This is a genomic window from Bacteroides faecis MAJ27 (genome assembly GCF_900106755.1).
GTDB lineage: Bacteria > Bacteroidota > Bacteroidia > Bacteroidales > Bacteroidaceae > Bacteroides > Bacteroides faecis.
Map to the genome: position 1 here is coordinate 1 of NZ_FNNN01000031.1, position 57,158 is coordinate 57,158.

The following is a 57,158-nucleotide window of genomic DNA, read 5'->3' on the forward strand; positions in this document are numbered from 1 at the left end:
AGAAGAAGACGATAAACATTTAACTCCATTTTCTATAAATTTGAAGGCAAAGATAAGAATTTGTAATTTCATCCCTCAGATTTATTCATTGATCCAAGTCTCTCATTTCAGCCACCTCATTATCAACAGAGACCTGAGAGTCAAACAACATTTCTTTTGAGACGAATGTCTTGGCTAACAGACGGTTACGGTCATTGTTGTAGTCACCCAGTATAAGTCCTTGGTTTATATGAATAATAACTTTATTTTCGGCACTAGTAAAATCATATGTCATCATACAAATGCCGTATTTTCGCATATAATATATCTGAATCCTTTTCAACCTCAATCTGCATTTCTTCAATACTCATATTTTCTACTATCATAATTCTATTTTTTGTAAAGACATTAAAAAGCCCTGGCATTCAGCCAGGGCAAATTCCGTTGTTATAGGTGGAAATAAATGATTCCAGGGGCAAAGCTACTATTATTTCTGCCGATATCCATAAAATGAGTTGTTATTATTTCTATCTATCGAACCTTTCAAATTCATGTTAATTCCTTTCCATTTAATTATTAATATGTTATTAAACTATGTATCACTCTTTTCGCGTTTTAATTGATATGAAAGGAAAGATTTTTATCAGAGCGAAGATACTTGTATGACTGTTTTACGAAGAATAACGAACGTTATATAGGTTTCAAAAAGCTCAAAAAAGGTAAAAAGGTGTTGCTTCTTTCTGTTATTACTTATACTTTTGGGCGATTAACAACTAAAAAACACAATAAAGTTATGAAGAAATTGATTTTTTTATTTGCATTTTGTCTTACTGTGACTAACATTTTTGCTCAAACTGACCCTAACCAATTGAAAAAAGAAGGAAGCGACGCTTTTAATGCCAAGAACTATCCCGTAGCTTATGCTAAATTCAGCGAGTATTTGAAACAAACGAATAATCAGGACTCTGCAATCGCTTATTACTGTGGTATGGCCGCAGATGAAGTGAAAAAGTATGCAGAAGCTGTGACTTTCTTCGATATCGCTATCCAGAAGAAATTCAATACAGGCAATGCTTATGCCCGTAAAGCTCTGGCATTGGATGCTTTGAAGAAGACTGATGAGTATGTAGCTACCTTGGAAGAAGGTCTGAAAGTAGATCCGACTAATAAAACAATGATTAAAAATTATGGTCTTCATTATCTGAAAGCCGGACTTGCTGCTCAGAAAGCAGGAAAAGCTGAAGAAGCAGAAGACTGTTTCAAGAAAGTAATTCCATTGGATCATAAGACATATAAAACAAATGCTTTGTATAGCTTGGGAGTTTTATGCTATAATGATGGTGCTAACATCCTGAAGAAAGCTGCTCCATTGGCTAATTCTGACGCAGATAAATATGCTGCAGAAAAAGAAAAGGCAGATGCCAGATTCAAAGAGGCAGTAGGTTACCTGGAAGAAGCAATGAAAGTTTCTCCGGAAGATACAAAGGCTAAAACAATGCTTACTCAGGTACAAAGTGCCATGAAATAACAAACTACCGATTCTATATTGAAAAGGGTTGCCGGATTTGTTTTCCGGTAACCCTTTTTTAGTACTTTCCCCTTTCGAATCATATACTTTTTGTGTACTTTTGTTCTCCCAATAAAGAAAAGTACTTTATGCAATTATATACAAAAGAAGAAACGATCGGACAAATAAATCAGTTGGGACAATCCCGGCGACCCTTTCTTTTTATCATTAATTATTTGCAGGATGCTTCTTACGTAGAAGAGGTGGAGCGTGTCGACTCTTCTGAAATATTATATGATCTGAATGGGTTTACCAACCAGTCTTCTTTGAATAAGTCTGTTGTGCCTTCAGCCCTGAAAGAGTCTGTATATTGGAATTCATTTCCGGAATCTTTCGAAAGTTATCTGCGTTCATTTGATATTGTTCAACGGAATATTTTTGCAGGAAACAGTTTTCTGACTAACCTGACCTGTTGTACTCCGATAGAAACGAATCTCAGTCTGAAAGATATTTTCCTCCGTTCGAAGGCAATGTATAAATTATGGGTCAGAGATCAGTTTACCGTTTTCTCTCCTGAAATATTTATCAGAATCCAACAAGGAAAAATCTGTTCTTATCCCATGAAAGGAACTCTTGACGCCTCCTTGCCCTCAGCTGTCCGGCAGTTGATGGATGACCCGAAAGAGGCAGCAGAACATGCTACTATTGTAGATTTGATTCGCAATGATTTGAGTATAGTGGCTGATCGGGTATCTGTGTCCCGATATAGATATATTGACGAATTGCAGACGAATCGTGGAACGATTCTTCAGACGAGTTCGGAGATACAAGGAATCCTGCCGGATAATTATCTGGAAAATCTGGGAAATATTATTTTCAGACTCTTGCCTGCCGGTTCTATCACCGGTGCTCCTAAGACAAAGACCATGCAGATCATCAGTGAGGCAGAAACGTATGAAAGAGGATTCTATACGGGTGTGATGGGGTACTTTGACGGGAATAATCTTGATAGTGCCGTTATGATACGTTTTGTGGAGCAGGAGGGAGACAGGATGTATTTTAAGAGCGGAGGTGGAATAACCTGCCGTAGTGAAGCGCAAAGTGAGTATCATGAAATGAAACAAAAAATATATGTGCCTATTTATTGAAACTATTCGTGTAGAAGACGGACAGGTATATAACCTGCCATACCATGTGGAACGCCTGAACAGAACTCGTGCTGCCTTTTGGAAGGATATTTCTCCCATTGATTTGACCGGCATTATATCCTCTCAGTCTTTATCCGGTATCTGGAAATGCCGGATTGTATACGGTAAGGAGATCGAGGAGGTTACATACATGCCTTATCAAATGAGAATGGTCGCTTCTTTGCGTCTGGTTACTTCGGACAAAATTGATTATAGCTATAAAAGAACAAATCGTGAGGGACTGAATGAACTGTTTGGACGAAGAGGGAATGCAGACGATATCTTGATTGTGAAAGACGGATATCTGACGGATACCTCCATTGCCAATATTGCGCTATATGACGGAAATAGCTGGTATACTCCGGCTCATCCGTTACTTCGGGGCACCAAGCGTGCTGAACTGTTGGATAATCAGTTAATCGTGGAGAAAGATATCTCGTGGCTTCAATTGGATGATTACACCCATATAATGTTGTTCAATGCAATGATTGACTGGGAGCGGATCATTATACCTGTCGATAGAAAGCATTTAATTCTATAACTAAAATTAACTGAATTATACATAGAATCATTGAACAAAGCTTCTTTTTTATCTGTTATATCTATGTGTTTTTCATAGTATTAGATAAAGATTAATTAAAAGAGATTGTACTTCACTTGTGAAAGCTTAAAGTACGTCAGAGACAGAAGAGTCTGTTTTTTTGATAAATGTGTTAGAGCATCGGTTTTACCAGGCCGATGCTTTTTTTATGTCCTTTTGTTGCGTTTTGTAGTTTATATGAAATAAAATTTGTACGTTTGTAGGGTAATAATAGAAAATGATGAAGATGAACATACCCGTTATCTTTCAGTTTTTAAAAGATCTTTCTGCGAATAATAATCGTGAGTGGTTCAATGAGCACCGGTCAGAATATGAAGTAGCCCGTGCCGAGTTTGATAACTTTCTGGCAACAGTAATCGCCCGCATCTCTTTGTTCGATGAAACAATCCGGGGAATACAGCCCAAAGATTGTACCTATCGTATTTATCGGGATACCCGCTTCTCTGCGGATAAAACACCCTATAAGATACATTTTGGCGGCTATATCAATGCCAAAGGCAAAAAGTCTGATCATTGCGGATACTATGTGCATCTGCAGCCTGATGGAAGCATGCTTGCCGGAGGAAGCCTGTGTCTGCCTCCCAACGTGTTGAAAGCTGTCCGACAAGCCATTTATGATAATGTGGAAGAGTATATTTCCATAGTAGAAGATCCCGAGTTCAAAAAATATTTCCCTGTGGTGGGAGAGGACTTCATGAAAACTGCTCCTAAGGGATTCCCGAAAGATTTTAAATATATTGATTATTTGAAGTGCAGACAGTTTGTTTGTTCTTATCTTGTTCCTGATGATTTTTTCACCCGGGCCGACGTGATGGAACAGATAGAAAAAGCATTCCGACAGTTCAAGAGATTTGCTGATTTCATTAATTATACAATTGATGATTTTGAATAAAATAATACCTAAATATATAAACTTAAAAATTAAACTCATATGGTAGTAGATACTTTAGAAAATCTGGAAAAATACGCGTCTTTGAATCCTTTGTTTGCACAAGCTATTGAGTTCTTGAAATCTCATGATCTTCAAGCCATGGAAATAGGCAAGACTGAACTGAAAGGAAAAGATCTGCTAGTGAATATCGCACAGACAAAGCCTAAAACAAAGGAAGAGGCTAAACTGGAAACGCATAATGAATTTATCGATATTCAGATTCCACTGTCGGGAACAGAAGTGATGGGGTATACTGCTGCCAAAGATTGTATGCCTGCCGACGCCCCTTATAATGCAGAAAAAGATATAACTTTCTTTGAGGGACTGGCAGAAACATATGTAGCCGTGAAACCGGGAATGTTTGCTATCTTCTTCCCTCAGGACGGACATGCCCCTGGCATTACTCCGGATGGAGTGAAGAAAGTGATCGTAAAAGTAAAAGCATAAACCTAATTCAATTCTGATATGAAAGAGACACTCAACATTATCAAAAACGATCCCTGGCTGGAACCTTACGCAGACGCCATTATCGGTCGTCACCAATATGCACTGAACAAGGAAGCCGAGTTGACAAATAAAGGAAAACAAACTCTTTCGGACTTTGCATCAGGCTATCTTTACTTTGGCCTGCATCGCACTCCCAAAGGATGGACGTTCCGTGAATGGGCACCGAATGCTACTCATATCTATATGGTGGGTACATTCAATAATTGGGAAGAGAAAGCGGCTTATAAGCTGAAAAAACTGAAAAATGGTAATTGGGAAATCAATCTTCCGGCAGATGCCATTCAGCACGGAGACTTGTATAAGTTGAACGTTTATTGGGATGGCGGACAAGGTGAACGTATTCCTGCCTGGGCTACACGTGTAGTACAGGATGAACAGACCAAGATATTCAGTGCACAAGTCTGGGCACCGGAAAAACCATATAAGTTCAAGAAAAAAACATTCAAGCCTACTACTAACCCTCTGTTGATTTATGAATGTCATATCGGAATGGCACAACGGGAGGAAAAGGTTGGTACTTACAATGAATTCCGCGAAAAAATACTTCCGCGTATAGCGCAAGAAGGCTATAACTGTATTCAGATTATGGCTATTCAGGAACATCCTTATTATGGTAGTTTTGGTTATCATGTTTCCAGTTTTTTTGCAGCTTCTTCCCGCTTTGGTACTCCCGATGAGTTGAAAGCATTGATCGATGCTGCTCATGAGATGGGTATTGCCGTTATTATGGATATTGTCCATTCGCATGCGGTGAAAAACGAAGTGGAAGGTTTGGGTAACTTTGCCGGTGATCCGAACCAATATTTCTATCCGGGCGCACGTCGTGAACATCCGGCATGGGATTCACTTTGCTTTGATTATGGTAAGAATGAAGTCATTCATTTTTTGCTGTCCAACTGTAAGTTCTGGTTGGAAGAATATAAGTTTGACGGTTTCCGTTTTGATGGAGTGACTTCTATGTTATATTATAGCCACGGGCTGGGAGAAGCATTTTGTAATTATGGAGATTACTTCAATGGTCATCAGGATGGCAATGCTATTTGTTACCTGACATTGGCGAATGAATTGATTCATCAAGTTAATCCGAAGGCTATCTCTATCGCCGAGGAGGTTTCCGGTATGCCGGGACTTGCTGCAAAAGTAGAAGATGGCGGTTATGGTTTTGACTATCGTATGGCTATGAATATCCCTGATTACTGGATTAAGACCATCAAAGAAAAGATTGACGAGGACTGGAAACCTTCCAGTATGTTCTGGGAAGTAACCAACCGTCGGCAGGATGAAAAAACAATCTCTTATGCGGAAAGTCATGATCAGGCATTAGTAGGAGATAAGACCATTATTTTCCGTCTGATTGATGCCGACATGTATTGGCACATGCAGAAAGGGGATGAGAATTACGTAGTGAATCGGGGAATCGCTTTACATAAAATGATCCGTTTGCTGACCTCCTCAACGATTAATGGAGGTTATCTGAACTTTATGGGTAATGAATTCGGACATCCCGAATGGATTGATTTTCCACGTGAAGGAAATGGATGGTCTTGTAAGTACGCTCGCCGTCAGTGGGATCTGGTAGATAACAAGAATCTGGCTTATCACTATATGGGAGACTTTGATGCTGAAATGCTGAAGGTTATCAAGAGCGTGAAGGATTTCCAGGCTACTCCGGTTCAGGAGATCTGGCACAATGATGGTGACCAAATATTGGCTTATGGACGCAAAGATTTGATATTCGTATTTAACTTCAATCCGAAACAATCTTTTGTGGATTATGGTTTTTTGGTTACTCCGGGAGCTTATGAAGTGATTCTGAATACGGATAATGTTGTCTTTGGTGGAAATGGTCTTGCTGATGATTCAGTGGTTCATTTCACGATTGCCGATCCGTTGTATAAGAAGGAAAAGAAAGAGTGGTTAAAACTCTACATTCCTGCACGTACAGCTGTCGTTTTGAGAAAGAAGAAATAATTTAAAAGAATAGAAATAGGAAGCCCTTGCAATCATTTTATGTTTTGCAAGGGCTTTACTTTATAAAAATGTTCCCGGTCCGAGAATGTCGTACATGTAACTGACATTGCGGGTTTTCAGCAACCTTCCTTGTGGAGAATAGAAAAGCTGATATTTGATATCTACGTTATCTTGTCCTACTTTGATGACAATGATTGCCTGCCATTTAGGAAACTCCACCATGGTTACATCATCTACTACCCAACTGGCGTAAGGACCGGATACAAATGCATTGTATACAGTAGGTGTCACCCGGTCGAGACTGACAAGGTCGGTCTGTGTCATTTGCCATTGGGCTTGAGCATTGAACCAGACGCTTTTAGTAAATCCATTCATTACGAAGTTTGCACAATAGTATCCATCGTCTTGCGACCAGGCTACACCGTTGGCTTTGGGGTACATCTTTTTGAAGTTAGTCTGTACATTGCCGGGTGGTAAGATTGCGAAGGCAGATACGGATAATAACCATATGACTGCCAAAAAACTAATTCTTTTCATAAGGAGCTGTTGAGGTAATTATTTATCTAACTAAACAGCCTTCGAGAATTTTTGTTTTCAGCGGGGAAATATAAAATGAAGAATGATGAATGAAGAATTACTTTGCAGTGTGATAGCGCAGCCAATTCTTCATTCATCATTCTTCATTATCAGAAAGTAATTTTTAGAATCTTTCCATTATAAGCGCCTACAGAAATTTCAGTGGCTTTATAAGGTAATAAACAGATTTCCTCTTTGGCACCGGTCAATAAGTCTGTGGCCTGATACTTCTCCATTTGTGGTATCTGAAGGAAATCAAACGCATGAGAAGGTATATTGATTGCGATATCAACCAGTTGGCTGTCGAAATTGACAATAATGAACAATAACTCATTCTTATACTTTCGCATAAAAGTATATTGCTTATGTTCATCAAAACGCCATCCGTTTTTATTGGCGTACATCAGGTCGAAGAATACTCCTTTTGCGATAGCTGTCTCTTCATTGCACAGAGTCAGCACTTTCTGATAAATGCTGTGCAAACGTTTATGCTCTTCGGTCAGCATTTTACCATCAAACTTACCGCCATTGCGCCAGCGACGGATCGTATCCACACTCCAGTAATCAAATATCGTAGTTCGTCCGTCTCTTCCGCTGAAACCTTCGCTATCCATTCCCAGTTCTCCGAACTCCTGACCGAAATAGATCATCATAGGATTGGTATTCATGCAGGCGGAAACTATCAGAGCAGGGATTCCTTTACGCGGATCTCCGGCGAAGAAATCAGAAGCGATACGTTGCTCGTCATGATTTTCCAGAAAGTTCAGCATTTGCTTTTCTATTCCGTTCAGACTTTGCCAACAGTGAGTGATAGAAGCTGCAGATTCATAACCGCAAGCTACATTACGAAGTGTGTCATATAGGCCGACCTTATCATATAGATAATCAAATTTTCCACGAAACAGATAATTACGGTATTCGTTGGGATTGTAAACCTCTGCGATAAAAATAATTTCCGGATATGCTTCTTTCACTTGTGGAATAGCCCATTCCCAAAATTCTACAGGAACCATTTCCGCCATATCACAACGGAAACCGTCAATACCTTTTGAGGCCCAGAATAAGAGAATGTCCAGCATCTTTATCCACGTATCCGGAGTTGGCGAGAAGTGGCATGTACCACCATTCAGATAATCCACCCCATAGTTCAGCTTGATGGTTTCGTACCAGTCGTTAATATTCGGAGTAGCGTCAAAACGATTGTTTCCTGTTGCTTTGGCCGGATATTCGTGGTAGGGTTCTGCTGCACCCTCTTTCATGTCAAACTGGGCACGCAATTCGGCCTGCGGTATGTAGTAGAAATTATTGTATGGGCTGAAGGAGTAATTTGGATCATCGTTTGCTCCCAGTTCGGTAGTGCCGTCCGGTTGTGCATCCGAGTGATATTGGCGTGCTACATGGTTGGGCACAAAATCTATAATGACTTTCAGTCCTGAACGGTGTGTCCGATGTACCAGATTCTCAAATTCCTTCATTCGCCCTGGAACATCGTTTGCTAAATCCGGATCTACGTCATAATAATCTTTGATAGCGTAGGGAGACCCCGCTTTACCTTTTACAATAGCAGGGTGGTCGGGACTTATGTTGTAACGGCGGTAGTCTGTTTGTGTAGCATGTTCGATAATGCCTGTATACCAAATATGGGTAGCACCCAACTTTTTGATTTCTCCAAGTGCTTTGAGCGTGAAATCAGCCATTTTGCCACATCCGTTGGCGGTAATGTCTCCATTGTAGACACAATGATTGTTATTGTTTCCAAACAGGCGTGTAAACACCTGATAGATAATCATTTTGTTTTCGTTGTTCATATAGAGTAGATTTTATTTCATATCATAAATGTTTTCTAGAAAAAGGTAGTTATTTCCATATCTTCCCTTTTTCCGCCAGCGTCTGGTCGATCAGATCATTGGCTATTTTGTACCCTTGCTCAAAGATTTCCTCGGCTTTTTCCAACTCTGTATTGCTATATCCATAGAGATTGTAGGGTTCGATCAGCAAGTCACATTTTTCTCTTTCGGGGAAAGTATTGGCACGAAACATGAAATGGAATGAACGCATGGCAATGCTTACAATATTCATTTTATAGTCTTGTGCCATGATGGGACTTACATTGACAGCTACAACCTTGTCGCATATTCTGCGAAGGGTGGAAACCGGAAGATTCATCATTAATCCGCCATCTACGTAATTTGTCCCGTCGATGTTGACGGGAGCAAACATGACAGGCATACAGCAGGAGGCGGCAACACGTTCGGCTATAGAGCCACGGTGAAAATGAACCATACGTCCGTGGTCAAGATCGGTAGCCGTGATTATCATAGGAAGTTGTAACTCTTCCAGATTCTTGGCTTTCAGGTTAGTATGGAGGAAATCAATAAATTCACAGAGATCGAATAATCCCTTCTTGGGAATGACTAGCTTTGTCAAGTCCTGAAACTTATGACCGGAGAAGTAATCAAGCACTTTGTGAGGTTCATTTCCGTCGGCATAAAAAACTCCGGCAAGTGCACCGGCACTTACACCGGAGATAATATCCGGTTTGATGTCATGCTCCAGCAGAGCCTGCATCACCCCCAAATGTGCAAATCCTTTAATAAACCCTCCGCTTAAAGCATAGCCTATCTGATATTTATGACTATTCCAGTTATTAGTGAATACCTCCATGAATTACTTTCTTTTTTAGTTCGCCACGAATTTAGTGAATTTATTGAAAGTAGGAGGAATATAATGGATAGTTTTTTGGGTAAGACACGGCTAGAATCCGAAATCGTCAATCTCGACTTTATGTTCTTCTGATTCTTTGAAAGGTTTTGCTTCTTTCTGTACAGGATTGCCTTCAATGTATACAGCGCGGAACGGACGGGCAGGACAAACGTATTCGCAGCCACCGCATCCGACACAGATCTCTGTATTGATATGAGGGATGGTCAATCCGTCTTTGTATGGTACCATAGCAATGGCTTGCGTAGGACAATGCTCGGAACATGCTCCACAACTGGTTCCGTCTGTAAGGACAATGCAATTTTCTTCTATAAAGACAACGTATCCCATCTGAGTGAGATGTTTTTGCTCTACCGTTAATGGAGGAATAGCACCGTTAGGACAAACATCACCACATACGGTACAGTCGAAGTTACAGAATCCTTTTTCGAAACTGACAGTCGGTTGCATTATGCCTCCTAGTCCGTATTCCATGAAAGCGGGCTTCAATACATGCGACGGGCATTTGCTGACACAAAGATGGCAGGATGTACAATGTTGCTGAAAACGTTTCTGGCTGACAGATCCCGGAGGCGTAATCGGATTTTCTTTTTTGTATGCTGTTTTGCCTTCCATAGTCGCAATGGATTCCTGTACTTTCGAAAGAAGCTTGGGAGCTGCTCCGGCAGTGGCTAATCCGGCAAGCAGGAAACGGCGTTTGGAAGAGTCTGCTGTAGCTGAAGATTGCTCTGCTGTTGTCGAAGTTGGATTTTCTACAGCAGATGATAACTGTTGTTTCTTTAAAGCAGGGGCATAAACCAACGCTTTCTGTTTACAAGCTTCGAGGCAGTCGAAACAATCTACGCAACGGCTGTAGTCAATCGTATGCTCTTTATTATGAATACAGGCTGCCTTGCATTTGGTAGCACAGAGCCCGCAACCATTACATTTCGCAGTATCAATGCGGACTTTAAACAAAGAATAACGGCTCAGCAGTCCCAATACTGTACCTACCGGACAGATGGTGTTGCACCACGTACGTCCGTGTTTCCATGCCAATATCATAATGACTGCAAAGGTCATTATCGCTATGAGAAGGGAAGAAAGACTTACTATCGAGGTATCTACCTGATAAAATGTGTAATTATCGAATCTGGAAAATATAGACTCCAGCAGATTGTTTCCCAGCATGTATACGGGTTTAAAGATATGTACAATGATACGTCCATAAGCACTATACGGGTCCAGTAGTCCCAATACTGCTACAAATCCGCATACGGAAGCAATAACTGTCACTCCGAGTACTGTCCATCTCAGTATATTTTTTGCAGGACTGTATTTATATCTTTTTTTCTTTTTTCCCGTAGACTTTGAAATACGTGCTATGACATCCTGCAATATTCCCATCGGACAGATGGCGGAACAATAGATACGTCCGAATAACAGGGTTAATGCAATCAGTACAATCAGTATGCCTATGCTGAGAGATAGCACGGCAGGGACAAACTGTATATGTGCCAACCGATGAAAGCTATTCGGCAAAATGTCCGCAAAATCGAGAAAATAAAAAGTAATCAGTGCAAAAAGGACCACTGACATTCCGATACGTATCTTTCTTAACATGGTGGCTTACATCTTAATTCGCTTGACATTCAATTGGTCGATGTTCATTGTTCCTATTTTCAGTGCTTCTCCTTTGGCGAGGTGTCCTACGGTATCCAGCGGCATTTCGCGTACTTGGTTAAAGAATTTGGCTGCGGCTGTATCTACGGCAACAATATCGGGTGAGATAAACAGTCCTTTCGCCAACACCACGTCCGATTCTGAACGTCCCCGTGGCCCATTTGTTTTCATGATGCGGTAGGCGTCTACGACATTAAGTACAGCTTTCTTTTCCAGTGTACAGATATCTGCGATACATTGCTGCAAGTCGTTTTGATGGAAAAATCCCCGGTCCCAGACGATACCCATGTGATTTTTCATGGAGATAGTCAGGTTGGCACCTCCATGATTTTTCAGGATGGGGACATTAATCCACACATCACAATTCAAGATGGCTTCATGTACCTTCGCTTTCTTCATTTTTTGTCCTTTTGGCAAATCAATAGGTTTGTAGTAAGATTCCAGATGAGCCGGCATCACTTTGGCTCCGGCTTCTTTTGCCGCAGCTTCGATACCACTGTTTTTATAGCATTTTTGCCAGTCGTCGCAGGTATGGTCGAATACGGTGACCTCTTTGGCTCCGGCAGCAAAGCATTGCTTGATGATTTCCGTGATTAGTTTAGGATTGGTGTTTCCCGCCAGTTCGGGCACTTTATCCCATCCGATATTAGGCTTCACTACTACTTTCTGCCCAGGCTTGATGAATTGTTTCATGCCACCCAGTTCGCTGATGGCACGACGGAACATAACTTCCGGTTCACCGCCCATAACGGCTACCAGATCCGGCTTGTCACCATTGGCTTTATTAATTGTCTGAGTCAGTATTTCCATCGCCTCTGAACGCTGTATAGTCATGGCGGCACCAGTAATAGCTACTGTTTTAAAAAAATCCCTTCTGTCCATCTTTCTTTTTTAGTTTAGAGTTTTGCAATTGCTTTTAGCAGGGCGTAGCCGCCAAACCATTGAATAAGTATGCCCGGAATGCCGATACGAAAGTCTTGTACTGCGATATAGAAATCTCCTTCAATCATCCACTCAAAGGCTGTTCCGATCAGTTGATAAGAAAGCACTACTCCAAGAATAGCTAATAAAGATACAGATTTTACACGGTGTGCTGCAAGGGCGGAGGCACCGGCAAGTAAAGTTGATTTTATCAGTATAATTGGGAGAACGGCTTCGGATGGCATGTCAAACAATAAATGATTAATGACGGGCGAAAGGATGGCTGTCAGTAAGCCTACCCGAAAGCCATATTTATAAGCGGCGATTAGGGTAAAGAAGTAAATCGGTAATAAAGTCGGTCCACCATAAGGTACGAGGTGGCACAGTTGTGGAAGTGCGATGTTGCCTGCTACAAATAACAGGGTGAACAGATAAGTTTTCACATTGCTGTAATTCAGCGAATAGAGTTTGGCTTTGGCAGATGTTTCCATTTTCATTGATGACTTTAATGTTTAGATGATAATATCTTAAAGATTAGACTATTCTATTTCGGAAAAGTTTAATCTGCATTAGATGATTTTGTAATTCATAGTCCCACCGGGAGTTTTGATGTTTACAAAAATAATGTTATTTTTTGATGATACGTACAATTTTATTATTTTTTGTTTTTTATGTTTGGAAAAATGGATGAGAACATAGTAAACTTCTTTCTGGCTTTATGAAAAAAATGTATGTTTTATGAATAAACGATGATTGCGTTTATAATAAATTCCGTGATAGTTTATTATAAACGGTATCCAAGTTTATTATAAACTCTATTTTCCTGTTTTTGGCTATTTAAACGACTTTTTTACAACAAAAAAGGCTGCAACTTCACATGGAAGCTGTAGCCTTTATTTTATAGGTTGATAGTATTTAACTCGATTTATATCCGCAAATGGAGCTGTTTTGTTGTCATATTATACTTGTTTTGGTTAAGAGTTCATTGCTTCTGCTTACAAATATACAACATTAAAAGGCGTTTGTCAAGTCCCGGAAGCAATAACCCGTTAAAACTGGAAAAGACAGTGCATGATGCGATCTAGAAATTAATATCGGATACACTCTTTTTGCATTCTTCAAGTTTTTCTAATTCTTCTTTAGATAACTGCGGATAATGTAAATCGAGTGCTTCCATACGTGTACAGATAATGCGCCCGACTGCATATCGCATGAACCACTTATTATCGGCAGGGATTACATACCATGGAGCGATTTCTGTAGATGTTTCCGTTAGTACATCCGAATAAGCTTTCATATAGTGATTCCAGTATTGTCGTTCTTTGATATCGGCAGAGGAAAACTTCCAGTTTTTCGATTCATCGTTCAGTCTTTCCAGAAATCTTTTTTTCTGTTCTTCTTTTGAAACGTTGAGGAAGAATTTGATAATGACTGTTCCGTTTTCTGTCAGATAGCGTTCGAAATCATTAATTTGTCGGTAACGGTGTTGCCAGAAGTCAGAATCAATGTCTTCTGTTTTTGTGATATTAGGCAGCTTATTGGATAATACGATTTCGGGATGTACTTTGGCTATTAGTACATCTTCATAATGCGAACGATTAAAAATTCCGATTCGTCCCCGTTCGGGTAATGAACGGTTGATTCTCCAAAGATAATCGTGGTCCAGTTCCTCGGCAGAAGGTTGTTTGAAGGAATATACCTGGCATCCCTGTGGATTAATCCCGGACATTACATGTTTAATTGTACCATCTTTGCCGGCAGCATCCATCGCCTGAAAAATGACCAAAATAGAGTAGCAGTCTTGCGCATATAGCATACTCTGCAATTCAGATAGTCTTTCGATATCTTTGCCCAATTGCTCTTTGGCATCTTGTTTAGACATATCAGTTGTAAAGGAGGGATTGAAATCAGAGACGTGATGCTCTTTGCCCGGCTTAGCTATAAGCTCTTTTAAAATTTCCTTTTTCATTGTTATAAAATTAGGTATTTATTTATATAACACTGTGATAAGGAAATCAGTTCTTGTAAAATTGTGGTTATTGATTCACTTTTCCACAATATGTATCATCAAATTCTACATAATTCCACACTATTGTTGATGATAAAGATTTCTATATGCCTGAATATCAGTTGTATATCATTTTGTGCATTTCTGGCATCCGCTTTGCAACTTATTGAGTATAAGAGAGAATAAAACAATAACTCAATTATTCACACTAAAAAATTACGATTATGAAAAAGGTATTAGTAGCAGTAGCATTGGTAATGGGATTAGGTAGCTCTGTAGCATTTGCACAGGAAGTAAGTAACACTCCGGTTGTGGAGAATCAGACTCAGGCTCCACAAGATGAATACACAAAAGTTGAAGTGAAAGACTTGCCGGAAGCAGTGGCGCAAGCAATAGCTAAGAGCTATGAAGGTGCTACCATCAAGGAAGCGTATGTTGCCGAAAAAGAGACTGGCAAGGTTTATAAAGTAATTCTTACTACAAAAGACGCCCAGGAAGTAACCGTACTTCTGAATGAAAAAGGCGAAGAAGTGAAGTAATTAAGTAAGACTTCGAAAGTAATAACTCATGGAGATATCCCGGTTCGTGATGAATCGGGATATCTCGTTTATGTAAGATGTATAAACATAAGTATGCACAAAAAAGAGAGAAAACAACGAGTATTGAGAGGAGTCAATCCTTTTTGTTTTACCTTTGCTGTCCATCATTAAACACATAATTTATGAAACTAAAAGTTGCCGTTATATTTGGAGGAAAATCCGCTGAACATGAAGTCTCGTTGAGGTCAGCTACTAACATCTTTAATGCTGTCGACAGAGCCAGACTTATTCCTTTACTCATTGGAGTCGATAAAAATGGTGTCTGGCATTATATCCGAAGCTTTGGGAAGTAAGTGGAATTTCCTATAAAGACCTGATCACAGAACTTATTACTTTGTCTTTACTGAGAGATAATCGGGATTCGGAACTATTGACCGAAGGTTAATAGGAAAATGAAACAGGTAATGCAAGGCTGATCGAAAGGTCCGGGGAGTCATTCTTCTCTTTGTCACATCGTTGTCAGAGGGAGAATAACCGGAAAGGCACTTTTTGATCAGCCTTGACTTATTTATATGTGGTTAGTGGCCGATAACAAGACAAAGGGTTACGATTTGTTTTTCAGTAGTTCATAATAATGTGCATTAATGAACTGCCCATTTTTGAAACATGCCTTACGATGTACTCCTGTTTTCTGAAATCCGGCTTTCTCCAGCACGCGCATTGATGCGGTGTTGTATTCGTACACCGTAGCATAGATACGTATTACATCTGTATACCGGAAATAATGCTCTATTGCTTCTTTCAAAGCAGCTGTCATAATGCCTTTGTTCCAGTATGTTTCTGAAATCCAGTAGCCGGCTTCTGCATTGAAGCGTTCGACGTCAGTCCCACGAACAAATCCGATATTACCGACCGCCTCATGATTTACTTCGATACAAAATTCATTTTGTTCCACTTGTTCCGAAGCATATTTAATGAAAGCGTCAGCAGCTGTTTCTGTATATGGAAAAGGTAATCCGTCCCTACAGTTATCCCATATCTTTTTATTATTCAGATGTATCGTCAGATCTTTGGCGTCAGATTCTAGCCAAGGCCGAAGTATAAAATCCATCTTTTTATTCTTTGTGGTTATTATTGTTTCTTTCCCGGATTTTTCCCCATGCATGAGTATCAAATAGACAACTGCTGCGCATTGTCTCATACATCACTTTAAATCTCGACATTGGAATGGTATAGCTCAGTATATCAGCTTCAAAATAGGGGCGTACAGAAGGATCAAAAAAACCGATAAATGTTCTGTAGCCCCCTTTACGATTCTCTAAAATTGTCTGTGTGACCACCGAACTGCAACCGGACCCGAAGGTGGAAATGACTGTATCTTCCTTATTATTGTCGAAGAAAGCCCAGGTAGTCAGCCCGGACAATATATCCGGATTTGCCAGAAAAAGGATTCCTTCTGCTTTATCGAAGTTTTCAACTTTATCGATACGGGCAAAGTGCAGATATTGTTTTTCTGCCCGTGGCACTCCCAGTTGTTCAATAAAGCTCTTCACCATTTCCGGTGTCTGCTTATATCTCTCTTTCAGAGATACAAATGTCGGGACACGTTCGGGCATGTCAGTGAATCCGGTATAAAACTTACCGCCACCGCAACCAATTGTTTCCGCATTCAGGCTGATGGTATTACCTTCCCTGACTTTATCCATGCTTTTAAAGAAGCATCCGTTCACTTTCTCCGTTTCATTTTCAAGAATGTCCGAGTACCAGAACAGGATAGGCAATTCAGCATATTCGCCAAAGGCTTCCCGATAGTTTTCGATAAATTTTTTTATTTCCATAATTAGTCATTTATTAAATTTCAAATTCAGCCTGCATCTCAAGGGATGTACGGACAAAGTTAAAATAAAAAAGCAAAGAATGAAGAATAAAGTCAGAAAATACGTGTTTTGTATACGGGATGATAAAGTTGGTCTACTATTTCTTATGTTCGTGATATAAAGATCTATTTTTGTTTCATTCAAATTAAAATGAGAAAGAATGAAGTATGTTATAGTAAGTATGTTTACTTTACTCATGTGGATGCCGGAAGCTATGAGGGCACAAGTGATTGTCAAAACCGGATATATCTCATCTTCTTCTTACAAGGATGAGAACGGACAGGAGACAGGAGGAAAGGGAGATCTGAAATTTGTAGAAGGGAGTGTGAATGTTCCTGTATCACAGAAACTGAATGAAAGGAAGCAGCCTACTGTCTGGATAGTCTCGGCCGGAGGAGGTTATACTTCCATGAATAACAAGAATCTGCAATCTTATATAGACATCGATCAGACTATAAATTTACAATTGGGAGTAACCAACATCCGTCCGGTCAGTAAGAAATGGATGCTGCTGACTACAGTTGGTGTAGGCGTTTATACAGCTTCCGATATAAGAATGAAGAATGTTTTGGGACAGGGAGGAGCTGTCTTTATCCGGCAGTTGAAACCGAATCTGTCTCTTGGGGCCGGACTGGCGATCAATAATACGTTTGGCTATCCCATGATTTTTCCGGCCATATACTTTGATTGGAGTACGGAAGGGCGTTATGAGATCAAAGTTTCCATGATGAATGCAATGGAAGTATCGGCAGGGATGCACCTAAATAAATATCTGAAAGTTAGTTTGATGGCAGAGATGAACGGCGCGTTGGCATTAGTAGAAAGAGAAGGAAAAGATGTTATGTTCTCCCAGCAATACATCATTGTAGGATTACAGCCGGAACTGAATTTGGGGTCTTCTCTTGCTATAACTGCTATCGGTGGATTATCGTGCAGCCGGATTGCTTATTATACAACACGTACATTAAAAGCTTTTTTCAAGGATATGTCCAAAGATATCGATCCTTATTTTAAGCCGGCTATGTATGTTTCGATGGGAATGAAGTATAAGTTCTGAAAAAGTAGTAACTTTATCGCCTTATGTCAGTGAAACGAATATTATATTCAGCATTAAAAGTCATAGGGGTATTTTTAATCATATCCTTTATGGTGTTCAGGGGAAATCTCGTCAGGGAGGTTGGCTTCGGATTTAATTTGTCGACAGGCATAAATTTACTGATGATCCTGACGTTTTCGGGATTAATCTATTTGAATACTAATGTGTTGATTCCTAGATATCTGTTTAAGGGACGATACAAGGCTTATGCCGGCTATATGGGGTATCTTATTGTATTTATGGCACTGTTTATGATGGGCGGTCTATATATTCTGAAGCAGTATTATAAGATTCCTGATCAGATCGTAACGATCAATCCTATTTTTTTTCTTTTCCTTTTGATTAATGTGATAGCATTTGTTTTGTATTTCCTGACTTTCTCTTTTACTCTATTTTTCCGTCGCTGGGTGAACGATCAACAATTGCTGAATAAATTGGAGAACGATAATCTTCAGACTGAATTGACTCGTCTGAAAGAACAGATTCAGCCGGACTTTCTTTCGAAAATGTTAAATGAGGCGCAACTGCTGGCAAAGAAAGATGCGGATAAAGCTTCGGCACTCATTTTTAAGCTGGGCAGCCTGCTCCGATATCAGCTTTATGAAAGTGTACACGAAAAAGTATTTTTAAGTGATGAAATCCATTTTGTTACAGATTATCTGGAATTAGAGAAAATGTACAATGAACGGCTTGAATATAAGATTCAAGTGGAGAATGAAGTACGATATATTCAAATTCCTCCTTTATTGTTTATGCCTCTTATAGAATATGCTGTCCGGGAAAGTGCGGATAATGAAGATGGAGCGGAGAATCAGATAGCAATTGGCTTTCAGGCAAAAGAAGAAGGATTGCTTTTTACTTGCACATATCATTGTTCGGATATGAATACATTGCAGCATATGCCTCAGGCTTCGTTACCAGCATTCGGGCAACTTCAGAAGCGACTGGATTTATTATATCCCGGACATTATTTATTGGAGAATCAATATGATCATCAGTCGTCATGTACCACCAATCTAAAATTGATGTAATGAAAGATACGGAAAATATATATTATTTGGGAAGGGTTTTGGTCGACCGTCCATACAGGATGATTCGTCATTTATTACTGATGTCGCTGATTTGTTTTCTGGCTTTTCAGAACGTGTATGGCAGTTTTAATAAAGAAGGTTTCCTGTATGCATATCTGGTGAGTGTGTTTATCTTTTCTTTCCCCATCTATATGAATATTTATCAGTTGCTCCCTCGTTTTTTGGGCAAACGCCAATTCATTTTTTATTGGGCATCCTTTCTGGGGGTTATTGTTTTTAGTGCATTATTGGGGCTGGTTTGTTTTTATCCACTTCACCGGCAATACGGTATCAGTGAATTCAGTTTGCAGGACGGGCAGTCTTTTTCATTCTGGAGTATCATTCACTCCATACTTGTACTAACTTTGATAGCAGGGAGCAGTACCAGCTTTGAGATGTTCCGGCGTTGGATTATTTCCGGCAGAAAAATATCGGAACTGGAGAATACGACGATGCAGACGGAGCTTCAGCAATTAAAGAATCAGATAAATCCGCACTTCCTTTTCAATATGTTGAACAATGCCAATATATTAGTAAAAGAAGACCCTGATGAAGCCTCTCAGATATTGGGGAAATTGAATGATCTGCTTCGTTACCAATTTAATGACAGTACCCGTAAGGAGGTTTCACTGAATGCGGATATTCAGTTTCTGACCAGCTTCCTTGAATTGGAAAAGGTACGTCGGGATCATTTTGAGTATTTGGTGTCGAAAGAGGGAGATATGAATCATGTTTGTGTACCGCCGTTGCTGTTTATTCCTTTTGTGGAAAATGCGGTAAAACATAATCCGGATAGTGATAACTTGTCTTATGTACATATCTATTTTACGTTGCATGATCATGAACTGTCATTCCGTTGTGAAAACTCAAAACCTTCTGTTCCGGTGAAACGGGAAGGAGGGATCGGATTGGCAAACGTGCGGCGAAGACTGGAGTTGTTATATGGCTCAGGATATACGTTAGAGATAAAAGATTTAGCAACAACCTATAGTGTCAATTTACGTTTAAGCTTATGAACTGTATTATTGTAGATGATGAACCCGTAGCCCGGAAAGGCATGAAATCTCTGATAGAGCAGGTTCCCCAATTAGAGTTGGCGGGTAGCTTTAATAACGCTGTGGCTGCATCCGCCTTTATGAGTGGGCACACAGTCGATTTGATTTTCCTTGATATTCAGATGCCCGGTATCACTGGTATGGAGTTTGCTCAAAGTATTCCGGAGAATACACTGGTCATCTTCACCACTGCATACGCTGAATATGCCCTTGATAGCTATGAAGTGAATGCTGTAGATTATTTGATAAAGCCGATTGAACTGAGTCGTTTTCTGAAGGCAGTCAATAAAGCGGTCGCTTATCATAAGTTATTGGTGTCGGCAGAACCAGAAAAGGTAGAAAATATTCGGGAAGACTATCTTTTTATTAAGTCGGAACGGCGGTATTTCAAAATTAACTTCAGTAGTATCCTTTTTATTGAAGGGCTAAAGGATTATTCTATTCTTCAGCTGGAAGATCAGCGTATTATAACTAAAATGAACCTGAAAAATATCCACGAACAATTGCCGGATAAATTGTTCCTTCGGGTGAATAAATCTTATATCGTCAATACTTCACACATTGACTCGTTCGATACGAATGACGTATATATAAAGACTTATGAGATAGCACTTGGCGGGAGCTATAAACGTTCGTTCTTTGAAGAATTTATGCCTAAGTATCAGCAAAAGGAGTAAATGCAACCTCTGACTTGTTTACAGAGCATAACTGAAACATCATGCGTTAAGTTTTGGCCTTATTTCATAAAAAAGGATATTTTACTAAAGAAAAAAGGGTAAACATAGTGTGTTATTCCCACGAAATGCCGTTATTTGTACTCATTAAACAATAAAAGGTATTTTGATTTGATTATTTCACATGAATCTTCTCATTTATTGAGCATATCCATCTCTGATTAAGAACTTCCAAAGAACTTTGTTATTGAAATTATTAATTTTTTATATTTGTATTTTATGAATTTGTACATTGGAAATCTTAACTATAATGTTAAGGAATCAGACTTGAGAAACGTAATGGAAGAGTATGGAGCAGTTGCTTCAGTTAAATTAATCACAGATCGTGAAACAAGAAGATCAAAGGGCTTTGCTTTCATTGAAATGCCGGATGATGCAGAAGCTGCTAATGCTATTAAAGAATTGAACGGTGCTGAATATGTAGGCCGTCCGATGGTAGTTAAAGAAGCTTTGCCGAAGAACTAATTGACTGAATAACAATCAGTATATAAAAAGAAGGTGTATTGGGATGACCAATGCACCTTCTTTCGTTTTTATAAAATCCGGTCGGCTTATTTTTTTAGTCAGAAGAATTTATTTCTGTTTTTATTGTCAGCGGTAGTTTTTTTCTTACCTTTGGTTCACTATCTGTTTGCGTGGATGGTGTAATTGAAAAACTAATGATATGAAATAAACATCTTAAATTTACCATATTAACAACAAACCGATAAAAGATGAATCAAGAACTTTTAATGAATCCCAACTGCTTGGTGGCTGCTTTGGAAAAGCCTGCTACCGAGTTTACTAAAGCGGATATTATTTCTTTTATTCAGAAGAATAATATCCGTATGGTTAATTTTATGTATCCTGCTGCTGACGGGCGACTGAAAACGTTGAATTTTGTGATTAATAATGCAGCTTATCTGGATGCTATTCTTACTTGTGGAGAGCGCGTAGATGGTTCCAGTCTGTTTCCTTTCATAGAGGCGGGGAGTAGCGACCTGTATGTAGTGCCTCGTTTCCGCACTGCTTTTGTTGATCCTTTTGCTGAAATACCGACACTCTCGATGCTCTGTTCTTTCTTCAATAAAGACGGTGAACCATTGGAAAGTTCGCCGGAACATACTTTGCATAAGGCATGTAAGGCATTTACTGATGTCACAGGTATGGAGTTTCAGGCAATGGGAGAACTGGAATATTATGTTATTTCACCGGATACAGGAATGTTTCAGGCTACGGATCAGCGTGGTTATCATGAATCTGCTCCGTATGCTAAGTTTAATGATTTCCGTACGCAGTGTATGTCATATATAGCTCAGACCGGTGGACAAATAAAATATGGTCATTCCGAGGTGGGCAATTTTACATTGGATGGCATGATTTATGAACAGAACGAAATTGAGTTCCTGCCAGTTCGTGCCGAAGATGCGGCAGACCAATTAATGATTGCCAAATGGGTAATTCGTAATCTGGGATACAGATATGGGTACAATGTGACATTTGCGCCTAAGATTACGGCAGGAAAAGCCGGTTCTGGTCTGCATGTTCACATGCGTATTGTAAAAGACGGACAAAATCAGATGCTGAAAGATGGAGTATTGTCGGAAACAGCTCGTAAAGCAATTGCCGGAATGATGGAACTTGCTCCTTCCATTACAGCTTTCGGAAATACGAATCCTACTTCTTATTTCCGTTTAGTTCCTCATCAGGAAGCACCTACGAATGTTTGCTGGGGAGATCGTAATCGTTCTGTATTGGTACGTGTACCTTTGGGGTGGGCCGCCAAAACTGATATGTGTACTTTGGCAAACCCATTGGAAAACGAAAGCCATTTTGATACCAGTCAGAAGCAAACGGTGGAAATGCGCTCTCCGGATGGCTCGGCAGATTTGTATCAACTGCTTGCAGGATTGGCTGTTGCCTGTCGTCATGGTTTTGAGATAGAGAATGCGTTGGATATTGCAAAGAGAACGTATGTAAATGTGAACATCCATCAGAAAGAGAATGAAGATAAACTGAAAGCTTTAGCTCAATTACCGGATAGTTGCGCAGCCTCTGCCGAATGCTTGCAAAAACAACGTACCGTCTTTGAACAATATCATGTATTTAGTCCGGCTATGATTGACGGTATTATATGTAAGCTTCGTAGCTATGAGGATAAAACATTGCGTGCTGACTTGGATGGCAAACCGGAAGAAATGCTGGAATTGGTACATAAGTATTTTCACTGTGGATAAAAAAGTCACGGTATTTTGCTAATGCTATAACTAAAAGAGGGTGTTATGAACGCCCTCTTTTAATTAATCCTCATTATTATCTTCTTCATCATCTACCAGATTATTGAGTTCAAGTTCCAGATCTACAAGTTCTTGCTCCCATAACTTTATGATATCTTTCGGTGTATCTTTAGCTGCTTTCTTGACTCTTTCCTGAGCAACAGATACTTCATGCTCTAATTGACTACGTCTGCTCATACAATTCAATATTTAATTAGTAAAATTATAACAAACTGCTTGAAAAATAGTTCGATAAAGCGGATTTTAAAATAGATGGGATGAACTATTTATAAATAAGGGCTGTTGTAGTCTAAAATCTTTTTAAATATACAATTATGCTCAATTTATTAGCTGTATTTTTAGTCTGTTCAGGTATTGGAATTGCTGTTCACATAGCAATCGACCTGACACATCGCCCACAATCAATGAAGATAATGAATGCAGTATGGATTTTAACTGCATTGTGGGGAAGTTATTTAGCTTTATGGGCTTATAATAAATTCGGAAAAAGTGTTCCGATGAAGATGGGAGAGGATGAGATGAAAATGGATATGTCAATGGGAAATATGCCTATGGAGTATCCTCATTGGCAGTCCGTGGCTTTATCTGCTTTACACTGTGGAGCAGGCTGCACATTGGCTGATATAATAGGAGAGTGGGTTACCAATTATATTCCGGTAACCGTTGCAGGAAGCCAGCTTATAGGAAACTGGGTATTTGATTTTATTTTAGCATTGATTATCGGGGTTTATTTTCAATTTTACGCTATTCGGGAAATGGAGAGAATTTCAGTTGGAAATGCATTATCCCGTGCTTTCAAAGCAGATTTCTTTTCTCTGTTGTCTTGGCAAATAGGAATGTATGGCTGGATGGCAATCGTTTATTTTATTTTGTTCGTCAATGAACCTTTGCCTAAAGATACGTGGATGTTTTGGTTTATGATGCAGTTAGCTATGCTCGTCGGCTTCTTCTGTGCATATCCGATGAATGCTTTATTAATAAAGTTGGGAGTGAAAAAGGGGATGTAGTACTCGTGTACCACTCTGTTATTACCGATGATATAAGTATGTATATAAAATAGAACCACACGGAAAAATGAAAGGTGCATAAGTCCTGTCAATCCGTGTGGTTCTATCTTTTAGCTTACAGCATTTCTGCCGTTGCCTCTATTTAATTTCTCCTTTGAGAGAAGATTATCTTTTCAATAACTTCGGAATATCCGAAGGCTCTTGTGCGACATCAACCAATTTAACACCTCCGGCTTTTCCCCGTCCGCCGGTTAGCACTTGTGCTTTAATAACCACTCTGTCCGATCCCATTCTCCGGTAAGCAGCAACTGCACCGGCAGCTGTACGACATAGAGTATGCCTTTCAACAGGGATTCCATACTTGGAGAAGATTTCTTTTGCTTGATATTCATGTATTTTCATGATCCACGAATTTGAATAAATGATTCCTATAATACAAACAAAAGAAAGATCAGGAAAGTTTGCTGACAGAGAGAACTATTGATGTGTTATACAGCATGTTAATTGTTTTATATTTCACTAACGAGCATAAAAAAACGTGTTGGCAAACTTTGTCAACACGCTCTATAATGAAAGGAATTGGTAAATCTACTGCAGATGCTTATGCAATGCCGTGAGCACTTACCGTACCGTCTATTTTCTTGATCAAGCCTTGCAATACTGCACCCGGTCCGCATTCTGTGAAATCAGTAGCACCATCGGCAACCATATTCTTAACAGATTGTGTCCAGCGTACAGAGGCAGTTAGCTGAGCAACCAGATTCTTCTTAATCTCAGCAGGATCAGTGTGAGGAAGTGCATCTACATTCTGATATACCGGACATTTGGGAGCATGGATTTCTGTTGCGTTGATAGCAGCCTCCAACTCAATTTTAGCCGGGTCCATCAATGGTGAGTGGAAAGCACCGCCTACCTTCAGCGGAAGAGCACGTTTTGCTCCGGCAGCTTTCATCAGTTCACAAGCTTTTTCGATACCTGGTACAGAACCTGAAATTACGATTTGTCCCGGACAGTTGTAATTGGCAGGTACGCAAACTTCACCTTCTGCATTGACAGAAGCACAGATTTCTTCCACCTTTTCATCTGGCAATGCAATGATGGCAGCCATAGTAGAAGGAGTGGCTTCGCAAGCTTTCTGCATAGCCATTGCACGAGCATAAACCAGTTTCAGTCCGTCTTCAAAACTCAGTGCACCAGCAGCTACCAATGCAGAGAATTCGCCAAGTGAGTGTCCGGCTGTCATTTCCGGTTTGAAATCATCACCCATGCAAAGAGCAGAGATAACAGAGTGAAGGAATACGGCAGGCTGAGTAACCTTTGTCTGACGAAGATCTTCGTCTGTACCATTGAACATGATATCTGTAATGCGATATCCGAGGATATCATTTGCTTTTTCAAACAATTCTTTTGCTAAAGCTGAGTTTTCATACAGGTCTTTACCCATTCCTACGAATTGAGCACCTTGACCGGGAAATACAAATGCTTTCATATCTTTAATTATTTAATTGATTTTTAAATGCGGGTGCAAAGTTACAGATTTTTATGACACGACCGCACAAAATGTACATATTTGTGCAACGGAGTCAGGAAAATGCCACAGAGGTCCGTTGCCATGCCCAATATTTAAGTTTTTGCCTGCAATGATGGCGTGGGTGATATATTCTTTGGCATGACGGATGGATTCTTTCATCGAATATCCTTTTGCCTGGTAGCTTGCAATAGCAGAAGAGAGAGTACATCCTGTCCCATGTAAGTTTTTGGTTTCTATCTTTTTTTCTTCATATATATAATAGGTATGATCCGGAGAATATAAAAGATCACACATTTTATCACCTTCCAAGTGTCCGCCTTTGATCAGGATATGGGTTTGATAATCGATAGAGAGTTGTTTGGCAGCTGCCAGCATGTCCTGTGTATTTTGGATGCTGTTACCTGTCAGTACCATTGCTTCATCGATGTTGGGAGTGATTAATGTAACAAGTGGTAAAAGTTCATTCTTAATCTCTTCAATGGCTTCGTCCGTCATCAGCTTTCGTCCGCTGGTAGATACCATTACCGGATCGTAAATGATATGTTCCGGTGAATATTTCCGCAAACACTCAGCGATGACATGAACGATCTGAATATCGTTGACCATGCCTATTTTCACAGAGGCAGGCTGCAAATCCTCCATCACCGCTTCGATTTGTCCGCAAACAATTTCGGGGGGTATCGCATGGACTGCACGTACCCCTAAAGTGTTTTGTACGGTGACGGCAGTGATGGCAGATGCCGCATAGCCTCCTAATGCCGAGATTGTTTTGATATCTGCCTGAATGCCCGCTCCTCCCGAACAATCGGAACCGGCGATGGATAAAATGACGGGATGACGTTCCATTTTAGATTTTTTAATATTTATCCGGCAAAGATAAAATAAAAACAGCAAGATACAAAATGAGATATCGTCTAAAATACAATAAGTACATTGTCGGGGATGAGGAAGAATGGATATGAAAAGTACTGATAATAAAGAACCATTACTCTTTTCGTACTTTGTACAATTACTCGCTACCGGAATGGCTAAAATACATATTGTAATTCAGAAGATAACACTAAGTAGTCATATTGTATGTTGTATGATATGTATATCTATGAAAAACAATGTTTTATAGCATGTTATTTATTGTTGTTTGAATTGAATGTCACCCCTATATTTGCATCGTATTAAAGAAATGGATATGCAGAACATACAGAAAAAAGCACCTTTGGCAAACAATCACATATCAGTAGACTGTGTGGTGATTGGTTTTGACGGAGAACAACTGAAAGTGTTACTTGTAAAACGTGCGGGTGAAGATAATGGTGAAGTGTATCACGATATGAAACTTCCCGGAAGTCTTATTTATATGGATGAAGACTTGGACGAAGCAGCGCAACGCGTACTGTATGAATTGACAGGGCTCAAAAATGTGAACCTGATGCAGTTTAAGGCATTCGGTTCTAAAAACAGAACCAGCAATCCCAAAGATGTACGCTGGCTGGAACGGGCAATGCAGTCAAAGGTTGAACGTATCGTGACGATCGCTTATTTATCGATGGTGAAAATAGATCGGACATTGGACAAGAATCTGGATGATCATCAGGCTTGTTGGATTGCTTTGAAGGATGTGATGACATTGGCTTTCGACCACAATCTGATAATCAAAGAGGCCATGACCTATATTCGTCAGTTTGCAGAGTTCAATCCTTCCATGTTATTTGAGCTGCTTCCGCGTAAGTTTACTGCTGCTCAGTTAAGGACCCTTTTTGAGTTGGTATATGACAAGACTGTGGATGTACGCAACTTCCATAAGAAAATAGCGATGATGGAATATGTAGTTCCTTTGGAAGAAAAACAGCAAGGGGTGGCCCATCGTGCAGCACGTTATTATAAATTTGATAAGAAGATATATAATAAGATAAGAAGGTAAGCTTATTCAAATATTAAATAGTAAATCGTTAAATCGTAAATATTATCATGTTTTTATTAGGTTATGACATAGGTAGCTCGTCTGTTAAAGCGAGTCTGGTAAATGCTGAAACAGGTAAATGTGTATCGTCAGCGTTTTTCCCGAAAACAGAAGCGAAAATTATCGCAGTAAATCCCGGGTGGGCAGAACAAGACCCTGAAAGTTGGTGGGAAAACCTGAAGTTGTCCACACAGGTTATTATGGCAGAATCAGGAGTTAGTGCTGCCGAAATTAAAGCTATCGGTATTTCCTATCAAATGCACGGACTGGTATGTGTAGATAAGAACCAGCATGTATTGCGTCCCGCTATAATCTGGTGTGATTCTCGTGCAGTGCCTTATGGACAGAAAGCATTTGAAATGATCGGAGAGGAGAAGTGTCTTTCTCATTTACTGAATTCGCCAGGTAATTTTACAGCTTCAAAGTTGGCTTGGATCAAACAGAACGAATCGGCTGTCTACGAGCAGATATATAAAATAATGCTTCCCGGTGATTATATTGCCATGAAGTTGAGTGGAGATATATGTACAACTGTTTCCGGTCTTTCAGAAGGAATGTTCTGGGACTTTAAAAATAATCGCGTAGCCGATTTCCTGATGGATTATTACGGGTTTGATGCTTCGCTCATTGCAGATATCAAACCGACCTTTGCGGAACAAGGACGTGTAAATGCCGTTGCTGCGAAAGAATTAGGATTGAAAGAAGGAACACCGATTACTTATCGTGCTGGTGACCAGCCGAATAATGCACTTTCACTGAATGTGTTCAATCCGGGTGAAATCGCTTCTACGGCAGGAACGTCAGGAGTTGTATACGGTGTGAATGGCGAAGTGAATTATGATTTACAGTCGCGTGTCAATACCTTTGCGCATGTGAATCATACAGCTGAGCAAACTCGTTTGGGAGTATTGCTCTGCATCAACGGAACGGGTATTCTCAACTCATGGGTAAAAAGAAATATAGCTCCCGAGGGTATTTCGTACAACGAAATGAATGTATTGGCTTCCAAAGCACCGATCGGGAGTGCAGGTATCAGCATCCTGCCTTTTGGTAATGGTGCGGAACGCATGCTGAATAATAAAGAAATAGGCTGTAGCATTCGTGGTGTTGATTTTAATGCACATGGCAAGCACCATATTATTCGTGCTGCACAAGAAGGAATTGTATTTTCTTTTAAGTATGGCATTGACATCATGGAACAAATGGGGATTCCGGTCAAAATGATTCACGCCGGACATGCAAATATGTTCCTTAGTTCCATCTTCCGTGATACACTGGCAGGAGTAACCGGAGCTACTATCGAACTTTATGATACGGATGGTTCTGTAGGAGCCGCCAAGGGGGCAGGTATCGGTGCGGGCATTTATAAAGATAATAATGAGGCATTTGAAACCCTTGACAAACTGGATGTGATTGAACCGAATATAGCTAAACGACAGGAATACGCCGATGCATATGCCAGATGGAAGCATCGTCTTGAGAAATCAATGGGCGGCAACGTATAGACTTGGACTTTCAACTCAGATAATAAATAATAATATAATAACTTTTTAAATAACAAGAATTATGGCAACAAAAGAATTTTTTCCGGGAATTGAAAAGATTAAATTTGAAGGTAAAGATAGTAAGAACCCGATGGCATTCCGTTATTATGATGCAGAGAAGGTAATTAATGGTAAAAAAATGAAGGATTGGCTGAGATTCGCTATGGCATGGTGGCACACATTGTGTGCTGAAGGTGGCGACCAGTTTGGTGGCGGAACGAAGCAATTCCCATGGAACTGCAATGCAGATGCTATACAGGCTGCAAAAGACAAGATGGACGCAGGGTTTGAATTCATGCAGAAAATGGGTATCGAATACTATTGTTTTCATGACGTAGACTTGGTTTCAGAAGGTGCCAGTGTGGAAGAATATGAAGCAAATCTGAAAGAAATCGTAGCTTATGCAAAACAGAAACAGGCAGAAACAGGCATCAAACTGCTATGGGGTACTGCTAATGTATTCGGTCACGCCCGTTATATGAACGGTGCCGCTACTAATCCCGATTTCGATGTAGTAGCCCGTGCTGCTATTCAAATTAAGAATGCGATTGATGCGACGATTGAACTTGGTGGAGAAAATTATGTATTCTGGGGTGGTCGTGAAGGATATATGTCTCTTCTGAACACAGACCAGAAACGTGAAAAAGAACACCTTGCACAGATGTTGACAATTGCCCGTGACTATGCCCGCGCACGCGGCTTCAAAGGTACTTTCCTGATTGAACCGAAACCGATGGAGCCGACTAAGCATCAGTATGATGTAGATACGGAAACAGTTATCGGCTTCTTGAAAGCTCACGGTCTGGATAAAGATTTCAAAGTAAATATCGAAGTGAATCATGCAACGTTGGCAGGTCATACTTTTGAGCACGAACTGGCTGTAGCTGTAGATAATGGTATGCTGGGCTCTATTGATGCTAATCGTGGTGACTATCAGAATGGCTGGGATACGGATCAATTCCCAATTGATAATTATGAACTGACTCAGGCTATGATGCAGATTATCCGTAACGGTGGTCTTGGTACCGGTGGTACAAACTTCGATGCTAAAACCCGTCGTAACTCTACAGATCTGGAAGATATCTTTATTGCTCACATTGCTGGTATGGATGCCATGGCTCGCGCGCTCGAAAGTGCAGCAGCTTTGTTGAACGAATCTCCATACAAGAAGATGCTGGCTGACCGTTATGCTTCTTTCGATGGCGGAAAAGGCAAAGAATTTGAAGATGGCAAGCTGACTCTGGAAGATGTGGTTGCTTATGCAAAAACAAAAGGAGAGCCGAAACAGACTAGCGGCAAGCAGGAACTTTATGAAGCAATTCTGAATATGTATTGCTAATTAATATTTAAAACAGGCGGTAAAGCAGCGGTAGGGCTACTACTTTATCGCCTGACTTTTTCTAATCCAACTACTACACTACTTTATCCACTTTTTAAAACTATGAATAATACAACGAACGAAGGAAGTAAACTCTACTTGTATTCGATTACTTCTGTCGCTATTTTGGGCGGTTTGCTCTTTGGTTATGACACGGCGGTTATTTCCGGCGCGGAAAAAGGGCTGGAAGCTTTCTTCTTATCCGCTTCCGATTTCCAGTATAATAAGGTAATGCACGGCATTACTTCTTCCAGTGCATTGATAGGCTGCGTACTGGGCGGTGCTTTATCCGGTATTTTTGCTTCTCGTCTGGGACGTCGTAACTCATTACGGCTTGCAGCAGTATTATTTTTCCTCTCGGCATTAGGCTCTTATTATCCGGAAGTCCTTTTCTTCGAATATGGAAAACCGAATATGGACTTATTGATAGCATTCAATCTGTATCGCGTTCTGGGTGGTATCGGAGTGGGACTGGCTTCAGCGGTATGTCCGATGTATATTGCTGAGATTGCTCCTTCCAATATTCGTGGAACCCTTGTTTCGTGTAACCAGTTTGCCATTATTTTTGGTATGTTGGTTGTCTACTTTGTGAATTATCTGATTATGGGCGACCATCAGAATCCGATTATTCTGAAAGATGCTGCTGGTGTGTTGTCAGTAAGTACAGAATCCGATATGTGGACAGTTCAGGAAGGATGGCGTTATATGTTCGGTTCGGAAGCTTTCCCGGCTGCTTTGTTTGGCATGCTCTTGTTCTTTGTTCCGAAGACTCCTCGTTATTTGGTTCTTGTACAACAGGAAGAAAAGGCTTACTCTATTCTGGAGAAAATTAATGGTAAGGCTAAAGCTCGGGAAATTCTTAATGATATTAAAGCTACAGCTCAGGAAAAGACAGAGAAAATCTTTACTTATGGAGTGACGGTAATCGTAATTGGCATTCTACTTTCTGTATTCCAACAGGCGATTGGTATTAATGCCGTACTTTATTATGCTCCGCGTATTTTCGAGAATGCCGGTGCAGAAGGTGGCGGTATGATGCAAACTGTGATTATGGGGGTTGTCAATATCATCTTTACACTGGTTGCTATCTTTACGGTAGACCGCTTTGGACGCAAACCTTTGCTGATTATCGGATCTATTGGTATGGCTGTGGGTGCATTTGCTGTGGCAATGTGTGATAGCATGGCAATCAAGGGTGTTCTTCCGGTGCTTTCCATTATTGTATATGCAGCTTTCTTCATGATGTCATGGGGACCGATTTGCTGGGTGCTGATTTCAGAAATCTTCCCGAATACTATTCGTGGCAAAGCAGTCGCTATCGCTGTGGCTTTCCAATGGATATTCAACTATATCGTATCATCCACTTTCCCGGCATTATATGACTTTAGTCCGATGTTTGCATATAGCTTATATGGAATTATCTGTGTTGCTGCCGCTATCTTTGTCTGGCGATGGGTACCCGAAACTAAAGGAAAGACACTGGAAGATATGAGTAAACTCTGGAAGAAAAACAAATAAATTAGGTTAGTGTTTTTTATCATGTCATCAGGATTTTAGTGTGATGACAGGATTCTATCAAGATTATGACATCATACCAATGGTATGGTGTCATAATCATTTTTATGAGCATTTCATTGTAAATCAAGACCTAATTTTGCATTATCTATTTTTGGATACTCCGAACCATCCCGGCACAGGAAAATAAAAAGGAGAACGGATATAGCCCGGGTGAGTCAGTTTTCCTTCATCCACCCGCTTTTGTAATCTGCGGAGTGCAGTGGCTTTTCGAAGTCCACATAATGAACAAAGCTGCTGTGTAGTAATACAAGGGTTATCTTTGAAAAATTCAGCTAATCTCCCGTCTATTTCTATATCGCTCAACTCCTGTGACCTGCGGGTCTCACTAACCTTTTCAAAAGTCGTAGCCTTTAATTCGCGAAGCAAATCTTTTTCCGGAGTAAAAACGATTCCGCTGCAATGAATATTTTCGGCACGGATTTCTTTGGGAGAACGTACTTCGGGTGATTCCGCTTTGATACGGAATGAACCGATTCCCGGAATGTGAATGCTATTCCCGTTGGATAATTCTTGTTTGAAGACATTGGAGAACTCTATAAAAGATCCTATTACGTCACTTTGTCTTAAACTACTTCTGGACTCAATCGTTTCGGCTATATCTTCCAGTGTGATGGTGTCCCGTACAACCAGTCGGGCATGATATCTCGTTTTATTGGAATCTTTAGGTTGGGGAGTCAGGAAGAAATCATAAAGTGCATTCATTGCTTTAGTTGTTTTGTGCGTATCAATTAGCAGACTTACGCAGTCATTTTATTTATTTTGTGCCTTTCTATTGATTGGCTCACATTATGTGCAACAGCTAACTCACATATTGTGTAACAACTGTCGCTCATTATGTGCGATAGCTATCGCACGACTGGTGCTACGCCTAATATGATGCGTCAAAATTACTAATAATTCTAATCAAAAACAACACTTCAAAGGCTTATTTTTGTTAGATCATTTTTCAAAAAAGAATGAGTCAGCTTATTTGCAAATCCGGTATTCAGTACTATACTTTTGTGTCTCAAATCTCATAATAACTAAAAAAACAGTAAGTATGAAAACAATAATTAGAGAAATGGTAGAGACAATAAAACAATTGTTTGCACAGAAACAGCAAATGCAGGAGCCGATAGTTGCCAATTGTAAGATACCCGGAGTCGTGGCACAAAAGACACTGAAGAAGAAGGAGGAGCCTGAGAAGACAGGTGAAAAAACGGGCAAATCTAATAAATGGAGTCAATCGTTGACTTTGCAATTAAAGGAGTATTTGAATGACAATTTTGATTTCCGTTATAACAATCTGACAGGAGCTACAGAATATAGGGAGAAGAGTGGAAAGAACTGTTTCCGGCCTATTGATGAACGCGAAATGAATGGAATGATTGTGGATGCCCGCCTGGAGGGAATACCTTGTTGGAGAGGGGATGTGCCTACCATGATTCTTTCAAATAAAGTGGAGTCTTATAATCCTTTCCATCTTTATGTAAAGGAATTGCCGGGTTGGGATGGAGTAGATCGTGTAACACCTTTATTACTACGTGTTTCAGATAATGAGATATGGCTGAGAGGAGGACATTGCTGGTTACGGGCAATGCTTTCACAGTGGAGTGGGGAAGAACGTCTGCACGCCAATGTACTTACTCCCGTTTTAATAAGTGGGAAGCAGGGATTGAGTAAAAGTACTTTTTGCCGATTGCTGATGCCCGACTCATTGCGGCATTATTTTGTTGATAACCTGAATTTGGCAGCTGGCAGTTCGCCGGAGAAGAAGCTCGTGAAAAACGGATTGATTAATTTAGATGAATTCGATAAGATTAAAGAGAGTCAACAGGCTACATTAAAGAATCTTCTTCAAATGGTGAATGTTCCCGTTTTTCGTGGCAAGCGACTGGGATGGGTGAATGAGTCCCGTCTTGCTTCTTTTATAGCCACAACAAATGTCTATCAGGTATTGATTGACTCCACAGGAAGCCGTCGCTTTCTGTGTGTGGAGGTGTTAAAACCTATTTCGGAAGAACCTTTGGAGCATAAGCAAATATATGCGCAGCTGAAAGAAGAACTGAAATCCGGTGCACCGGATTATTTAAACAAAGAAGAAGAAAAGGCTTTGCAGAAACATAATAAGGCATATTATCGCCAATCCTTACTAGAAGATGTGTTTCATTGTTGTTTCCGTCATCCTTTGGAAACGGAAAAAGGTATCTGGCTGACAACAGCTGAAATATTTCAAGTGATGCGTAAATTCAATTCTGCAGCTTTGAAAGAGGTCTCTGCACGTCAATTGGGCTTGAAACTTTCAGCCATGGGATATATGGCAAAGCATACGTCTTTCGGAAATCGGTATTATGTGTTTAATCTTTTGGCCGAGAAAAAAGAAGTATCATTATAATACGTTATTATACAGGTGGTTATTGTAAAAAGTGATTTGCTGATGTATACATTTTATGCTTACTCCTTGAAAAAATAGCTAATTAATTTTGCAGATTAAAAACATTGTTCGTAGTTTTGCGAACAATAAATAAGAAGGAGATATTGAAGTGAAAGAAAAGCAGTATACAGCAGAGCAGGAGCAGATAGCTCGTTTTGCTAAAGCTATGGGACATCCGGCACGAATGGCTATTCTTAGTTTCTTGACTAAACAGGAAAGTTGTTTCTTTGGAGATATTCACGAAGAATTGCCTATTGCCAAAGCAACCGTTTCACAGCACTTGAAAGAGCTGAAAGATGCAGGATTAATTCAGGGAGAAATAGAAACGCCCAAGGTGCGATATTGTATTAACAAGGAAAATTGGGAACTTGCCCGCAAATTATTTGCTGCATTTTGGGAAGATTGTAAATGTACAGGAACATCGTGCTGTGGATAACAGCACTTTTTTTTGAGAATATTGTTCGTAGTTCTACGAATTACGATTTAAAAATAAACTTTAATATAGAATAGAAAATGGAAATCAAAGTATTGGGAACCGGGTGTGCAGGTTGTAGGGCATTGTATGAAACAACTAAACAAGCAATTACTGAATTGGGTTGCGATGTCGTATTAATTAAAGAGGAAGATTTATTAAAAATCATGGAGTATAATGTTTTAAGTCTTCCGGCTTTAGTCGTTGACGGAAAAGTCGTATCTGCCGGAAAAAGATTATCACTTGCAGAAGTAAAAGAATTGATACCTCAATAATAAGATAGTTATGAAGAAACTCTTTTATTTACTATTCTCAACCATTATCTTAATATCTTGTGGTAATGGTGCAAAAGCAAAAACGGAGGCACAGAGTACGGAAGAAAAGCAGCCTGATCATATCGAAGTGCTTTATTTTCATGGAGCGCAGCGCTGTATCACCTGTCGGGCAATAGAAGCTAATACGGTAGCCCTTTTGGATAGCCTTTATTCCAAAGAGCAGGCAGGCGATAGGATTATCTATAAGGTTATAGATATTTCAAAAAAGGAAAACGAGCAAATTGCGGACAAGTACGAGGTTACTTGGTCGTCATTGTTTGTGAATGGTTGGAAAGATGGAAAAGAGAATGTAAACAACATGACGGAGTTCAGTTTTTCCAATGCAAGAAAATCACCGGACAAATTTAAAGAGGGAATTAAAAATAAAGTTGATGAATTGCTAAAACAGTTATAGGATGGATTTTCTTCAATCACTATTAGACAATAGTTCTGTTCCTGTTATAACAGCCTTTATCTTAGGAATTTTAACGGCAATCAGCCCGTGTCCTTTGGCTACTAATATAACGGCAATAGGTTTTATTGGTAAGGATATAGAAAACCGTCACCGTATATTCATAAATGGGTTACTTTATACATTTGGCAGGATAGTGACTTATACAGTACTTGGAGGTATTCTTATTCCGGTTCTTCGTGAGGGTGCAAGTATGTATATGGTTCAAAAGGCAGTAAGCAAATACGGTGAGATGTTGATTGCTCCGGTATTAATTCTTGTAGGGATATTCATGCTCGATATTATAAAGCTAAATATACCAAAAATTAATATTGGCGGAGAGGGGCTAAAGAAGAAAACAAAAGGTAGTTGGGGAGTTTTGTTATTGGGTATTTTGTTTGCTCTTGCCTTTTGCCCCACCAGTGGAGTTTTCTATTTCGGTATACTTATGCCCTTGGCAGCAGTAGAAACGGGCGGGTATTTTTTACCCGTAATATATGCTATCGCTACAGGGTTACCTGTAATCCTTGTTGCTTGGATATTGGCGTATAGTGTTGCCGGATTAGGTAGGTTTTATAACAGTGTACAAATCTTTGAAAAATGGTTCCGCAAAATTGTTGCTATACTCTTTATAGTCATAGGAATCTATTATGCGGTCGTTTTTTATCTATGAACAATTTAATTAAAATAAAAGACAGTATGAAAAAGATAGAAATTTTTGATCCGGCAATGTGTTGCCCTACGGGTTTGTGTGGAACAAATATCAATCCTGAATTGATGAGGGTTGCAGTTGTTGTCGAAACATTGAAAAGACAGGGTGTTATTGTTACCCGTCACAATTTACGGGATGAACCACAGGTGTATGTGAGCAATAAAACAGTAAATGAATATCTTCAAAAGAATGGTGCAGAAGCTTTACCTATTACTTTGGTAGATGGTGAAATTGCAGTCTCTAAAGTTTATCCTACCACTAAACAAATGAGTGAATGGACGGGAGTGAATTTAGATTTAATGCCCGCTAAATAAGTGTATACCAGATTAGTATTAAAAAAGAAATGAAAGCATTTAATTTATCCGATATAGAACTAACTAAATACCTGTTTTTTACTGGTAAAGGTGGAGTAGGAAAGACTTCTATTGCTTGTGCCACGGCGGTTGGTTTGGCCGATAAGGGAAAGAAAATACTTCTTATCAGTACAGATCCGGCTTCTAACTTACAAGATGTTTTCGATCAACCCTTAAACGGACATGGCACAGCTATTTCAGAAGTGCCGGGGCTGACTGTTGTAAATCTTGACCCTGAACAGGCAGCAGCAGAATACAGGGAAAGTGTAATCGCACCTTTCAGGGGAAAATTACCCGAAAGCGTTATTCAGAATATGGAAGAACAGCTTTCAGGTTCCTGCACAGTAGAAATCGCTGCTTTTAATGAGTTCTCGGACTTTATTACCGATGTTAATGAAGCAAAGGAGTATGATCATATTATTTTTGATACAGCACCTACCGGACACACATTGCGAATGTTGCAGCTTCCATCTGCATGGAGTACATTCATTAGTGAAAGTACACATGGTGCATCCTGTTTAGGGCAGTTATCAGGCTTGGAGGAACGGAAAGGAATTTATAAACAGGCGGTGGATACATTGTCTGATACAAGCGCAACCCGGTTAGTATTGGTAAGCCGTCCTGAAATAGCACCGTTGAAAGAGGCTGCCCGTTCTTCGCATGAATTACAACTATTGGGAATTAAAAATCAGCTATTGGTGATAAATGGTGTTTTACGGCAATTAGATGAAGCAGACAATGTTTCACAACAACTGCATGACAGGCAGCAAAAGGCGTTACAAAGTATGCCTATTGCATTATCTGAATATCCCATGTATAGCATTCCTTTGCGTTCTTACAATTTATCCAATATTGCCAATATCCGCCGTATGCTATACAGTGATAGTATTACGAATGAAATTAGTTATCAGCCGATAACTGATAGCAAAAGTATAGATGAATTGGTTAATGACCTCTATACTTCCGGCAAACGAGTAGTGTTTACAATGGGAAAGGGGGGCGTAGGGAAAACGACCTTAGCCACAGAAATAGCCTTGAAATTAACAAAGCTCGGTACAAAGGTTCATCTTACCACTACTGACCCGGCAAATCACCTGAACTATGATTTTGCCATCAAATCAGGTATTACAGTAAGCCATATAGACGAAGCGGAAGTATTGGAAAAATACAAGAATGAAGTTCGTAGCAAAGCTGCTGAAACCATGACTGCCGAAGATATGGAATATATAGAGGAAGATTTACGTTCACCATGTACGCAAGAAATCGCCGTATTCAAGGCTTTTGCTGAAATTGTAGACAAAGCGGAGAATGAAATCGTAGTGATTGATACTGCACCAACAGGACATACTTTGTTGCTTTTGGATGCTACCCAAAGCTATCACAAAGAAGTAGAACGTACACAGGGAGAAGTAACCGGAGCAGTAGCCAATTTATTACCCCGTTTGCGTAATCCACAGGAAACGGAAGTAGTAATTGTCACTTTACCCGAAGCAACACCTGTATTTGAAGCAGAACGCCTACAAATGGATTTACAACGTGCCGGGATTAACAATAAATGGTGGGTAGTAAATGCCTGTTTGTCATTGACAAATACAGAAAATTCTTTTTTGCAAGCAAAAGCACAAAGTGAATTGACTTGGATTAAGAAAGTAGAAGAATTGTCAAAGGGCAATACTGTCCTGATTGAATGGAAAAACTTATAAGAATATGAAGATTTTAATCCTTTGCACTGGTAACAGTTGCCGTAGCCAAATGGCACACGGTTTCTTACAGTCATTCGATAAAAACATGGATGTCTTTTCAGCAGGGACAAAACCTGCTGAAAAGGTTAATCCGATGGTGGTAAAAGTTATGTCTGAAACAGGAATAGACCTTACTAACCATACCCCTAAAAACGTAAGCCTGTATTTAGAGCACGAATGGGACTATGTGATAACGGTATGTGGTGGCGCAAATAAAAGCTGCCCTATGTTTACAGGCAAGGTAAAAAACAGATTGCATATTGGATTTGACGACCCATCAGAAGTGACCGGGACACCGGAGTTTATAAATAGTGAATTTCTTCGGGTACGGGATGAAATAAGAATGCGTTTCTATGATTTTTACCTGCAAGAGTTAAAACCGCAATTAAAATAAAAGGCAGTCATTATGGAAAAGAAACAAGGAATTGGATTTTTTGAAAGATACCTGACTATTTGGGTAGCCTTGTGTATCGTTATCGGGATGGCCATCGGACAATATCTTCCGGCAATACCGCAAACATTGAGCAAATTTGAATATGCCAACGTGTCTATACCCGTGGCCATCCTGATTTGGTTAATGATATATCCCATGATGCTGAAAGTAGATTTTCAGAGTATTAAAAATGTTGGTAAGCGTCCGAAAGGAATTATCATCACTTGTATTACAAATTGGCTTATAAAGCCTTTTACAATGTTTGGAATAGCTTATCTATTCTTCTACGTTGTTTTCAAGTCTCTAATATCTGCCGAATTGGCCGAAGAATATTTAGCTGGGGCAGTCTTATTAGGTGCTGCACCTTGTACAGCAATGGTATTTGTATGGAGTTATCTGACCAAAGGAGATGCTGCCTATACATTGGTACAGGTTGCAGTAAATGATTTGATCATATTGGTTGCTTTCGCTCCTATTGTTGCTTTTTTATTGGACGTAGGTGGCGTTACGATTCCGTGGGATACATTATTGCTTTCAGTCGTATTGTTTGTTGTCATTCCTCTTTCTGCCGGAATAATGACCCGTATACTGGTTATTCGGCGAAAAGGGATAGAATATTTTAATACTGTATTTATTCGTAAGTTTGATAATTATACGATTGGCGGGTTACTATTAACACTTATCATTCTGTTCTCATTTCAAGGAGAAACCATATTGAACAATCCGTTGCACATTGTATTGATTGCCGTTCCGCTTGTGTTGCAAACAGTTCTGATATTCTTTGTAGCCTATGGCTGGGCGAAGTGGTGGAAATTGCCTCACAATATAGCTGCACCTGCCGGAATGATTGGTGCAAGCAATTTTTTTGAATTATCGGTGGCCGTGGCTATATCGCTTTTCGGTTTACAATCCGGTGCTGCACTGGTTACAGTGGTAGGGGTATTGGTTGAAGTTCCGGTCATGCTGATGTTAGTGAGAGTTGCAAATAATACATGCAGTTGGTTTACAATGAAATCAAGTATGAGTAAATAGAATACTCCGGACTGTACGTACAAGAAATGAAGGCATCGAATAGGAAACTTTGAATTAAGAATGATAAATATTCATTGGTTTAAAAACACTATTAAAGTATTAGCTGTACCTTTGCACTGTCTTTTTTTAAAACATGTATTGTTATGGAACAACATCCGATTAAAATTAATAAAGTACAGATACGTAATCTTCAAATTGAAGACTATGCACAGTTATCCCAATCGTTTACCCGTGTTTATTCTGACGGTAGCGATGTATTTTGGACTCATGCCCAGATAAAGAAATTAATAAGTATTTTTCCGGAAGGGCAGATCGTTACAGTAGTTGACGACAAGATCGTAGGCTGTGCTCTTTCTATTATCGTTGACTATGACAAGGTAAAGAACGACCATACGTATGCACAAGTTACGGGTAAGGAAACATTCAATACTCATAATCCGGAAGGAAATATCCTGTATGGCATTGAGGTGTTTATTCATCCGGGATACCGCGGTTTGCGCCTGGCTCGTCGTATGTATGAATATCGCAAGGAACTCTGCGAAACATTGAATTTGAAAGCTATCATGTTCGGTGGCCGTATTCCGAATTATCATAAATATGCCGATAAGATGCGCCCGAAAGAATATATCGCACGGGTACGCCAGCGTGAAATTTATGATCCGGTTCTTACCTTTCAATTATCGAATGATTTTCATGTTCGCAAGGTAATGACCAATTACCTGCCGAATGATGAAGAATCCAAGCATTACGCTTGTCTGTTGCAATGGGATAATATTTATTATCAGCCGCCTACACAGGAATATATCAACCCGAAAACAACTGTTCGTGTGGGCTTGGTGCAATGGCAGATGCGTAGTTATAAGACATTGGACGACCTTTTTGAACAAGTGGAATTCTTCGTCGATGCCGTATCCGATTATAAGAGTGACTTTGTCCTTTTTCCGGAATATTTCAATGCACCTTTGATGTCGAAGTTTAATGATAAAGGAGAATCACAGGCTATTCGCGGATTAGCAAAATATACCGATGAAATCAGAGACCGTTTTATAAATCTGGCTATCAGTTACAATATCAATATAATTACCGGAAGTATGCCATACGTGAAAGAGGATGGATTGCTATATAATGTAGGTTTCCTTTGCCGGCGTGACGGAACGTATGAAATGTATGAGAAAATGCATGTAACTCCGGATGAAATCAAGAGCTGGGGACTGAGTGGCGGTAGACTGTTACAGACTTTCGATACGGATTGCGCAAAGATTGGAGTGCTGATTTGTTATGATGTGGAATTTCCGGAACTTTCCCGTTTGATGGCGGATCAGGGGATGCAGATATTATTCGTGCCTTTCCTGACGGATACGCAGAATGCCTATTCACGTGTACGTGTCTGTGCCCAGGCGCGTGCGATTGAGAATGAATGTTTTGTAGTTATTGCAGGTAGTGTAGGAAATCTTCCCCGTGTACATAATATGGATATCCAGTATGCACAGTCAGGAGTATTCACCCCATGCGATTTTGCTTTTCCAACGGATGGAAAACGGGCGGAAGCGACTCCGAATACGGAAATGATTTTGGTTTCGGATGTAGATTTGGATTTATTGAATGCACTCCATACCTATGGTAGCGTGCGTAATCTGAAGGATCGTAGAAATGATGTATATGAAGTGCGGTTGAAGAAGTAAAAAGAGGCAGTTCGGTTGGTTTTAAACCAAGACCCCGTTGGTTTAAAACCAACGATGCGTTTCTTTTAAACCAAGAGGTCTTTGGCTTAAAACCAATAAAGGGGATGTTTCTCAACCCTTTCCGGAAGTACCGCTTTCAAGGATGCTGACGATAGAAAACAGCGTGAAGCAAATAGCTCCCAGCCCTACTAAAACCCGTGCCGGAATAAAGTAATCGGCATGTACGGTAGCAAGTTCGAACACGAAGGCTGCCAGAAACAGACATGCCAATGCCGTCAATACCGGAATCATAGGGATTCGGTTGGCCAGTTTGAATTCCCGTCTCCATATCTTGGCGAGCAGAATCACTTTGCTGGAAATACTGTAACATACCAGACCCAGCCCGAGCATGATGTATCCGGTCGTACCGTTTGCGCTTCCCGAGTCAGCCAAAATGACAAATATGCCCCACACAAAAGAGATCGATCCCATTAATAAAACCAGTTTCGGCCATTTGTTACGTTCTTTTTCCGAATAATCATTTCTAACTTGACGGGCTATGGTTGCTACCAATGCAATCAGACTGGTACAAATACATGCGAGTCCCACCATTACATGTCCTGCTACAAAATAAGCGGGATGAGAGTGACTGTTACTTAACAAGACAAATGCCCATATCCATGCAATACAAGAAATGACGATCGCGAGAATGACCAGTGCCCGTCTCTGACCAATAGAAAAAGCTCCCTCAGGAACTTCGTTTCCGGTCGCTTTTGCATTTGCCGGGATCAAAGAAAATCGAGTGGAAGAAGTGGCGGCAGTAGCTACACATGCTGTGATAAAACCTACACCGGTGATAACATGGCCTGCAACGAAAGATGAAGTAGTGGTAGCACCATTGAAAATGCAGATACCTCCGATAATCGTTATGACAGCTGCCAGATATCCCACAACTGGCAATACGTATTTGGTAGCTTCATTATAGGTGTGTATGATTTGCCGGATAATAGTAGCAGCCGTACAAAACAGCGCAATACATATCATACCTAGTGAAAAAACAACAGGGCCTGCTACCAAACGGTTCCCCGCATCACCATAACCATAAATGAATGCTCCGTATCCGAAGCAAAAGACCGCCATCGCCAAAGGGATTGCTCTGAATAAAATACTAATACCGTAATTCATAACTTAAGTGCTTTTTATTTTCCCACTAAAACAAGGAGGTATCCGTTTTGTTTAGGTTAATAGCCATTTATAATCGCTAACTTCACATGATTCCGATTAAAAGTCTTTGCTTTTTGCTCAACTAAACAAATGTTTTTGTAAATTTGCACCCTTAAAAACGGGGATACCCCTCAAATTGTAAATTGTAAATAGTAAAATCGTAGATATAGCTATGGGTAAGAGATTTACTGAATATTCGCAGTTTGACCTTTCACAGGTGAACAAAGATGTACTGAAGAAGTGGGACGAAAACCAGGTTTTCGCCAAGAGTATGACAGAACGTGATGGCTGTCCTTCGTTTGTGTTTTTCGAAGGACCTCCCTCGGCTAATGGTATGCCGGGTATTCACCATGTAATGGCACGCACTATTAAGGACATTTTTTGCCGTTACAAAACAATGAAAGGTTATCAGGTAAAGCGTAAAGCCGGATGGGATACGCACGGATTGCCTGTGGAGCTAAGTGTAGAGAAAGCATTGGGTATAACAAAAGAGGATATTGGTAAAAAAATCTCTGTGGCAGATTACAACGCTGCTTGCCGTAAGGATGTGATGAAGTATACCAAAGAATGGGAAGACCTGACTCACCAGATGGGATATTGGGTGGACATGAAGCATCCTTATATTACCTATGATAATCGTTATATTGAAACATTGTGGTGGTTGCTGAAGCAGCTGCACAAAAAAGGCTTGCTATATAAAGGATATACCATTCAGCCATATTCACCGGCTGCCGGAACAGGTTTGAGTTCTCATGAGCTGAATCAGCCGGGGTGCTATCGTGACGTAAAAGATACGACGATGGTAGCCCAGTTTAAGATGAAGAACCCGAAACCGGAAATGACAGAGTGGGGGACTCCTTACTTTCTTGCATGGACAACTACTCCGTGGACATTACCTTCAAACACTGCGCTTTGTGTAGGTCCGAAGATTGACTATGTTGCCGTGCAGTCTTATAATGCTTATACCGGAGAGCCTATCACGGTTGTGCTGGCAAAAGCATTGTTGAATACTCATTTCAATGCGAAAGCTGCTGATCTGAAATTAGAAGATTATAAGCCCGGCGATAAGCTTGTTCCGTATAAAGTAATAGCCGAATACAAAGGTCCGGACCTGGTAGGTATGGAATATGAGCAACTGATTCCTTGGGTGAAACCGGTTGAAGTGACGGAAAACGGTGACTGGAAAGCAAGTGATAAAGCTTTCCGTGTGATATTGGGTGACTATGTTACGACAGAAGATGGTACAGGTATCGTTCACATCGCACCGACCTTTGGTGCAGACGATGCGAATGTGGCACGTGCGGCAGGAATCCCGTCCTTATTCATGATCAATAAGAAAGGTGAAACCCGTCCGATGGTAGACCTTACAGGTAAGTTCTATCTGTTGGATGAACTGGATGAAACCTTTGTGAAGGAATGTGTAGACGTAGACAAGTATAAAGAATACCAGGGTGCATGGGTGAAAAATGCCTATGATCCGCAGTTTATGGTGGATGGCAAGTTTGACGAGAAAGCTGCGCAGGCCGCCGAGTCTCTGGATATTGCTCTTTGTATGATGATGAAAGCAAACAATCAGGCTTTCAAAATCGAAAAGCATGTGCACAACTATCCTCATTGTTGGCGTACAGACAAACCGGTACTTTATTACCCGTTGGACAGCTGGTTTATCCGTTCTACAGCTTGTAAAGAGCGTATGATGGAACTGAACAAGACGATCAACTGGAAACCGGAATCTACCGGAACAGGACGTTTCGGCAAATGGCTGGAAAATCTGAATGACTGGAACTTAAGCCGTTCCCGTTATTGGGGGACTCCACTGCCTATCTGGCGTACGGAAGATGGAACGGGTGAAATATGTATCGAATCTGTAGAAGAACTTTATAATGAAATAGAGAAATCGGTAGCTGCCGGGTTTATGAAATCTAATCCGTACAAGGATAAAGGTTTTGTACCGGGTGAATATACTGAAGGAAATTATGATAAGATAGACCTTCATCGTCCGTATGTAGATGATATCATTCTGGTATCGGAAGATGGTAAACCGATGAAGCGTGAATCAGACTTGATTGACGTTTGGTTTGATTCCGGTGCTATGCCTTATGCACAGATTCATTATCCGTTCGAGAACAAAGATATCCTGGATAATCGTGAAGTATATCCGGCGGACTTCATCGCGGAGGGAGTAGACCAGACCCGCGGATGGTTCTTTACCTTGCATGCTATCGCTACGATGGTATTTGATAGTGTGTCATACAAAGCTGTGATCTCCAATGGTCTAGTGCTTGACAAGAATGGTAATAAGATGTCTAAGCGTCTTAACAATGCTGTCGATCCGTTCACTACGATTGAGAAGTATGGTTCCGACCCGTTGCGTTGGTATATGATTACTAACTCATCTCCATGGGATAATCTGAAATTCGACATTGACGGAATCGAAGAAGTTCGTCGCAAGTTCTTCGGTACTTTATATAATACATATTCGTTCTTTGCACTGTATGCCAATGTAGACGGATTTGAATATAAAGAAGCAGATGTTCCGATGGAGGAGCGTCCGGAAATCGACCGTTGGATTTTGTCTGTATTGAACACATTAATAAAAGAAGTAGATACATGCTATAATGAGTACGAACCGACTAAAGCAGGACGTTTGATCTCCGACTTTGTCAATGATAATCTGTCCAACTGGTATGTTCGTCTGAACCGTAAACGCTTCTGGGGTGGTGAATTTACTCAGGATAAGTTGTCTGCTTATCAGACATTGTATACCTGCCTTGAAACAGTTGCGAAGCTGATGGCTCCTATTTCTCCATTCTATGCTGATCGTCTGTATACGGATTTGATCACTGCTACAGGACGTGACAATGTAGTCTCTGTCCACTTGGCTGAATTCCCGAAGTATCAGGAAGAAATGATCGATAAGGAACTGGAAGCCCGTATGCAAATGGCACAGGACGTAACTTCAATGGTGTTGGCGCTACGTCGTAAAGTGAACATCAAGGTTCGTCAGCCACTGCAGTGTATCATGATTCCGGTAGCGGATGAAGAACAGAAGGCTCATATCGAAGCTGTGAAAGCATTGATCATGAACGAGGTGAATGTAAAAGACATCAAGTTTGTAGATGGAGCTGCCGGCGTATTGGTGAAGAAGGTAAAATGTGACTTTAAGAAATTAGGCCCGAAATTCGGCAAGCAGATGAAGGCTGTGGCCGCTGCTGTGGCAGAAATGACTCAGGAAGCGATAGCTGAACTCGAAAAGAACGGAAAGTACACATTGAATCTGGATGGAGCAGAGGCTGTGATTGAAACTTCGGATGTCGAAATCATCAGTGAGGATATTCCGGGATGGCTGGTTGCCAATGAAGGAAAACTGACTGTAGCTCTTGAAGTTACTGTGACCGAGGAGTTGCGTCGTGAGGGTATTGCCCGTGAACTGGTGAATCGTATTCAGAATATACGTAAGTCCAGCGGTTTCGAGATAACGGACAAAATAAAGATCACAATCTCCAAAAATACGCAAACAGATGATGCGGTGAATGAATATAATACTTATATTTGTAACCAAGTTTTAGGAACATCCCTTGATTTGGCAGATGAAGTGAAAGACGGTACAGAACTTAATTTTGACGATTTCTCATTATTTGTCAGTGTGATAAAAGACTAATACTAATATTGATTAACCTTTTAAACTAGTAAAGTTATGGCAGAAAAGACTAGATATTCGGATGCGGAACTCGAGGAATTCCGTGCCATTATTATGGAGAAGCTGGAGTTGGCTCAACGTGATTACGAGCAGTTGAAGATGAGCCTGATGGGCTTGGATGGTAATGATACCGACGACACATCTCCTACATATAAAGTGTTGGAAGAAGGAGCCAATACGCTTTCTAAGGAGGAAACAACCCGTCTGGCACAACGTCAGCTGAAGTTTATCCAGGGATTGCAGGCAGCTTTGGTACGTATTGAGAATAAAACGTATGGCATTTGCCGTGAGACTGGAAAGTTGATTCCGGCAGAACGCCTGCGTGCTGTTCCTCATGCTACTTTGAGCATCGAGGCTAAGAACAGTGGTAAAAAATAATAGATAGCTACAAGCTACGGATGACGAGCTACAAGTAGCTGCGCAATGTTTACGCACGGCAACTTGTAGCTCGTTATGTTTAATTTATGATGAACAAATGAAGAAACTATTCACGAAGGGTAGAATTGCCCTGTTTGTTATCTTTTCCGTACTGATTATTGACCAGATCATTAAAATCTGGATTAAGACTCATATGTATTGGCACGAAAGTATACGTGTGACAGACTGGTTTTATATCTATTTCACCGAAAACAATGGTATGGCTTTCGGTATGGAAATTTTCGGAAAGCTATTTCTGACAACTTTCCGTATTGTAGCAGTAGGGCTGATAGGCTACTATCTCTATAAGATTATAAAGAAAGGTTTCAAAACCGGATATATCGTCTGCGTGGCCCTTATCCTGACCGGCGCTTTGGGTAATATTATAGACAGTGTATTCTATGGTGTTTTTTTCAATGAAAGTACTCATTCGCAGATTGCCAGCTTTATGCCCGAAGGAGGTGGATATTCTACCTGGTTCTATGGTAAGGTGGTGGATATGTTTTATTTTCCGATAATTGACACAAACTGGCCGACATGGATGCCTTTCGTAGGTGGAGAACATTTTATATTCTTCAGTCCGATTTTTAATTTTGCGGACGCTGCCATCAGTTGCGGTATTATCGCATTGCTACTTTTCTATAGTAAATATCTGAACGAATCTTACCATTCACTAGATAAAAATAAAAAGGAAAGCGTTAATCATGAAGAGTAGGTTTCGGTTTCATCTGTGTTGTATTTGCATGTTCGCGCTTGCAGTAGCAGGTTGTAAAGTCAAAAGACCTGACGATGTAATCTCAGAATCGAAGATGGAGAATTTGCTGTATGATTATCATCTGGCAAAGTCGATGGGAGATAATCTGCCTTATAATGAGAATTATAAGAAAGCTTTGTATCTCGATGCCGTTTTCAAGAAATATGGTACAACGGAAGCCGTATTCGATTCGTCTTTGGTGTGGTACACACGCAACACGGAAGTATTATCGAAAATTTATGAAAGAGTAAGCAAACGTCTGAAAGCCCAGCAGAATGAAATAAATCATCTGATAGCTTTGCGTGACAATAAACCGAAGATGTCAGATCCGGGCGACAGCATTGATGTCTGGCCTTGGAAGCGTTTCGTGCGTCTGACAGGTGAGGTGATGAATGATCAATATGCGTTTGTGCTGCCTGCCGATACTAACTATAAAGATCGTGATACATTGGTTTGGGAAGTTCGTTATCGTTTCCTTGAGCCGATGCTTGCAGATTCTCTGAGAACTGTCACGATGGCTATGCAGGTTATTTATGAAAAAGATACATTAAATCGTCTGGAAACAGTCACCGATCCGGGTGTGCATCAGATACGTTTGTTTGCAGATACATTGGGTGCGATGAAGGAAATAAAGGGTTTTATCTATTATCCCGTACAAGGAGAGAAAGCCGGAGCATTGTTGGCTGACCGCTTTATATTAACCCGCTATCATTGTGCGGACTCACTTTCTGTAGCCGAACGTGACTCGATTAATCAGCTGGAAGCTTTGAAAACAGATTCTTTGAAAAAGATTTCTGCCCAAAAAGATACTGAGATTTCGAAAGACTCTTTGAAGAAAGTCGATGAACTGAAAGATAGTCAACGTATCTCTCCGGAAGAAATGAACCGCCGTCGTACGGTGACTCCTGAAAAGAAACCGGAACAAATTGAAGTAGAGCAACATATCCAGCAGGAAAAGATTGAGCAAAGAAGGGAACGGCAAATGAATCAGCGTAAAAATCAGCAAAGACGTCAATCATCTCCCCGCTAATCTTATGAAACGTTTTGCTGCTCATTATTTACTTTTGCCTGAAGTTGGCTTTATCAGACAGCAGGTGGTTGAGATTGCTGATGACGGACGTGTCTGCCATATTTTCCCGTTGACGGAAGAAATCGAGTCTGTTGAATGGATGCCCGGACTGATCGCATTGTTCCCTGGAAGTGAAATAAAAAACACTGGGATGTTTGAAAAAAACATCCCAGTGTTTCAATTTAATCTTCCTGTAGTTTCGGATCAAACTTCCTCATGTCCTAAAGAGTTCCTTGCAGTGTCTGAAGAGAGGGGAGAAGTTCTGTTTCCTTATTTATTTTATCCTTTTGATTTTACTTCCATGCAGCCTGTCGCCGGAACTCGGCACAGATTACTGCGGTAGCGATGGCTACATTGAGAGACTCCGAAGTTTCTTTTCCTTGTGGATAATTGGGAATATAGAGTTTCCGATTGATGAGCGCTTCCACTTCTTTTCCTATTCCGTTACCTTCATTTCCCATTACAATCAGCCCGTTGGCGGACAATGGCTGTTCGTACATGTTCTTTCCATCCAGAAAAGTACCGAATACGGGAGTATCTCCGAGTGAACGAATAAACTCGGGGAGAGAAGTATAATGAACCTTCACACGGGCGATTCCTCCCATGGTGGCTTGTATCGTTTTAGGGTTGTACACGTCTACCGTATTCTGCGAACAAATAATATGCTCAATGCCAAACCAGTCTGCCAACCGGATAATTGTACCCAGATTCCCCGGGTCCTGAACATCATCCAGTGCCAGACAAAGAGACTGGCGGACAAATTCCGGATTTAAAGTATATTGTGGTTGCTCCAAAATGGCAAGTACCTGCTGTGGTGTTTTCAGCAAACTGGCACGTGATAGTTCTTCTTGAGAGACTTCTGCTATTTCACTTGCCTGAATACCGGGGTGCTCTTGTAGCCAGAAAGAAGTGGCAGCCAGAAAACGGCAGGGAAAATGCCCCAGTAAATCGCCTACTAATTTAGGACCTTCGGCAAGGAATACCTGTTCTTCTTTACGTGTCTTCTTTTGTTCCAGCGAATGGATATACTTTATTTTATTTTTGCTCAGCATTATTCTTTTACTTCTTTATTTACCGCAAAGCTATAAATATATTTCTAATTAATCGGCTGTTGAATGAGTTTTTTGAAAATAAATCTTTTCCATATTAACAATATTTGTGTGAATAAAAACTGATACTCTACTTAATTTTAGTAGATTTGCTTAAAATTAGTAGATTGATAATCAATATAAAAGAAAGTAAGATGGAAAGATTGACACAACAAGAGGAAGAAGTGATGATTTACTTTTGGAAAATGGGACCGAGTTTTATCCGTGAGATACTGAATGAAATGCCGGAACCCAAGCCGCCATACACAAGCGTTGCCTCTGTGGTCCGTAACTTGGAGAAGAAGAAGTTTTTATCTCCTTTTAAGTTAGGAAACTCTATTCAGTATCATGTATTGGTGAAAGAAAGTGATTACAAACGTAGCTTCATGAATGGAGTAGTGAGCAACTATTTTACGGGTTCGTATAAAGAAATGGTTTCCTTTTTTGTCCGTGACCGTAAAATCAGTAAAAAAGAACTCGAGGATTTGATCAACATTATTGAAGATGAAGAATCATAAATCAAGATAGGTATGGAACCTTCAATTTATCTGATTAAAGTAAATGTAGCTTTGATCGTATTATATGCATTCTATAAGTTCTCTTTCAGCAAAGATACGTTTTTTAGGTTGAGACGGGGTATGCTGTTGCTGATATGTGCCACTTCGCTGATTTATCCATTCATTGATTTTTCGGAGTGGGCGGGGTGGAACGAACATGCATTGGGAGAAGCGATTACGACCGTTTACAACAAACTATTGCCCGAAGTGCTGGTCACTGCTACTTTACCTGCTGCTTCAACAGAAGTTGGAGCGGCAAACTGGCAGGCCGGTACATGGCTGTGGATTATTTATGGACTGGGATTTGCCATGTTGTTACTGCGCAGTCTGTTTGAAGTCTGTAAAATATGCCGTTCTGTAGCTCGTTCTCAGCGCTGTTCTCTAAAAGGAGTCTCTGTTTGTCGGTCGGACGAGATAGGAGAGCCCTGTTCTTTTTTCCATTGGATATTTATAGGTGCGATACAATACCCGGACAAAGAGCTAAATGAGATATTGATACATGAACAGACACATGTTCGCGAGTTTCATTCATTGGATATTATACTGGCCCAACTGATTATCTTATTATGTTGGTTTAATCCGTTCTCTTGGCTGATACGCAGCGAGATACGTATGAACCATGAATATCTGGCGGACAAACAAGTGGTGATGTCCGGCTATGATAAGAAATCATATCAATATCATTTGTTGGGAATTAAACATACTTCATTGGCTGCAGCAAATTTCTATAACAACTTTAGTGTATTACCTTTAAAAAACGAATAAAAATGTTAAACAGAAAAAGAACTCATAACATCATGGTAGGTAAGTATCTGATGTTTATACCAGTGGTTGCATTACTGTTATTATTCAGTAATTGTGCAAATAAGAAAACGGATAAGGCCCAGTCTGATACAGAAAAAGCAGATACGGTAGTGGCAGTGGAACCGGAAAAAAAGGCGGAACCTCAAGCGGAAGCTACATTACCTCAGGAGAAAACCGACTCTATTTATAGCGTAGTGGAAACAATGCCGGATTATCTCGGAGGGCAGAAAGAATTGTTAAGTTTCTTAAGTCGTAATATAAAGTATCCGACTAAGGCGGAAGAGAATAAAATTCAAGGTCGTGTTGTTATACAGTTTGTAGTCAACAAGGACGGTAGTGTTTCTGATGCGAAAGTTGTGCGCAGTGTTGATCCGGAGTTGGATAAAGAAGCTCTCCGTGTAGTTAATTCGATGCCTCAATGGAAACCGGGAATGCAGAAGGGTGAGGCTGTATCTGTCAAGTATACAATTCCTATAGCATTCAGACTTCCATAAAGACAAAGGTTCTGTTCACCACGATTTATAGAAGCAACTGCAAGGATTACGATTGAGAATGTAGGTATTAGTAAAACGGACCTTGCAAATTTCTGTAATTCGTGGTGAAAAGAACTTTTATCGCATTAATTATTGTTTTGATAATTTCCTCGAACGAAAAATATGCTCTATCTTTGTCCCTATATATTGCTTCCGCTTTTATAGAGATACCGTATGAGGAAAGGATTTCTTTATTTACTTACTTTTGTCATTACCCTTCTGTCGTTCGCTTCGTGCACTGCCACTAAGTATGTGCCGGATGGTTCTTATTTGTTGGATGAAGTCAAGATTCATACAGATCAGAAAAATGTCCGTCCCTCTTCCTTACGAATGTATGTGCGTCAAAATCCTAATGCGAAATGGTTCAGTCTGATCAAGACGCAGCTCTATGTTTACAACCTTTCGGGACGGGATTCTACCAAATGGGGAAATAAGTTTCTGAGAAGAATAGGGGATGCTCCTGTGATATACAGTGAGACTGAAGCGCAGCGTTCGCAGGATGAAATCACGAAGGCAATGCGCAATATGGGCTATATGGCTGCTACCGTGAAGCGTTCGACTAAGATAAAAAAGAAGAAGATCAAGTTATACTATGAGGTGACGGCAAGAGATCCTTATATTGTCAGTTCGTTGAAGTATGACATTCATGACCCTAAGATTGCAGAGTTTCTGAAACAGGATTCCGCCAAAAGTCTGCTGAAAGAAGGGATGATATTTGATGTGAATGTGCTGGATGCAGAGCGTCAGCGAATTACCGACAAGCTGCTCCGTAATGGTTATTATAAATTCAATAAGGATTATGTCGGTTATACGGCAGATACGGTTCGGGGTACTTATCAGGTAGACCTGACCTTACATTTACATGCGTACAGAGCTCATGTGAACGATTCGGTGAAAGCACATCAGCAATATTGGATAGATAAGATTAACTTTATTACGGATTATGATGTACTGCAGTCTTCAGCGTTGAACAGCATGGACATCAATGACTCTCTTCATTTTAAAGGCTACCCTATCTACTATAAAGATAAACTCTACCTGCGTCCGAAGATGCTTACTGATAATCTGCGTTTTGCTTCTGGTGATTTATTCAATGAACAGGATGTACAGCAGACCTATTCCAATTTCGGGCGTCTGTCTGCCTTGAAGTATACCAATATTCGTTTTATAGAAAATCAGGTAGGAGATACGGCGAAGCTTGACTGCTATGTGATGCTGACTAAGAGTAAACACAAATCGGTAGCTTTCGAGTTGGAAGGTACCAACTCTGCCGGTGACCTGGGGGCAGCAGCTTCTGTTTCTTTTCAAAACAGGAACTTGTTTCGCGGTTCGGAGACTTTCATGATAAAGTTTCGTGGTGCTTACGAGGTAATCTCGGGACTTCAGGCAGGCTATTCCAATAATAATTATACAGAATACGGAGTGGAGACAAGTATCAATTTCCCTAATTTTCTGTTTCCTTTCCTCTCTTCGGATTATAAGCGGAAGATCAGAGCTACTACGGAGTTCGGATTGCAATATAATTATCAGATGCGTCCCGAATTCCTGCGTACGATGGCGTCGGCTTCATGGAGCTACAAATGGACTCAACGCCAGAAGATACAACATCGCATTGATCTGATTAATATTGGTTTCCTTTATTTGCCGAGAATATCGGAGAAGTTTAAGGAAGACTTTATCAATAAAGGTCAGAGCCATATTCTTCAGTATAATTATCAGGACCGGTTGATTATTAATATGGGATATAGCTACCATTATAATAGTATAGGTGGTGCTATCGTCAATAATACGATTGCTTCTAATTCATATTCTATCCGTTTTAATTTCGAATCGGCAGGAAATATTATGTATGCTTTGTCCAAGGCAACCAATATCCGTAAGAATAATGATGGGGAGTATGCTATTCTGGGAATTCCTTATGCGCAGTATGTGAAGGGAGAATTTGACTTCTCCAAAAATATACGAATCGATCATCGCAATTTATTTGCTTTTCATGTCGGTTTGGGAATTGCTGTTCCTTACGGGAATGCGAAGACTATTCCGTTTGAGAAACAATACTTTTCCGGTGGTGCTAACAGTGTTCGCGGATGGACGGTACGTGATTTGGGACCGGGCTCTTTTGTAAGAACCAAAAATACCAATTTGCTGGATCAGTCCGGTGATATCAAACTGGATGCCAGCATTGAATACCGAAGCAAATTATTCTGGAAGTTCCAGGGAGCTATCTTTGTGGACGCCGGTAATATATGGACGATCCGTGATTATGACAATCAGCCAGGGGGAGTCTTTAAGTTTGATAAATTCTATAAGCAAATAGCAGTGGCGTACGGATTAGGACTCCGTCTTGATCTGGACTTTTTCATTCTCCGCTTTGACGGAGGTATGAAAGCCCTTAATCCGGTGTATGAGAGTGGTAAAGACCGTTATCCGATTATTCATCCTAAGTTCAGCCGTGATTTTGCTTTCCATTTTGCAGTAGGATATCCTTTCTGATCTGGGAGGAGACAAACGAAAAAAGGAAATGAAACCTGTATGACCAGTTTCATCTCCTTTCGTTTTTATCTTGTTATGCTTTTAACGAGCTGCAAACATCAGGTTGCTCATAGTAGCCTGACGGGCAGCCATCATGCCCTGAGCGTCTAATGTAACGTTCATTTTTTCACCGTTCGGCAAGAACAGGTCAGCAGTACCGTCATTGTTCATCTTTATCAGTTCAGAACTTTCACCGTTTGCAACCACATTCCATGTGTTAGCTTCTTTGTTGTAAATCAAGTCCATAGAAGCTGTTTCGCCTTCTTTTGTGATTGAGTAACCATTTTCAAGCGTTTTAACCATGTAGTTACCGTTCTCTCCTTTTACCTTCTTTACGTCACCCACATTGGCCATCGGGTTGGAACCGCTCCAGAATTCAATAGAGTTGATTACTAAAGCATCAGCCAGATATGCTACGCCATAAACCGGAACGATGTTGAAAGCTAAAAATACGAGTTCATTTACAAATTTGGTTCCGACTCCCTGATTCCAGGAACTTAAGCGGTTGAATAAGCCGAATGATCCAACACAGGAACTGAATAATAAGCTACCACTAAGTATAGCTGCTACTAATGTCAGTTTGCCTTTTTTCATGTTTACTTTACTTTTTGATTAATAAAAATATTGATAAATTCTCTTTCTAATGAATGCAAATATAATATTTTTAAATTAATCAAGGTTATTATTTCTTGTTTTTATGTTATTTACGTTTGTTGTGTGCCAACTTGCTTCCGATGAAATAATCTATGGAAAATTTACCGGGCCCGGCAATGTACATTAATACAAATACTACTAAGTAAATGAAAGCCAATTCTTTCACTGCAAATACATCATTGGCATGAATGACAAAAAAGGCCACTACCATAGTAAAGATCATCGGGATCATTGCCAGCCGATATAGAAAACCAAAGATGAAGCCCATCGAACATACTAGTTCTCCAAAGATGGCTAATCCGAGAGATATGGAACTGCCCAGACCGATCGGGTCGGGAAAGGCCGTTGACAGCTCTTGAAAATTGCTCCATTTCTGTATACCGTGGTTCATTAATAATATTCCGAATATAATGCGGACTGCCAATAAAAACAAAGATACCTTGGTCGTATTCGGCTTTGTGGGGAATAAAAAATTATAAATCATAAGTCGTTCTTTTTATAAGTTTGTTTTTATTTATATAAACATAAAAAATATTGAAATTGTTCTCTGAAAACGATAAAACTTAGGAACAAAAAAAGATACCGGAAATAAAAAGGCAGATTTACCACTTTATTTCCGGTAGTCAGATTGGCTGTTGCAGGATTCTTGCTTATTCTTTGTTTAGTATGTAATGTTCGGCAAGTGCTCCTGTTATTTCTTGTTTGTCATCATTTAGTAGACGAACTTTGTTTTCTTCCACTTTATAATAAGATGTTTCTCCACCTTCTTCTTTTAAAGTCAAGATGTTGCCTTCCAGTGTATAAGTGCCTTTCTCGTCAAATGAGCTGTCCCGGTCGATGTATACGGAATGAAGGGCAAATGTCTTGTCGGCATTTAGTGTCAGAGTTGTTTCGATGCCCGGGCAGTCGGCGGCAGGGAAGACTCCTTTATACGTTCCTTCATAATCAAGAGATGTTTCGGCATTATGTATATCGACTGTTTGGGTTGCTGTACTGTCTGCACTTGTACTCTTGTTTGTTTTTGCACTGTTTCCGCACGCTGCCAGAAGAAAGCAGGAACATGCCAGAATGATAATTTTCTTCATGATTGTTACTTTTTATAGTTAATCTAATTGAATTTAGAGTCAACAAAGATATAAATAATAAGTAATAAAAAGAATTGGGCTGCTTAATTTTATGAGCGGAAAAACTATTTTTTCCCCGGTGAACTTGGATAAAACTTGCGATTGTTGGTTACCTTATATAAGGTGGAATTCTAAAAGTGCCTGCCTGACTCTGTATTTTCTCGGTTTTTATCTTTATCTTTGTGGGAAAATATAGAAATATGGCACAACATACTTATGATGAAGAATCGGTCCAGGAACTGTTGGGCTGGGCGAAAAAGATGCTTGAAACTAAAAGTTACCCGACAGAAAAGTATCAGTTGAACAGTTGTACTTCAATCATTGATGGCAAACTTTATTTGGAATCTTTGATTTCGATGATTTCCAGAAACTGGGAAAATCCGACCTTTCATCCCACCATTGAGCAACTGTGGGAATACAGAGAAAAGTGGGAAGGTAAAGAGGAATAATGAATGTGAATTCTGGGCTCCCTTTGATAAAAGAAATGCACTCCGATCGCGATTGTTCAGAGTGCATTATGAATATTATAAGTTAGAGGTAAGTCCGATGTCTGGTGCCGGAGCTTAAAACGGCAACCATTTCCTCTTTTTCTTCTGACTGCTATTTTCTTCTCTCTGCTGGCTGTATATATCGGCAAAAGTCTTTTTCTCCTTTATCATTTCATAGATAATTCCCCAGTCGGGAATGCCGCCGACATTCCGGTCGTCAATGAACAAGTCGGCTTTCAGTTTTCGGGAAAAACCCTGATGATCCCTTTCTTCTTCGGGATAGTCTTTATTGGCTGCATAAAATTCCAGTCCCCGTGCCCTGCACCATTCTACGGCTTCCTCCAGGAGTTCTCCTTCGCGTACACTCCACAAGATTAAACGGTGTTTTTCTTGTTGTAACAATTTCAGCGTTTCAACA

Annotated in this window: 59 protein-coding genes and 1 pseudogene (1 of these 60 running past the window's edge); 39 read left to right on the plus strand and 21 right to left on the minus strand. The window is 40.2% G+C overall.

From position 1 onward, the window contains the following. Window positions 1-85: 85 nt before the first annotated feature. On the minus strand, window positions 86-277 hold the full coding sequence (locus BLW31_RS20440; protein WP_010538127.1) for a hypothetical protein: 192 nt from the start codon (window positions 275-277) through the stop codon (window positions 86-88). Window positions 278-772: 495 nt separating this feature from the next. Here BLW31_RS20440 and BLW31_RS20445 point away from each other — a divergent pair, with 495 nt between their 5' ends. From BLW31_RS20445 to BLW31_RS20470, 6 genes are all read left to right on the plus strand, one after another. Beyond that, window positions 773-1,507 carry a tetratricopeptide repeat protein gene (locus BLW31_RS20445; protein ID WP_022301501.1) on the plus strand — a complete coding sequence of 245 codons (735 nt, stop codon included), beginning with the start codon at window positions 773-775 and terminating at the stop codon, window positions 1,505-1,507. Between the two features lie 128 nt (window positions 1,508-1,635). Continuing rightward, entirely contained in the window at window positions 1,636-2,634 is a 999-nt protein-coding gene (locus BLW31_RS20450; RefSeq protein ID WP_010538125.1) for an aminodeoxychorismate synthase component I, read from the plus strand. Further along, window positions 2,618-3,214, plus strand: coding sequence for an aminotransferase class IV family protein (locus tag BLW31_RS20455; RefSeq protein WP_010538124.1), 597 nt, complete (start codon window positions 2,618-2,620; stop codon window positions 3,212-3,214). The genes BLW31_RS20450 and BLW31_RS20455 overlap by 17 nt, the downstream gene beginning before the upstream one ends. A gap of 277 nt (window positions 3,215-3,491) precedes the next feature. Then, window positions 3,492-4,166, plus strand: coding sequence for a DUF2461 domain-containing protein (locus BLW31_RS20460; protein WP_010538123.1), 675 nt, complete (start codon window positions 3,492-3,494; stop codon window positions 4,164-4,166). 39 nt (window positions 4,167-4,205) lie between these two features. After that, a complete protein-coding gene (locus tag BLW31_RS20465) occupies window positions 4,206-4,652 on the plus strand; it encodes a NanQ anomerase/TabA/YiaL family protein (RefSeq protein WP_010538122.1) in 447 nt (148 codons plus the stop codon). An 18-nt stretch (window positions 4,653-4,670) separates the two neighbouring features. Next, on the plus strand, window positions 4,671-6,683 hold the full coding sequence (locus BLW31_RS20470; RefSeq protein WP_010538121.1) for an alpha amylase C-terminal domain-containing protein: 2,013 nt from the start codon (window positions 4,671-4,673) through the stop codon (window positions 6,681-6,683). Between the two features lie 60 nt (window positions 6,684-6,743). Here BLW31_RS20470 and BLW31_RS20475 read toward each other — a convergent pair whose 3' ends face one another. The 7 genes from BLW31_RS20475 to BLW31_RS20505 all read right to left on the minus strand — a co-directional run bounded on the left by BLW31_RS20475 (window position 6,744) and on the right by BLW31_RS20505 (window position 14,532). Then, complete coding sequence (locus BLW31_RS20475) at window positions 6,744-7,220, minus strand: PepSY-like domain-containing protein (protein WP_022301497.1); 477 nt, start codon at window positions 7,218-7,220, stop codon at window positions 6,744-6,746. A gap of 149 nt (window positions 7,221-7,369) precedes the next feature. Beyond that, window positions 7,370-9,067: an alpha-amylase family protein gene (locus BLW31_RS20480; RefSeq protein ID WP_010538119.1), complete on the minus strand. Its 1,698-nt coding sequence runs from the start codon at window positions 9,065-9,067 to the stop codon at window positions 7,370-7,372. Between the two features lie 49 nt (window positions 9,068-9,116). After that, complete coding sequence (locus tag BLW31_RS20485; protein ID WP_010538118.1) at window positions 9,117-9,923, minus strand: patatin-like phospholipase family protein; 807 nt, start codon at window positions 9,921-9,923, stop codon at window positions 9,117-9,119. A 90-nt stretch (window positions 9,924-10,013) separates the two neighbouring features. Beyond that, window positions 10,014-11,582, minus strand: coding sequence for a 4Fe-4S binding protein (locus tag BLW31_RS20490; protein WP_029425559.1), 1,569 nt, complete (start codon window positions 11,580-11,582; stop codon window positions 10,014-10,016). Between the two features lie 6 nt (window positions 11,583-11,588). Beyond that, the gene (locus tag BLW31_RS20495; protein ID WP_010538116.1) at window positions 11,589-12,524 is read right to left on the minus strand and encodes a DUF362 domain-containing protein; all 936 of its coding nucleotides are present in this window, start codon (window positions 12,522-12,524) and stop codon (window positions 11,589-11,591) included. Between the two features lie 14 nt (window positions 12,525-12,538). Further along, window positions 12,539-13,054 (minus strand): hypothetical protein, encoded by a 516-nt coding sequence (locus BLW31_RS20500; RefSeq protein WP_029425558.1) that lies wholly within the window; start codon window positions 13,052-13,054, stop codon window positions 12,539-12,541. 590 nt (window positions 13,055-13,644) lie between these two features. After that, window positions 13,645-14,532 (minus strand): polyphosphate kinase 2 family protein, encoded by an 888-nt coding sequence (locus BLW31_RS20505; RefSeq protein WP_010538114.1) that lies wholly within the window; start codon window positions 14,530-14,532, stop codon window positions 13,645-13,647. Between the two features lie 263 nt (window positions 14,533-14,795). Here BLW31_RS20505 and BLW31_RS20510 point away from each other — a divergent pair, with 263 nt between their 5' ends. Continuing rightward, on the plus strand, window positions 14,796-15,110 hold the full coding sequence (locus BLW31_RS20510) for a hypothetical protein (protein WP_010538113.1): 315 nt from the start codon (window positions 14,796-14,798) through the stop codon (window positions 15,108-15,110). 182 nt (window positions 15,111-15,292) lie between these two features. Next, on the plus strand, window positions 15,293-15,463 hold the full coding sequence (locus BLW31_RS25080; protein WP_010538112.1) for a D-alanyl-alanine synthetase A: 171 nt from the start codon (window positions 15,293-15,295) through the stop codon (window positions 15,461-15,463). A gap of 251 nt (window positions 15,464-15,714) precedes the next feature. Here BLW31_RS25080 and BLW31_RS20520 read toward each other — a convergent pair whose 3' ends face one another. Together BLW31_RS20520 and BLW31_RS20525 are read right to left on the minus strand one after the other, a co-directional pair. Beyond that, window positions 15,715-16,221 (minus strand): GNAT family N-acetyltransferase, encoded by a 507-nt coding sequence (locus tag BLW31_RS20520; RefSeq protein ID WP_010538111.1) that lies wholly within the window; start codon window positions 16,219-16,221, stop codon window positions 15,715-15,717. Between the two features lie 4 nt (window positions 16,222-16,225). Next, entirely contained in the window at window positions 16,226-16,948 is a 723-nt protein-coding gene (locus BLW31_RS20525) for a DUF169 domain-containing protein (protein ID WP_010538110.1), read from the minus strand. 199 nt (window positions 16,949-17,147) lie between these two features. On the opposite strand from BLW31_RS20525, the gene BLW31_RS23875 reads away from it, so the two are divergent. From BLW31_RS23875 to BLW31_RS20555, 6 genes are all read left to right on the plus strand, one after another. Then, window positions 17,148-18,044: a DUF6268 family outer membrane beta-barrel protein gene (locus BLW31_RS23875; RefSeq protein WP_029425557.1), complete on the plus strand. Its 897-nt coding sequence runs from the start codon at window positions 17,148-17,150 to the stop codon at window positions 18,042-18,044. A gap of 89 nt (window positions 18,045-18,133) precedes the next feature. Further along, a complete protein-coding gene (locus BLW31_RS20535; RefSeq protein ID WP_229035695.1) occupies window positions 18,134-19,114 on the plus strand; it encodes a sensor histidine kinase in 981 nt (326 codons plus the stop codon). Beyond that, window positions 19,114-20,169, plus strand: coding sequence for a sensor histidine kinase (locus tag BLW31_RS20540; RefSeq protein ID WP_010538107.1), 1,056 nt, complete (start codon window positions 19,114-19,116; stop codon window positions 20,167-20,169). Before BLW31_RS20535 ends, BLW31_RS20540 begins: the two co-directional genes overlap by 1 nt. Next, the gene (locus tag BLW31_RS20545; protein ID WP_010538106.1) at window positions 20,166-20,885 is read left to right on the plus strand and encodes a LytR/AlgR family response regulator transcription factor; all 720 of its coding nucleotides are present in this window, start codon (window positions 20,166-20,168) and stop codon (window positions 20,883-20,885) included. The genes BLW31_RS20540 and BLW31_RS20545 overlap by 4 nt, the downstream gene beginning before the upstream one ends. A gap of 276 nt (window positions 20,886-21,161) precedes the next feature. After that, the gene (rbpA, locus tag BLW31_RS20550) at window positions 21,162-21,407 is read left to right on the plus strand and encodes an RNA-binding protein RbpA (protein ID WP_010538105.1); all 246 of its coding nucleotides are present in this window, start codon (window positions 21,162-21,164) and stop codon (window positions 21,405-21,407) included. Between the two features lie 248 nt (window positions 21,408-21,655). Further along, window positions 21,656-23,158: a glutamine synthetase family protein gene (locus BLW31_RS20555; protein WP_010538104.1), complete on the plus strand. Its 1,503-nt coding sequence runs from the start codon at window positions 21,656-21,658 to the stop codon at window positions 23,156-23,158. Window positions 23,159-23,221: 63 nt separating this feature from the next. On the opposite strand, the gene BLW31_RS24555 is transcribed toward BLW31_RS20555, so the two are convergent. Beyond that, window positions 23,222-23,395: a hypothetical protein gene (locus BLW31_RS24555; RefSeq protein WP_010538103.1), complete on the minus strand. Its 174-nt coding sequence runs from the start codon at window positions 23,393-23,395 to the stop codon at window positions 23,222-23,224. A 137-nt stretch (window positions 23,396-23,532) separates the two neighbouring features. Between BLW31_RS24555 and BLW31_RS20560 the strand changes: the two genes are divergently transcribed. Then, entirely contained in the window at window positions 23,533-24,225 is a 693-nt protein-coding gene (locus BLW31_RS20560) for a DUF4396 domain-containing protein (RefSeq protein WP_022301486.1), read from the plus strand. A 186-nt stretch (window positions 24,226-24,411) separates the two neighbouring features. On the opposite strand, the pseudogene BLW31_RS20565 reads toward BLW31_RS20560, so the two are convergent. From BLW31_RS20565 to thiD, 3 genes and pseudogenes are all read right to left on the minus strand, one after another. Further along, window positions 24,412-24,627: pseudogene (locus BLW31_RS20565) on the minus strand (ATP-grasp domain-containing protein); the annotation flags it as partial. A 199-nt stretch (window positions 24,628-24,826) separates the two neighbouring features. Then, window positions 24,827-25,714, minus strand: a complete 888-nt coding sequence (gene fabD, locus BLW31_RS20570; RefSeq protein WP_010538100.1) for an ACP S-malonyltransferase — start codon at window positions 25,712-25,714, stop codon at window positions 24,827-24,829. Window positions 25,715-25,765: 51 nt separating this feature from the next. Further along, a complete protein-coding gene (thiD, locus tag BLW31_RS20575; RefSeq protein ID WP_010538099.1) occupies window positions 25,766-26,602 on the minus strand; it encodes a bifunctional hydroxymethylpyrimidine kinase/phosphomethylpyrimidine kinase in 837 nt (278 codons plus the stop codon). Window positions 26,603-26,942: 340 nt separating this feature from the next. Here thiD and BLW31_RS20580 point away from each other — a divergent pair, with 340 nt between their 5' ends. The 4 genes from BLW31_RS20580 (at window position 26,943) to xylE (ending at window position 32,153) form a co-directional block, all read left to right on the plus strand. Further along, window positions 26,943-27,674, plus strand: coding sequence for an NUDIX hydrolase (locus BLW31_RS20580; RefSeq protein WP_010538098.1), 732 nt, complete (start codon window positions 26,943-26,945; stop codon window positions 27,672-27,674). 47 nt (window positions 27,675-27,721) lie between these two features. Beyond that, window positions 27,722-29,218 (plus strand): xylulokinase, encoded by a 1,497-nt coding sequence (locus BLW31_RS20585; protein WP_010538097.1) that lies wholly within the window; start codon window positions 27,722-27,724, stop codon window positions 29,216-29,218. Between the two features lie 61 nt (window positions 29,219-29,279). After that, entirely contained in the window at window positions 29,280-30,596 is a 1,317-nt protein-coding gene (gene xylA, locus BLW31_RS20590) for a xylose isomerase (RefSeq protein ID WP_010538096.1), read from the plus strand. A gap of 102 nt (window positions 30,597-30,698) precedes the next feature. Further along, window positions 30,699-32,153 (plus strand): D-xylose transporter XylE, encoded by a 1,455-nt coding sequence (gene xylE, locus BLW31_RS20595; RefSeq protein ID WP_010538095.1) that lies wholly within the window; start codon window positions 30,699-30,701, stop codon window positions 32,151-32,153. A gap of 141 nt (window positions 32,154-32,294) precedes the next feature. Here the strand turns inward: xylE and BLW31_RS20600 are convergent, their stop codons facing one another. Further along, on the minus strand, window positions 32,295-32,915 hold the full coding sequence (locus tag BLW31_RS20600; protein ID WP_010538094.1) for an HU family DNA-binding protein: 621 nt from the start codon (window positions 32,913-32,915) through the stop codon (window positions 32,295-32,297). A 337-nt stretch (window positions 32,916-33,252) separates the two neighbouring features. On the opposite strand from BLW31_RS20600, the gene BLW31_RS20605 reads away from it, so the two are divergent. From BLW31_RS20605 to BLW31_RS20650, 10 genes are all read left to right on the plus strand, one after another. Further along, window positions 33,253-34,587 carry a DUF3874 domain-containing protein gene (locus tag BLW31_RS20605; protein WP_029425555.1) on the plus strand — a complete coding sequence of 445 codons (1,335 nt, stop codon included), beginning with the start codon at window positions 33,253-33,255 and terminating at the stop codon, window positions 34,585-34,587. 148 nt (window positions 34,588-34,735) lie between these two features. Next, the gene (locus BLW31_RS20610) at window positions 34,736-35,062 is read left to right on the plus strand and encodes an ArsR/SmtB family transcription factor (protein ID WP_010538092.1); all 327 of its coding nucleotides are present in this window, start codon (window positions 34,736-34,738) and stop codon (window positions 35,060-35,062) included. Between the two features lie 77 nt (window positions 35,063-35,139). Beyond that, window positions 35,140-35,373 carry a thioredoxin family protein gene (locus tag BLW31_RS20615; RefSeq protein WP_010538091.1) on the plus strand — a complete coding sequence of 78 codons (234 nt, stop codon included), beginning with the start codon at window positions 35,140-35,142 and terminating at the stop codon, window positions 35,371-35,373. 10 nt (window positions 35,374-35,383) lie between these two features. Then, window positions 35,384-35,827 (plus strand): nitrophenyl compound nitroreductase subunit ArsF family protein, encoded by a 444-nt coding sequence (locus BLW31_RS20620; RefSeq protein WP_010538090.1) that lies wholly within the window; start codon window positions 35,384-35,386, stop codon window positions 35,825-35,827. Window position 35,828: 1 nt separating this feature from the next. Continuing rightward, window positions 35,829-36,536, plus strand: a complete 708-nt coding sequence (locus BLW31_RS20625) for an aromatic aminobenezylarsenical efflux permease ArsG family transporter (protein ID WP_010538089.1) — start codon at window positions 35,829-35,831, stop codon at window positions 36,534-36,536. Between the two features lie 26 nt (window positions 36,537-36,562). Next, window positions 36,563-36,889, plus strand: coding sequence for an arsenite efflux transporter metallochaperone ArsD (arsD, locus tag BLW31_RS20630; RefSeq protein ID WP_010538088.1), 327 nt, complete (start codon window positions 36,563-36,565; stop codon window positions 36,887-36,889). Window positions 36,890-36,918: 29 nt separating this feature from the next. Further along, window positions 36,919-38,631 carry an arsenical pump-driving ATPase gene (arsA, locus tag BLW31_RS20635; protein ID WP_010538087.1) on the plus strand — a complete coding sequence of 571 codons (1,713 nt, stop codon included), beginning with the start codon at window positions 36,919-36,921 and terminating at the stop codon, window positions 38,629-38,631. 4 nt (window positions 38,632-38,635) lie between these two features. Beyond that, a complete protein-coding gene (locus tag BLW31_RS20640) occupies window positions 38,636-39,064 on the plus strand; it encodes an arsenate reductase ArsC (RefSeq protein WP_010538086.1) in 429 nt (142 codons plus the stop codon). Window positions 39,065-39,076: 12 nt separating this feature from the next. After that, window positions 39,077-40,135, plus strand: a complete 1,059-nt coding sequence (gene arsB, locus BLW31_RS20645; protein WP_010538085.1) for an ACR3 family arsenite efflux transporter — start codon at window positions 39,077-39,079, stop codon at window positions 40,133-40,135. A gap of 143 nt (window positions 40,136-40,278) precedes the next feature. Further along, on the plus strand, window positions 40,279-41,817 hold the full coding sequence (locus BLW31_RS20650) for a carbon-nitrogen hydrolase family protein (protein ID WP_010538084.1): 1,539 nt from the start codon (window positions 40,279-40,281) through the stop codon (window positions 41,815-41,817). A gap of 111 nt (window positions 41,818-41,928) precedes the next feature. Here the strand turns inward: BLW31_RS20650 and BLW31_RS20655 are convergent, their stop codons facing one another. Continuing rightward, complete coding sequence (locus tag BLW31_RS20655) at window positions 41,929-42,981, minus strand: DUF2776 domain-containing protein (RefSeq protein ID WP_010538083.1); 1,053 nt, start codon at window positions 42,979-42,981, stop codon at window positions 41,929-41,931. A gap of 211 nt (window positions 42,982-43,192) precedes the next feature. Between BLW31_RS20655 and ileS the strand changes: the two genes are divergently transcribed. The 5 genes from ileS (at window position 43,193) to BLW31_RS20680 (ending at window position 49,303) form a co-directional block, all read left to right on the plus strand. Continuing rightward, window positions 43,193-46,681 carry an isoleucine--tRNA ligase gene (gene ileS, locus BLW31_RS20660; protein ID WP_010538082.1) on the plus strand — a complete coding sequence of 1,163 codons (3,489 nt, stop codon included), beginning with the start codon at window positions 43,193-43,195 and terminating at the stop codon, window positions 46,679-46,681. Window positions 46,682-46,717: 36 nt separating this feature from the next. After that, on the plus strand, window positions 46,718-47,098 hold the full coding sequence (locus BLW31_RS20665) for a TraR/DksA family transcriptional regulator (protein WP_010538081.1): 381 nt from the start codon (window positions 46,718-46,720) through the stop codon (window positions 47,096-47,098). A gap of 97 nt (window positions 47,099-47,195) precedes the next feature. Further along, a complete protein-coding gene (locus BLW31_RS20670; protein WP_010538080.1) occupies window positions 47,196-47,852 on the plus strand; it encodes a lipoprotein signal peptidase in 657 nt (218 codons plus the stop codon). Further along, complete coding sequence (locus BLW31_RS20675; RefSeq protein WP_022300773.1) at window positions 47,842-48,921, plus strand: DUF4296 domain-containing protein; 1,080 nt, start codon at window positions 47,842-47,844, stop codon at window positions 48,919-48,921. Before BLW31_RS20670 ends, BLW31_RS20675 begins: the two co-directional genes overlap by 11 nt. A gap of 4 nt (window positions 48,922-48,925) precedes the next feature. Next, window positions 48,926-49,303 carry a hypothetical protein gene (locus BLW31_RS20680; RefSeq protein WP_022300774.1) on the plus strand — a complete coding sequence of 126 codons (378 nt, stop codon included), beginning with the start codon at window positions 48,926-48,928 and terminating at the stop codon, window positions 49,301-49,303. On the opposite strand, the gene BLW31_RS20685 is transcribed toward BLW31_RS20680, so the two are convergent. Next, window positions 49,254-50,012, minus strand: coding sequence for a TrmH family RNA methyltransferase (locus tag BLW31_RS20685; RefSeq protein WP_010538078.1), 759 nt, complete (start codon window positions 50,010-50,012; stop codon window positions 49,254-49,256). The two genes, BLW31_RS20680 and BLW31_RS20685, sit on opposite strands and share 50 nt — an antisense overlap. A gap of 191 nt (window positions 50,013-50,203) precedes the next feature. Here BLW31_RS20685 and BLW31_RS20690 point away from each other — a divergent pair, with 191 nt between their 5' ends. From BLW31_RS20690 to tamL, 4 genes are all read left to right on the plus strand, one after another. Beyond that, complete coding sequence (locus BLW31_RS20690; protein WP_010538077.1) at window positions 50,204-50,566, plus strand: BlaI/MecI/CopY family transcriptional regulator; 363 nt, start codon at window positions 50,204-50,206, stop codon at window positions 50,564-50,566. 12 nt (window positions 50,567-50,578) lie between these two features. Continuing rightward, the gene (locus BLW31_RS24945; RefSeq protein WP_010538076.1) at window positions 50,579-51,370 is read left to right on the plus strand and encodes a M56 family metallopeptidase; all 792 of its coding nucleotides are present in this window, start codon (window positions 50,579-50,581) and stop codon (window positions 51,368-51,370) included. 2 nt (window positions 51,371-51,372) lie between these two features. Next, complete coding sequence (locus tag BLW31_RS24950; protein WP_029425553.1) at window positions 51,373-51,903, plus strand: energy transducer TonB; 531 nt, start codon at window positions 51,373-51,375, stop codon at window positions 51,901-51,903. 213 nt (window positions 51,904-52,116) lie between these two features. Further along, window positions 52,117-54,435, plus strand: a complete 2,319-nt coding sequence (tamL, locus tag BLW31_RS20700; RefSeq protein WP_010538074.1) for a translocation and assembly module lipoprotein TamL — start codon at window positions 52,117-52,119, stop codon at window positions 54,433-54,435. An 81-nt stretch (window positions 54,436-54,516) separates the two neighbouring features. Here the strand turns inward: tamL and BLW31_RS20705 are convergent, their stop codons facing one another. The 3 genes from BLW31_RS20705 to BLW31_RS20715 all read right to left on the minus strand — a co-directional run bounded on the left by BLW31_RS20705 (window position 54,517) and on the right by BLW31_RS20715 (window position 56,213). Then, window positions 54,517-55,068 (minus strand): DUF3332 domain-containing protein, encoded by a 552-nt coding sequence (locus BLW31_RS20705; protein ID WP_010538073.1) that lies wholly within the window; start codon window positions 55,066-55,068, stop codon window positions 54,517-54,519. 106 nt (window positions 55,069-55,174) lie between these two features. After that, window positions 55,175-55,612: a DoxX family protein gene (locus tag BLW31_RS20710; RefSeq protein ID WP_010538072.1), complete on the minus strand. Its 438-nt coding sequence runs from the start codon at window positions 55,610-55,612 to the stop codon at window positions 55,175-55,177. Between the two features lie 166 nt (window positions 55,613-55,778). Next, window positions 55,779-56,213, minus strand: coding sequence for a copper resistance protein NlpE (locus tag BLW31_RS20715; RefSeq protein ID WP_010538071.1), 435 nt, complete (start codon window positions 56,211-56,213; stop codon window positions 55,779-55,781). Window positions 56,214-56,452: 239 nt separating this feature from the next. Here BLW31_RS20715 and BLW31_RS20720 point away from each other — a divergent pair, with 239 nt between their 5' ends. After that, window positions 56,453-56,701 (plus strand): DUF6965 family protein, encoded by a 249-nt coding sequence (locus BLW31_RS20720; RefSeq protein WP_010538070.1) that lies wholly within the window; start codon window positions 56,453-56,455, stop codon window positions 56,699-56,701. A gap of 114 nt (window positions 56,702-56,815) precedes the next feature. Here BLW31_RS20720 and BLW31_RS20725 read toward each other — a convergent pair whose 3' ends face one another. Beyond that, a protein-coding gene (locus tag BLW31_RS20725; RefSeq protein ID WP_010538069.1) for a BT0820 family HAD-type phosphatase crosses the window boundary here: on the minus strand, window positions 56,816-57,158 show its 3' portion. Its footprint extends 77 nt past the window's final position; only the last 343 of its 420 coding nucleotides appear in the window; its start codon lies beyond the right edge, outside the window; its stop codon occupies window positions 56,816-56,818.

Coding starts and splice junctions, on each gene's coding strand:
- xylE (WP_010538095.1), top strand. CDS start 30,699: ATGAATAATACAACGAACGAAGGAAGTAAACTCTACTTGTATTCGATT.
- BLW31_RS20615 (WP_010538091.1), top strand. CDS start 35,140: ATGGAAATCAAAGTATTGGGAACCGGGTGTGCAGGTTGTAGGGCATTG.
- ileS (WP_010538082.1), top strand. CDS start 43,193: ATGGGTAAGAGATTTACTGAATATTCGCAGTTTGACCTTTCACAGGTG.
- BLW31_RS20505 (WP_010538114.1), bottom strand. CDS start 14,532: ATGAAAAAGGAAATTTTAAAAGAGCTTATAGCTAAGCCGGGCAAAGAG.
- BLW31_RS20535 (WP_229035695.1), top strand. CDS start 18,134: ATGGTGTTCAGGGGAAATCTCGTCAGGGAGGTTGGCTTCGGATTTAAT.
- BLW31_RS20650 (WP_010538084.1), top strand. CDS start 40,279: ATGGAACAACATCCGATTAAAATTAATAAAGTACAGATACGTAATCTT.
- BLW31_RS20510 (WP_010538113.1), top strand. CDS start 14,796: ATGAAAAAGGTATTAGTAGCAGTAGCATTGGTAATGGGATTAGGTAGC.
- BLW31_RS20450 (WP_010538125.1), top strand. CDS start 1,636: ATGCAATTATATACAAAAGAAGAAACGATCGGACAAATAAATCAGTTG.
- BLW31_RS20600 (WP_010538094.1), bottom strand. CDS start 32,915: ATGAATGCACTTTATGATTTCTTCCTGACTCCCCAACCTAAAGATTCC.
- BLW31_RS20720 (WP_010538070.1), top strand. CDS start 56,453: ATGGCACAACATACTTATGATGAAGAATCGGTCCAGGAACTGTTGGGC.
- BLW31_RS20555 (WP_010538104.1), top strand. CDS start 21,656: ATGAATCAAGAACTTTTAATGAATCCCAACTGCTTGGTGGCTGCTTTG.
- BLW31_RS20625 (WP_010538089.1), top strand. CDS start 35,829: ATGGATTTTCTTCAATCACTATTAGACAATAGTTCTGTTCCTGTTATA.
- BLW31_RS20500 (WP_029425558.1), bottom strand. CDS start 13,054: ATGGAAACATCTGCCAAAGCCAAACTCTATTCGCTGAATTACAGCAAT.
- arsB (WP_010538085.1), top strand. CDS start 39,077: ATGGAAAAGAAACAAGGAATTGGATTTTTTGAAAGATACCTGACTATT.
- BLW31_RS20675 (WP_022300773.1), top strand. CDS start 47,842: ATGAAGAGTAGGTTTCGGTTTCATCTGTGTTGTATTTGCATGTTCGCG.
- BLW31_RS20670 (WP_010538080.1), top strand. CDS start 47,196: ATGAAGAAACTATTCACGAAGGGTAGAATTGCCCTGTTTGTTATCTTT.
- BLW31_RS24945 (WP_010538076.1), top strand. CDS start 50,579: ATGGAACCTTCAATTTATCTGATTAAAGTAAATGTAGCTTTGATCGTA.
- BLW31_RS20485 (WP_010538118.1), bottom strand. CDS start 9,923: ATGGAGGTATTCACTAATAACTGGAATAGTCATAAATATCAGATAGGC.
- BLW31_RS24950 (WP_029425553.1), top strand. CDS start 51,373: ATGTTAAACAGAAAAAGAACTCATAACATCATGGTAGGTAAGTATCTG.
- BLW31_RS20715 (WP_010538071.1), bottom strand. CDS start 56,213: ATGAAGAAAATTATCATTCTGGCATGTTCCTGCTTTCTTCTGGCAGCG.
- BLW31_RS20540 (WP_010538107.1), top strand. CDS start 19,114: ATGAAAGATACGGAAAATATATATTATTTGGGAAGGGTTTTGGTCGAC.
- BLW31_RS20470 (WP_010538121.1), top strand. CDS start 4,671: ATGAAAGAGACACTCAACATTATCAAAAACGATCCCTGGCTGGAACCT.
- BLW31_RS20460 (WP_010538123.1), top strand. CDS start 3,492: ATGATGAAGATGAACATACCCGTTATCTTTCAGTTTTTAAAAGATCTT.
- BLW31_RS20620 (WP_010538090.1), top strand. CDS start 35,384: ATGAAGAAACTCTTTTATTTACTATTCTCAACCATTATCTTAATATCT.
- BLW31_RS20495 (WP_010538116.1), bottom strand. CDS start 12,524: ATGGACAGAAGGGATTTTTTTAAAACAGTAGCTATTACTGGTGCCGCC.
- BLW31_RS20440 (WP_010538127.1), bottom strand. CDS start 277: ATGATGACATATGATTTTACTAGTGCCGAAAATAAAGTTATTATTCAT.
- BLW31_RS20560 (WP_022301486.1), top strand. CDS start 23,533: ATGCTCAATTTATTAGCTGTATTTTTAGTCTGTTCAGGTATTGGAATT.
- BLW31_RS20680 (WP_022300774.1), top strand. CDS start 48,926: ATGAAACGTTTTGCTGCTCATTATTTACTTTTGCCTGAAGTTGGCTTT.
- BLW31_RS23875 (WP_029425557.1), top strand. CDS start 17,148: ATGAAGTATGTTATAGTAAGTATGTTTACTTTACTCATGTGGATGCCG.
- BLW31_RS20655 (WP_010538083.1), bottom strand. CDS start 42,981: ATGAATTACGGTATTAGTATTTTATTCAGAGCAATCCCTTTGGCGATG.
- BLW31_RS20455 (WP_010538124.1), top strand. CDS start 2,618: ATGTGCCTATTTATTGAAACTATTCGTGTAGAAGACGGACAGGTATAT.
- BLW31_RS20705 (WP_010538073.1), bottom strand. CDS start 55,068: ATGAAAAAAGGCAAACTGACATTAGTAGCAGCTATACTTAGTGGTAGC.
- BLW31_RS24555 (WP_010538103.1), bottom strand. CDS start 23,395: ATGAGCAGACGTAGTCAATTAGAGCATGAAGTATCTGTTGCTCAGGAA.
- BLW31_RS20490 (WP_029425559.1), bottom strand. CDS start 11,582: ATGTTAAGAAAGATACGTATCGGAATGTCAGTGGTCCTTTTTGCACTG.
- BLW31_RS20545 (WP_010538106.1), top strand. CDS start 20,166: ATGAACTGTATTATTGTAGATGATGAACCCGTAGCCCGGAAAGGCATG.
- BLW31_RS20710 (WP_010538072.1), bottom strand. CDS start 55,612: ATGATTTATAATTTTTTATTCCCCACAAAGCCGAATACGACCAAGGTA.
- BLW31_RS20685 (WP_010538078.1), bottom strand. CDS start 50,012: ATGCTGAGCAAAAATAAAATAAAGTATATCCATTCGCTGGAACAAAAG.
- BLW31_RS20465 (WP_010538122.1), top strand. CDS start 4,206: ATGGTAGTAGATACTTTAGAAAATCTGGAAAAATACGCGTCTTTGAAT.
- BLW31_RS20520 (WP_010538111.1), bottom strand. CDS start 16,221: ATGGATTTTATACTTCGGCCTTGGCTAGAATCTGACGCCAAAGATCTG.
- BLW31_RS25080 (WP_010538112.1), top strand. CDS start 15,293: ATGAAACTAAAAGTTGCCGTTATATTTGGAGGAAAATCCGCTGAACAT.
- arsA (WP_010538087.1), top strand. CDS start 36,919: ATGAAAGCATTTAATTTATCCGATATAGAACTAACTAAATACCTGTTT.
- BLW31_RS20580 (WP_010538098.1), top strand. CDS start 26,943: ATGCAGAACATACAGAAAAAAGCACCTTTGGCAAACAATCACATATCA.
- tamL (WP_010538074.1), top strand. CDS start 52,117: ATGAGGAAAGGATTTCTTTATTTACTTACTTTTGTCATTACCCTTCTG.
- arsD (WP_010538088.1), top strand. CDS start 36,563: ATGAAAAAGATAGAAATTTTTGATCCGGCAATGTGTTGCCCTACGGGT.
- BLW31_RS20525 (WP_010538110.1), bottom strand. CDS start 16,948: ATGGAAATAAAAAAATTTATCGAAAACTATCGGGAAGCCTTTGGCGAA.
- BLW31_RS20605 (WP_029425555.1), top strand. CDS start 33,253: ATGAAAACAATAATTAGAGAAATGGTAGAGACAATAAAACAATTGTTT.
- BLW31_RS20640 (WP_010538086.1), top strand. CDS start 38,636: ATGAAGATTTTAATCCTTTGCACTGGTAACAGTTGCCGTAGCCAAATG.
- thiD (WP_010538099.1), bottom strand. CDS start 26,602: ATGGAACGTCATCCCGTCATTTTATCCATCGCCGGTTCCGATTGTTCG.
- BLW31_RS20480 (WP_010538119.1), bottom strand. CDS start 9,067: ATGAACAACGAAAACAAAATGATTATCTATCAGGTGTTTACACGCCTG.
- rbpA (WP_010538105.1), top strand. CDS start 21,162: ATGAATTTGTACATTGGAAATCTTAACTATAATGTTAAGGAATCAGAC.
- BLW31_RS20475 (WP_022301497.1), bottom strand. CDS start 7,220: ATGAAAAGAATTAGTTTTTTGGCAGTCATATGGTTATTATCCGTATCT.
- BLW31_RS20690 (WP_010538077.1), top strand. CDS start 50,204: ATGGAAAGATTGACACAACAAGAGGAAGAAGTGATGATTTACTTTTGG.
- xylA (WP_010538096.1), top strand. CDS start 29,280: ATGGCAACAAAAGAATTTTTTCCGGGAATTGAAAAGATTAAATTTGAA.
- BLW31_RS20585 (WP_010538097.1), top strand. CDS start 27,722: ATGTTTTTATTAGGTTATGACATAGGTAGCTCGTCTGTTAAAGCGAGT.
- BLW31_RS20445 (WP_022301501.1), top strand. CDS start 773: ATGAAGAAATTGATTTTTTTATTTGCATTTTGTCTTACTGTGACTAAC.
- BLW31_RS20665 (WP_010538081.1), top strand. CDS start 46,718: ATGGCAGAAAAGACTAGATATTCGGATGCGGAACTCGAGGAATTCCGT.
- fabD (WP_010538100.1), bottom strand. CDS start 25,714: ATGAAAGCATTTGTATTTCCCGGTCAAGGTGCTCAATTCGTAGGAATG.